This is a genomic window from Rathayibacter rhapontici (genome assembly GCF_001995175.1).
GTDB lineage: Bacteria > Actinomycetota > Actinomycetes > Actinomycetales > Microbacteriaceae > Rathayibacter.
In genome coordinates this window covers 1-54210 of the sequence record NZ_MUKN01000023.1, presented here as the reverse complement: position 1 = coordinate 54210, position 54210 = coordinate 1, and the positions used below count along the sequence as shown (strand labels likewise).

Below are 54210 nucleotides of genomic sequence, written 5' to 3'. Positions count from 1 at the left end.
GACGGGGACCGAGCAGCAGCTCGCGCAGAGCGCCCTGTCGCAGACCTACCTGCACTGGGGCGTGCACGCCTGGTCGATCTACGTGGTGGTCGGCCTCGCCCTCGCCTACGCGATCCACCGCCGAGGGCGCCCCGTCTCGATCCGCTGGGCTCTCGAGCCGCTGCTGGGCCGGCGCGTGCGCGGCGGGTGGGGCAACGCGATCGACGTGGTCGCGCTGATCGGCACGGTCTTCGGAGTCGCGACCTCGCTCGGTCTCGGCGTCACCCAGATCTCGGCCGGGCTCGAGGCGGTGGGGATCGTCGAGTCCTCGCTCGCCGTCCAGCTCGTCGTGATCGCCGTGGTCATCGGCCTCACGATCTTCTCGCTCGTCTCCGGCGTCGGGCGCGGCATGAAGTGGCTCTCGACCGGGAATCTGATCCTCGCGGGCGCCCTGCTGCTGTTCGTGCTGTTCGCCGGGCCGACCCAGTTCCTGCTGCGCGAGTTCGTGCAGTCGATCGGCAACTACCTGCAGAACTTCCTCGGCCTCTCCTTCACCGTCAGCGCCTTCGCGGGGGCGGACGGCGAGGCGTGGCAGGGGAGCTGGACCACGTTCTACTGGGGCTGGTGGATGTCGTGGGCGCCGTTCGTCGGCATCTTCATCGCCCGCGTCTCGAAGGGCCGCACGGTGCGGGAGTTCGTCGCCGGCGTGCTCCTGGTGCCGACGATCATGACGTTCCTCTGGTTCAGCGTGCTCGGCGGCACGGCCCTGTACCGCGAGCTGTACGGCTCGGGCGGCCTTGTCGGAGCGGACGGCTCCGTCGACTCGAACCTCGCGCTCTTCCAGATGCTGGCGGACCTGCCGGGAGGCGTCGTCGTGACGTTCGGCGCGATCCTCCTGATCGGCGTCTTCTTCGTCACCTCGGCCGACTCCGGCGCCCTGGTGATGGCCATGATCGCGACCGGGGGCTCCGTCGAGCCGAAGAACCCGATCCGCGTGTTCTTCGCCCTGGCGACCGCGCTGCTCGCGATCGCCCTGCTGATCGCCGGCGGTCTCGACGCCCTGCAGACGGCGGCGATCCTGTCGGCGCTGCCGTTCAGCGTGGTGATGATCCTGATGTGCGTCGCGACGGTGATCGCGTTCCGTCGCGAGCTGCGCGCCTACGACAAGGCCCGCCGTGCCGCGTTCGTCGGCGACATCGGCCGCTTCTACGGGCTCGAGGTGGAGGAGCCGGCGGAGCGGGAGCCGGTGCCTCTGCTCCAGCGGGTGCTGCGGCGCGGGCGCTGACCTCTCCGTCGTCGACCCCTCGCGCACGCCCGCACCCGGGCCCTAGCGTGGAGGGATGGCACTGACGCTCCCGGAACCCCGGCTCCCCTCCCTCCTCGACTCCCCCGTTCTGAAGTGGGGGATCCTGGCCCCGGGCGGCATCGCCACCAGCTTCGTCACCGCGCTGCGGAAGCACACGCGCCAGGAGGTCGTCGCCGTCGGCTCGCGCTCGCTCGAGCGCGCGCAGGAGTTCGCGACCCGCTTCGGCATCGCCCGGGCGTCCGCCGGCTACGAGGCGGTCGTGAACGACCCCGAGGTCGACGTCGTCTACATCGCCTCCCCGCACTCGGAGCACGCCCGGCAGGCGCTGCTCGCCATCGCCGCGGGCAAGCACATCCTGGTCGAGAAGCCGTTCGCGCCCACTCCGGGTGAGGCCGAGATGATCGTGCACGCCGCGCGCGACGCCGGGGTCTTCGCCATGGAGGCGATGTGGATGCGCTACCTCCCGCACATGGACGTGGTGCGCCGCCTGATGGAGGACGGTGCGGTCGGCGCTCCCGCCCTCGTCTCGGCCGACTTCGGGGCGGCCTTCCCGTTCGACCCGACCAGCCGCATCTTCGACCCCGCGCTCGCGGGCGGCGGACTGCTCGACGTCGGCGTCTACGCGTCGTCGTTCGTCTCGATGGTCGCCGGCACCCCGCAGAGCACCGTCGTGTCGGGAGGGCTGACCGAGACCGGAGTCGACGCGACCGCCACGATCGTCGGCCGCCACGCGGGCGGGGTGCAGTCGCTCGCCACCTCGACCGTGCTCGCCGACACCCTGCAGGCCGCGAGCATCGCCGGCAGCGAGGGCCGGATCGACGTGCACCCGGCCTTCTGGCGACCGGGCGGAGTGACGCTCACGCGCGGGGACGACTCCGGCACCTGGCTCGACGAGTCGCCCCTGCGCGACGGCGAGGGCCTGGCCTGGGAGGCCGTGCACCTGGCGACCTACCTGGCCGAGGGGCGCACGGAGTCGCCGCTGCACCCCCTCGACGAGGTCGTGCAGGTCGTGCGCACGCTCGACGACGCCCGCCGCCGCATCGGGGTGTCGGTCTAGGCGAGACGCAGACAGGCACCATCTGCAGAGGCCTGCACGGTGTGCAGGAGAGTGCACGATCTGCAGGGGATTGCACGGTTTCCAGGGGATCCAGCGTGATCGAGACGGTCGCCCGCGGCGGAATCCACTGTCCCGCCCGCATCCCCTGCAGATCGCGCGTGGACCTGCCGTGACGCAGCATCCTCCCCTCCAGCACGGTCTGCAGGGGAATGCACCATCTGCAGGAGATCCGGCCGGAGCCGGCCGACTCCTGCGAGGGAATCCCCTTTCCCCTCCGAATCCCCTGCAGATCGTGCGGACGCCTGCAGATCGTGCGGACGCCTGCAGATCGTGCGGACGCCTGCAGATCGTGCGGATGCCTGCAGGCAGCGCGGATGCCTGCAGACGGCACGAGGGCCTGCAGATCACACCGCTACGGGTCGCGGCACGCGCGGGCGTCAGCCCGCCGGCAGCTCGACGCGGAACGCGGTGCGGCCGGGCTCCGAGTCGACCAGCACGCGACCGCCGTGGGCCTCGACGACGGCCGCCACGATCGCCAGGCCGAGTCCGGTCGAGCCGGTCGTCCGGGCGCGGGACGAGTCGCCGCGGGCGAAGCGCTCGAACAGCACGGGAACGAGCTCCGGAGCGATGCCCGGGCCGGAGTCGGTGACCGTCACGACCGCGATCGGCCGGCCGGCGGAGTCGCGCTCCTCGGCGAGCGCCGCCACGACCCGCGTGCCGGCGGGAGTGTGCACCGACGCGTTCCGCAGCAGGTTCGCGACCACCTGGTGCAGCCGGAAGCCGTCTCCGCGGATCTCGACCGGCTCCTCCGGCAGATCCAGGTCCCAGTCGTGGTCGGGACCGGCGACGTGCGCGTCCGAGACCGCCTCGATCAGCAGCATCGTCAGGTCCACCGGCTCCTTCTCGAGGTCGCGGCCCTCGTCGAGCCGCGCGAGGAGCAGGAGGTCCTCGACGAGCGAGGTCATGCGGGTGGCGGCCGACTCGATGCGGTCGAGGGAGTAGGCGGCGGTCTCGGGCAGCTCCGATCCGGAGCGGCGGGGCAGCTCGGCGTAGCCGCGGATCGCGGCGAGCGGCGTGCGCAGCTCGTGCGAGGCGTCGGCGACGAACTGCCGCACCTTGTTCTCGCTCGCCTCGCGGGCCTGCAGCGCCCCGGTGACGTGGTCGAGCATCCGGTTGAAGGCGGCGCCCACCCGGCCGACCTCGGTGCGGGTGTCGGCGTCCTCCTCCGGGACCCGCTCGACCAGCTCGACCTGGCCGCGCTCGAGCGGCAGCTCGGCGACCCGCGTGGCCGTCGCCTCCACCCGGTCCAGCGGCCGCAGCGCGACCCGGATGATCGCGGTCGCGATCAGCGCGACGAGCAGCATCGCGAGCAGCGTGATCGCGATCACCACTCCGGTCAGCGAGCTCAGCACCTGCGTCGTCTCGCCCAGCGGCACGCCGACGACCACCACGGAGCCGTCCACGACGGCCGCCCGCGTGCGGTACTCCCCCAGGATCCCGCCCAGATCGACCGTCGTCTCGGCCCCGCCGGCGGCGATCGACTGCGCGAGCACCGAGTCCGGCTGCTCCGCGAACTCGCGGCAGTCGCCGTCGGCGTCGATGTAGGCCCCGATGAACGAGCCGTCGGCGTTCTGCACGGCCGTGATGGTGCTGAGGTTCTGGTTCGGGCCGCCGAAAGCGCCGCTCGGGCAGGTCGTGGCGCGATCGATGGCCGACGGGCCGGCGAACTGCCCGGGGCCGTCGAACTCCTGCAGCCGCGTGAGCGACTGCCCGAGCTGCGCGTCGGTGCTCTCGTAGAGGATCCCGCGCAGCGACAGCACGCTGACCGCGCCGACGACTCCCGCGGTGATCGCCACCATCAGGACGACGGCGAGGACCATCCGGCGTCGCAGCGTCCACGGCGCGCGCCGGCCGGAGCGGCGCGATCCGGAGCGGGAGCTGCGCAGCGCGGAACGGGTCGCGAAGTCGCCGAAGGCGGGGCGGGCCACTAGTCGGCGGGCTTCAGCAGGTAGCCGGCGCCGCGCACCGTGTGGATCATCGGCGCGCGTCCGGCGTCGATCTTCTTGCGGAGGTAGGAGATGTAGATCTCGACCACGCTCGACTTGCCGCCGAAGTCGTAGGACCAGACCCGGTCGAGGATCTGCGCCTTGCTCAGGACCCGGCGGGGGTTCCGCATCAGGAAGCGCAGCAGCTCGAACTCGGTGGCGGTGAGCTCGATGTCGGCGTCCCCGCGGCGCACCTCGTGGCTGTCCTCGTCGAGCACCAGGTCGCCGACGATCACGCGCGGGTCGTCGACGTCGTTCGCGAGCAGGGTGCTGCGGCGGATCAGGCCGCGCATCCGGGCCACGAGCTCCTCGAGCGAGAAGGGCTTGGTGACGTAGTCGTCGCCGCCCGCGGTGAGACCGGCGATGCGGTCGTCGAGCGCGTCCTTCGCGGTGAGGAAGAGCACGGGCGTCTGGCTGCCGTCGGCGCGCACCCGCTGCAGCACCTGCAGTCCGTCGATGTCCGGCAGCATCACGTCGAGCACGATGACGTCGGGACGGAACTCGCGGGCGATCGTGATCGCCGCGCGGCCCTCGGCCGCGGTGCGCACCTCCCAGCCCTCGTAGCGCAGCGCCATCTGCAGCAGATCGGTGAGGGTGCTCTCGTCGTCGACGACGAGGACGCGGATCGGGGATCCGTCGGCGCGGGTGAGGCGGGTGCGCTGCGCGGGGGCGAGGTGCTTCGAGGGGGCGGGCATGACTCCCAGTATCGGGAGGAGTCTATGAGGACGCTATGAGCGGTCGATCCGATCGCTGTGCGCGTCCGGCGCGGTCTCGGGCGGCTCCACCGCCGCCGAGCGCGCGTAGCCGCGGACCCGCCGGTCGATGAAGGTCGCGAACCAGAGCAGCACGCCGATCACGAGGAGCACCGCCGCGATCTCGTACTGCGCGATGTCGCGCCCGGAGGTGATCGGCAGCACCAGGTAGACGCAGGCGATCGCGCCGAGCACCGGGAGCACCGTGGGGGTCCTGAAGTGCTGGTGGTCGACCGGCTGGCGCCGCAGCACCAGGACCGAGACGTTCACCACGGCGAAGACCGCGAGGAGCAGGAGCGACGTGGTGCCGCCGAGCAGGACCGCGATCGGGTTCTGCGTGTCGCGCGACACGTACGCGGTGAGCAGCAGCGCGATGACGGTGGTGAAGAGGATCGCAGCCCACGGCGTCCTGCGCCCCGGCAGCACGTTCTTCAGGAACGGCGGCAGCACGCCCTGCTTGCTCATGCCGTAGAGCAGGCGGCTCGCCATCATCATGTTGATCAGCGCGCTGTTGGCGACCGCGAACAGCGAGATGAACGGCAGCAGCGTCGAGATCGGGAAGTCGGGCGCGGCGGTCTCGACGACCGTGACGAGCGGAGTGTCGTTGCCCGCCAGCTCGCCGACCGGCACGATCGCGACCGCGAGGGTCGAGACCAGGATGTAGACCACCGCGGTGATGCCGAGCCCCGTGAGCATCACCTTCGGGAAGATGCGGCTGGGCTCCTTGGTCTCCTCCGCCATGTTGACCGAGTCCTCGAAGCCGACCATCGCGAAGAACGCGAGCGAGGTGGCCGTGCTGACCGCGAGCAGCAGCGACTTGTCGCCCGAGGTCTCGAACGCGACGACCCGCGAGAAGTCGGCCTGCCCGCCGAAGACGGCGAAGAAGCAGACGAAGATCACGAGCAGCAGGCCCGAGAGCTCGATCAGGGTCAGGACCACGTTCAGGCCTACGCTCTCGGCGACTCCGCGCAGGTTCACCAGCGCGATCAGCACCATGAAGACCAGGGCGATCGTGATCTTGACGCCGGCCCCCTCGCCCAGGCCGAAGCCGATGGCGAAGTTGCTCGCGAACGCTCCGGAGGCGGCCGAGGCCGAGGTGATGCCGCTCGCCATCACCGTGAAGCAGACCAGGAAGGTGACGAAGTGGATGCCGAACGCCTTGTGGGCGTAGAGCGCGGCTCCCGCCGCCTGCGGGAACTTCGTCACGAGCTCGAGGTACGAACAGGCGGTGAGGGTGGCCACCACGAACGCGACGAGGAACGGCAGCCAGGCCGCTCCGCCGACCTCGGCGGCGACCTGCCCGGTGAGGGCGTAGATGCCGGTGCCGAGGATGTCCCCGACGACGAACAGGAGGAGGAGCTTGGGTCCGAGGACCCGCTTCAGCTCCGGCGGTGCGGTCGTGCTCTCGCGTGTCGCAGTCATGATCGGCGCCTCCGTCGGCTCGTTCCGGTTGAGCGCGAGCCTAGGACCGCGACGGCGCGCGGGGGAAGGGCCGGGGCGGAGCGCCCCTCGGGAGCGACCGCGGGCTCATAGCCGGCCCATACCCGGCCGAGACGCCGCGCAGAACCGGCGTGCCTACGGTCGGCATCGAGCGGACGACTCCGCTGCGCGCCCCGGGCACGGGGCGCTCCCCTCTCCCCCCGAACGAAGGACCCGATGTTCACCACCTACCTCCGCAGGGAGCTCACGAACCGGCGACGGCAGACGATCGTCGTCAGCGCGGGTCTCGCGCTCGCCATCGCCCTCGTGATCCTCGTCACCTCCTTCGCCGCGGGCGTCCGGACCGCGCAGGCGTCCGTCCTGGACTCCGTCTACGGGGTCGGCACCGACATCACCGTCACGCAGGCGGCGACCCCGCCGGCCGAGGGCGGCGCCGGCGGTCAGCGCTTCGACGTCGGCGGGGACGACGGCACCACCGACGGCGGCACCACCTCGGTCAGCCAGTCGCGCCTGGAGGTCGACCGCGGGACCACCGCGTTCGACGCCTCGGCGGTCGACACGGCCCTCGGGGTCGACGGCGTGCGGACCGCGATCGGAGTCCTCTCGCTGACCAGCACCACCTTCAGCGGCGAGATGCCCGACCGGTCGCAGGCCGCGGCGCCCGGGGAGGCTCCGACCGGCGGCGGCTCCTCCTTCGGCGTCGACTCGTTCTCGGTGCTCGGACTCGACCCGACGGGCAGCGCGATCGGCCCGCTCGCCGACGTCGTGCTCACCGACGGCCGCACGTTCACCGCCGCGGACGCGGGGCAGGACGTCGTCGTGCTCGACTCCTCCTACGCCACCACGGCGGCCCTGTCCGTCGGCTCGACCCTCGAGATCGGCGGCACCGCGTTCACCGTGATCGGCGTCGTCACGACCGACTCCCCCGACGCGGGCACCGCCTCCGACACCTACGTCCCGCTCGACGTCGCGCAGACGCTGTCGGGCGAGGCCGGGATGATCTCCTCCGTCTCCGTCCAGGCCGCGTCCTCGTCGGACATCGCGCGGATCCAGGCGGATCTCGAGACCGCCCTGCCCGGCAGCACCGTCTCGACGCAGGCCGACCTCGCCTCCTCCGTCTCGGGGTCGCTCTCGACCGCGGGCGATCTGGTCGCCAACCTCGGCACCTGGCTGTCGCTGCTGGTCCTGGCCGCCGCGTTCCTGATCGCCACGCTCTTCACGATCTCGGGCGTCACCCGCCGCACTCGCGAGTTCGGCACCCTCAAGGCGATCGGCTGGTCGAACGGCCGCGTGGTGCGCCAGGTCGCGGGCGAGTCGGTCGTGCAGGGCCTGATCGGAGGCGCCGTGGGCATCGCGGCCGGCCTCCTCGGCATCGCGATCGTGAACGCCGTCGCGCCCACCCTGTCGGGCACCTCCGCCCCGACGTCCGCGGGCGGCCCCGGAGGAGGGTTCGGCCCGGGTGCACCGGTGGCGGCCACGACCACCGAGGTCGCGCTCTCGCTCCCGGTCACGATCCCGGTGATCCTCCTCGCCGTCGGCCTCTCGGTGCTCGGCGGGCTGCTCGCCGGCACGATCGGCGGCTGGCGGGCCGCGCGCCTGCGCCCCGCCGCCGCGCTCCGCTCGGTCGGCTGACGAGCACCCCCTCCCACCCCTCTCACCAGAAGGACGACATGTACACCCTCACGAACGTCACCAAGAGCTACACGGGCACGACGACCCCGGTCACCGCGCTGGAAGACGTCTCCCTCACCATCCCCGACGGCCAGATGGTCGCGATCCAGGGGCCGACGGGCGGCGGCAAGTCGACGCTGCTGCAGATGCTCGGCGCGCTCGACCGGCCCACCTCGGGCACGGTCGTCCTCGGCGAGCACGAGATCTCCTCCGTCGGCGATCGCCGGCTCGCCAGGGTGCGGGCGACGGAGGTGGGGATCGTGTTCCAGAGCTTCAATCTGATCCCGACGCTCACCGCCCTCGAGAACGTCGAGACGGCCCTCGCGCCGCAGCGGACGCCCGCGGCCGAGCGGTCGCAGCGCTCCCGCGAGGCCCTCGCCTCCGTCGGACTCGCCGACCGCGCCGACCACCTCCCGGCCCAGCTGTCGGGCGGGCAGCAGCAGCGGGTCGCGATCGCGCGCGCCCTGGTGAAGAGGCCCCGCGTGCTGCTCGCCGACGAGCCGACCGGCGCCCTCGACGAGGACACCCGCGACGACATCATGACCCTGCTCGAGACACTCTGGGCCGAGCGCGGGCTGACGCTCGTGATCGTGACGCACGACTCCGCCGTGGCCCGCCGCGCTCAGCGGCGGCTGCACCTGAAGGGGGGCCGGGTGACCGAGGCGGCGTGAGCGGAACGCGTGGCAGCACACTGACGCGTCCGGATACTGCCGCGACCCTCGGCACCCTCGGAACTCCCGCGCTGCGGGGCGTAGGGGATGCCGGTCGTGTCAGCATGCTGCCGCGCCCAGTGCCTGATCTGGCGGCACCGGTGCGGGTGCCGGAGTCTCGGAGTACCGCCGGCAGCGAGGTCCGGTGGACCACCCGCCGAGAGGACCGCACCATGACCGTCACCGGAACCCGCTCCCCCGCCGCGCACGTGCGCCCGACCGCCGTGGTCGGCTCCGTCGCGTGGGCCGCCCTCGCCGTGCTGCTCGTCGTCCCGGGCACGTCTCCCGCGGCTCTGCTCGCCGTGGTGATCGTCGCCGCCGCCGCCCTGTGCCTCGCGGTCGTGCCCTTCGTCCGCTCCCGCCCGGCGGCCCGACGGACGGGCGTGCTGATCGGGCTGCTGTCGCCGTTCCTCGCGCTGGCGGCCCTCACTCCGTTGATCGCGGTCGTCGGCCCCATCGCGATCGCAGTCGTCGCAGCCGCGGTCGCCCTCGAGCTGGCCGTCCTCGCGGCGGTCGCCCGGCGGTGACGCGGCCGAGCGCCCTCCTAGACTCGTCGAGGCGGGAGAACGGGGGCCGACCGGTGCTGAGCGAGAACGCGATCGCCCTCTACCTGCACGCCTGCGTCCGCAGCGACTGGACCCTCGAGGGCGCGTCCGACGAGCTCGGGCTCGCGATCCGCGACCTGGAGTCGGCGCGCGAGGAGCTGCTCGGCAGCCGCCTGCTCCGCCCGCTGCACGAGGGCGGATCGGCCCTCGGGACCGCGTCGCCCGACACCGCGCTGGCCGAGCTGGTCGACGACGACGAGCGCCGCGTGCTCGAGCTGCAGGCCGCGATCTCGCGCCGCCGCAACGAGCTGATGGCCCTCGTGCCCGCCTACCGCAGTGCGCAGCGCGCCGTCGCGGGCACCGAGCACGTCGAGGTGGTCGAGGACCCCGCGACGGTCCTGCGACTCCTGCTGGATCTCGGGCGCACCGCCACCCGCGAGATCCTCATCGCCGCGCCGGGCACGAGCAGCGTCGAGCGGCACGACGCGAGCGACGGGACCGACCGCGAGATCCTCGCCCGCGGAGTCTTCCGCCGCACCCTGTACCACGAGCGCCGGCGCGACCACGCGGCCACCAGGCGCTCCGTCGAGCAGCTCGAGCCGCTGGGAGCCGAGTTCCGCACCCTGCCGCTCGTGCCGTTCCGCCTCGTCGTCTTCGACCGCTCGCTCGCCGTCGTCTCGCGGGGCCGCGACGACGACGACCGCGCCGCCCTCGTCGTCCGCTCGCCGGATCTGGCGTCGGCCCTCGCCCGCGTCTTCGACGCCGCGTGGGAGTTCGCCGTCCCGTTCAGCGCGAGCCCCGTCGACCCGGACGTGCCTCTCAGCGCCGTGCAGCGCTCGGTGCTGGCCGGCCTCGCCTCGGGTCTGACGGACGACGCGCTCGCTGCGCGGCTCGGGATGAGCGTGCGGACCTGCCGCCGCCACATCGCCGTGCTGTTCGAGCTGCTCGGCGCCGAGAGCCGGTTCCAGGCGGGAGTCCTCGCAGCGAAGCGCGGTCTGCTGCCGACGCGGTCGCGCCGCTGAGGACCGGTGCGCTCACCGGCCCCTAGATCGCGCGAGCCCGGAGGAACGCGAGCGCCCGCGTCCACGAGTCGGCCGCCGCCTCCGGGACGTAGGCGCCCTCGTTCGAGTCGTTGAAGAACGCGTGACCCGCACCCGGGTAGACGACCACCTCGACGTCCTCCTCGGCCGTCGCCTCGCGGATCCGGGGCACCTGCTCGACGAGCGGCGCGTCCTGATCGCCGACGAAGGCCAGCACGCCCACCTCGAGGGCCGCGAGCTCCTCGTCGGACGCCGTGACGTGCCCGTAGAAGGGGACGGCCGCCGCGAGTCGCCGCTCGGCGAGCGCCAGCGCCCAGCTGAAGGTGCCGCCATAGCAGAAGCCGGTGACCGAGACGCTCGTCACTCCGTCCTCGCTCAGCAGGCGGGTGACGAGCGCGCGGAGGATCGCGACGCTCCGTGCTGCGTGCTCGGGAGTGAACACGGGCGCGAAGAAGGTGCGCAGCTCGACCTGCCGCGGCAGGCGCCGCACCGGGTGGTCGTAGTCGGCCCGCTGCTCGGTGTCGAGCTGCTCGAGCAGCCCGCTGTCGGCCAGCAGCTCGGGAGCGACGACGCGGAACCCCTCGGCCGCGTACCGGTCGGCGACGGAGCGGATGTGCCCGTCCACCCCCCACACCTCGTGGATCAGGATGAGGGCGCGCTCGCCCTCCCCGCTGCGGTACAGCGGAACGTCGTGGTCGGCCAGGGTCCAGGTCTCATCGCTCGTGGGCATCCCCGCACGATAGCCGTGCGCCCCGGGAGGGGGACGCGCGCTTCCTGAGCGGGGTGCGCTTCACTGGACGGATGGGTGCGGAGGATCGACGGGGCGTGCGGGTGATCGCGACGACCGCGATGGTGGTGACGGTGATCGTGGTGGGGCACCTGGTGGTGCTCCTGCTGCTCGAGGGGTGAGCCGGGCGTCGTCCTCGCCGTGGCTGTTACCCGATCACCGAGGTGAAAGCAAGAACGAGCGCGCACGCCCCGGCCGGCGAAGACTGAGGGCATGAAGCAGATGACGTACGGATCCACCCGCTTCCTGGTCGCGGATGCGATCGGAACGGCTCTGCTGGAACTGGTGACAGCCATCGAACGCGGCAGGCACGCCGACCTTGTCGCCTTCCCGGCCTTCACCGAGCAGGGGCGGCCCTGCGAGGTGCAGCTCACGCTGCACGGGCGCAGCGAACTCGTCGCGATGTCGACGGAGTCCGGTGCGGGCCTCGACGAAGAGACGAGTGAGGCGACGTCCATCGCGGTCGAGGACATCCGGAGCCGCATCGCTCGTCATGCTCTCGCCGTGCACCGGCCCGGCCTCGAGGAGGACGACGAGGAGACGGCCGTGCACGGTCTCGGACTGCTCGAGGCCTGAGGCGCGCCGACGGCCGGGCCGAGTGCTGCTTCCCCGCTGCGGCGCCTTGTCGACCTCGCCGGTCAGCGGCCGAGGGTGCTGCTCGGGTACTCGCCGAAGCGCTCAGCGTAGGCGGCCGAGAAACGGCTCAGGTGACTGAAGCCCCAGGCGCGCGCGACGTGGGCGACCGTGACCCGGGCGGGATCGGCGAGGCGGAGGTCGGTCCGCACTCGGTCCAGGCGCACCTCCCGGAGGTACTGCAGCGGAGTCGTCCCCAGCAGGCGCTGGAACGCCGCCTGCGTTCCCCGGACGCTGAGGTGCGCGGCGTGGGCGATCTCGATCGGACCGATGGCCCGGTGCGCGTTCTCGTGCACGAACTCGACGGCCGCGCGGAGACCGCCGTTGCTCGGCGCGAGGAGCACCCGGGGCAGGACCGCGTCTTCGGGCGGATACAGGTCGAGGAACGCGGCCGCTGCACGGCGCGACAGGCGGTCCCAGAGCAGCGGAGTGACGCGGCCCGTGCGCACCGCGGTGGAGACCTCGCCGATGACCGCGTGCCAGCGCGCGACCGCCGCGGGATCGACGCTGCGCAGGTGATCGAAGCGGAGCGCTCCGCGGAGGCCGTGCTCGGAGGAGACGCGGGCGACGTGGGCGCGGTCGAGGTGCACGAGCCTCTGGTCGTAGTCGGTGAAGGAGAACACGAACGGGCGGTACGCGGGAGCGAGCATCGGCACGCGCCGGGTCAGGGCCACGGCGTCGTGCTCGACGTCCATGACGGCGCTGCCGCCGACGAGCCACTGCACGACGTAGTCGCCCGTGCCGGGGTTGCCGCCGAGCGTCGTGCCGCACATCTGGGAGGTGCGCAGCGTCATCGCGGCGTCGCCGAGGGCGGCGTAGCGGAACGAGAACGGTCCGTCGGTCGGGGTGACACTCCATCCGGTGCCCGAGTAGAAGCCAGCGAGGACCTCGGAGGCCCAGTCGACACCGCTCCCCTCCGCCTCGATCCGCACCTTCGTGCGATCGTCGGTCGAGATGCCCGGGGGCCGATCAGCCGGCACGACGCTGCGTCGAGGGCGCAGGAGTACCTCGATCGAGGATCACCGCGAGCTGCTCGAGGGCTTCCGAGTGCTCCACCACGGGTGACCTCCTCCTGCGCAGTGCTCAGCACCCCGCTACCCCAGTTCACGGGGACGGTGCAGATGAGTGCGCTGAGCGGATAGGCGAACCCTGATGGCGACCGCCCGAGAGACCTACCTTCTTGTACCTGAACAGAGCACCACCTGGTCACGCCCCAGACCCCGGCAGACAAGGACACGCATCATGGGCCAGCTCCTCTACGGATCCCCCTCCCACCCCGCTCGACCTCGACGACCGCACGCTCGCGCATCTGCAGATCGTGGTCCTCACGAAGCTGCGCCGGAGCGAGGGGTTCCTGCTCACCCTCCCCGCCGCCGTGTCCACGGGCTCGGGTCGCAGGGCGCTGTGGATGCACGCCGCGATCCCGATCCAGTTCTCCTACGCCGGATCCTCGGCGCCGGCCATCGACCCGGCGTGGATCGAGGCGCTCCTGCGTGCGGCGGACACGGCGAAGGGCCTCCAGCCGCTCGCCGAGCCGGCCCCCGGACCGGCGCAGTCCGCTCGCGTGGCATGACCGTCCTCGCGCCGGAGCACCCGTGCGGCCTCGCACGCGCGCTCGACTCGGAGGACCCACGCTGCACGGTCATGCTGCTGCGCGACGCCCTCCGCTCGCCCGGCGCCATCCACCCGGGCCTCGCTGCTCACCTTCTCGAGCAGCTCGGCGCGGTCGACTGCGGGCGGAACGACTGCCGACCCGATCCCGACTCTTCGTCGGACGCCTGGTAGCGGGGCTGCGCGTCCTCCCGGACCGGAGTGACCGCGGCGACGGGGCAGGGACGACCCGAACGTCCCTGCCCCCCCCTCGCCCGCAGGGGTCCCTGGTCCCCGCGAGTGCGGCCAGGGTAGGCACGCGGAACGAGTCCTGGAACGACCCTTGACCCGGGCGTCCATCGCGTGCCCCGGCGCAGGCGAGGCGTTCCGGTCGCTTCCGGCGAGGGTGCGGCCCGTCTGGGGGAGGGCTAACCCGATTAATGCTCCGATCGGAGAGAGGACGATAAAGGCTACGTAGATTCGAGGCAATCCCCTTTCCTCGAGACCCTGCGGAGTTCTCTTGCCTTTCTCGTCCTCTGCGCGCGCAGCCCCCACTGCCGCGTCTTCTCGCCGATTCCGATTCGGCGCTCTCACCGTCGCACTGGTCTCTCTTCTGACCGTCGGCGGATTAGCGCAACCTGCTTCCGCGGCGATTCTCCAGCCCACTCCGACCACCCCTATCAGGGTGCAGGAGAGCAGCGTGGATCTCACCTATTCGGGTTCCTGGCGCGATATGTCCGGCGGTGACAGCGGCGGCGGGATCAAGTACCTCAACAGCGAGGGATGGGTGCAGTTCAAGTTCACCGGCACCGCCTTCCGCTGGATCAGCCGCACCGGCGCGACCTCGGGGATCGCGAACGTCTACCTCGACGGCAAGCTCCTCACCGAGGTCGACCGGTACTCGTCCTCGACCCAGTACCAGGTGCCGGTCCTCACCAGGATCGGGCTCGCGGACCAGGTGCACACCGTGAAGATCGCCTACACGGGCGAGAAGAACCCCGCGGCGACCGATGCGAATCTGATCATCGACGCCTTCGAGCTCGGGAGGGAGGCCTCGTCCACGGAGCCGAGCCCCTCCCCCACGCCGACCGCGACCCCGACCGCGACCCCGACGACGACTCCGACCGCCACGCCGCGCCCGACGACGACGCCGACGCCCGCTCCGGCGCCCACGGCGGACTTCGTGCCCAGCGGCACCGACCCGCTCCGGGTCGAGGACAGCCACTGGAAGCTCGACTACTCCGGCGACTGGCGCACCATGAACGGCGGTGACAGCGGAGGCAGCATCGAGTACCTGAACGGCGCCGGCAACGTGCAGTTCACCTTCGCCGGGACCTCGTTCCGCTGGCTCAGCCGCACCACTCCCACCTCCGGGATCGCGGACGTGTCCATCGACGGCAGGCTCGTCGCCTCCGTCGACCGCTACAGCTCCACGACGAAGTACCAGGTGCCGGTGTTCGAGCGCTCTGACCTCGCCGACGGCGTCCACACGGTGAAGATCGCCTACTCCGGCCGCAAGAACTGGGCGTCCGACGACAAGAACCTGATCATCGACGCGTTCGAGCTGGCCGACGACGGCCTCGCAGTCGGCGGGGTGCAGGCGTTCCCCCTCGTCGACGGCTACGTCCTCGGCTGGAACGCGCCCTTCTCCTCCGACGTGGTCTCCTACGACGTGCACCGTTCCGACGGATCCCGCGACGAGACGATCGCGACCGTCGCCGATCCGGTGCGCCAGTACCGCGACGAGGACGCGGCCCTCGGTGTCGCCTACTCCTACTGGATCACCGCCCGTGACAGCGGCGGCCGCACGTCCACCGTCACCGAGCCGACCACCGTCACCGCCGAGCAGAGGAGCACCCGCGCGGCGCTGCAGGCCGCCTCGGACTGCCCGACGCCGACGAAGACCGTGCGCACCTCCTCGGAGCTGAACAGCGCCCTCGTCGGCGCCCGCCCCGGTCAGGTGATCCGGATGGCGGACGGCCTGTACACGGGCGCCTTCGCCCTGCGCTCGATCCCGGACAGCAGCTCGGGTGTCTGGCTCTGCGGCTCCCCGAACGCCGTGCTCTCCACGGGCAGCACGGGCTCCGGCATCGCCCTGACCCTCAAGGACGTGCACAACGTGCACCTCGTCGGCTTCTCGGTGAGGAACGCGTTCCAGGGAGTCCACGTGCTCGCCAGCTCGGAGGTCCGGATCGCGGATCTGACGGTCTCGGAGATCGGCTACGAGGGCGTGCACCTCCGCAACCAGACCGTCGACTCGCTCATCGTCGGCTCGACGATCAGCCGCACCGGACTGGTCACCGCCAAGTACGGCGAGGGCGTCTACGTCGGCACCTCCGACCGCAACTGGTGCGAGTACAACGGCTGCGCCTCGGACAAGTCGAACCGCAACCTGGTGATCGACAACGTCATCCGCGACACGGGCGCCGAGCCCATCGAGGCGAAGGAGGGGACGTGGGACGGGCAGATCATCGGCAACGTGGTCGCCCGCGGCTCGCGCATCTCGACCGACGTGCTGTCGCTGACGATGGTCTCCGGCAACGGATGGACGGCCGCCGGGAACACCTTGTCCAATCCCCGCATGTACGGACTGCAGGTGATCACCCGCGAAGACGGATCGGGCAACAAGAACCTCGTGACGGCCAATCATGTCGCGAATGCGCCCGCTTATCCGATCTATCTGCACAATCCGTCGGACTGGTCGACGTGGGGCAATATCGCGACCTGCTCGAATTCCGGGAAGGACCCGGTCAGCAATTCGGCCTGCACGAGATAGTCGGGCTTCTCGACGGAGGCCGGCGGAATCACTTCGATATCGGATTCCACCGGTCTCTCGCGGAGAAGGGGAAGGGGGGCGCGCGGTGAACGCGCCCTCCTTTCTCTCTGTGCCGTCGTCACAGGAGGAGCACTCCTCACCGGCGTCGCCCGAACCGACGCTGAGGACCTCAGCGGTCCGAGAATCGACATCGATGTCTCCCGTCCCGAGCTCACCGAGCCCGGTGTGCTCGCCGCGACCGTCGCCGGAACCCCGGTCGTCTGACCGACGACGGCTCGATCGAGCTCGTCCAGCGGTCCACCGGCACCGTCCTCGACCACGGCGATGCCACGCTCGGTGCCGTCGATCATGAGCTGCTGACCCGTCGGCGATGCCTTCCGCGGGGCAGTGTCGTCTGCAACCGAGGTCAGGAGGCGGCGCTGACTTGAAGAAGGTCCACGCGGCCCGTCTCAGCCTCGGTTGCGAACGGTCCGGCCTGCAGAAGTAAGGCTGAACGCGTCGATCTCAGCGGGAACCGGCGATCTACCGCGTCCAGCCTTACTCGTGCAGCCGGAGACGGGTCGACACCGCGCCCCTGCGGGAGGACAGCCACGTCGAGACCCGACCGCCCCCTAGCCCGTGCGCCCGTACGCCCCTAGGTTGGGGGAACCCGCTCCGCACCCCACCGAGTTCCACCGGAGGAACGCCATGGACACGACACCCCGTCTCCGCCGGATCGCGCTCGCGCTGGTCGCGGTCGTCTCGCTCACGGCGGCGGGTGCCGCACCGGCGTCCGCTCTCGACAGGCCGGTCTTCCCCCGGGACGGACTGCCGTCGCTCGGGGACGTCCGCGACGCCCTCGGCGGGCCGGTCGTCTCGCCCTCGACCTCGGTCGGCTACGGCGGCGCGGTCTCGTCGGTCGACGCCCGTGCGAGCCGCGCCGGGCTCGAGGTGCTCAAGCGCGGCGGCAATGCCGCCGACGCCGCGGTCGCGACCGCCTCGGCCCTCGGAGTGACGGAGCCCTACAGCGCCGGGATCGGCGGGGGCGGCTACTTCGTCTACTTCGACGCCGCCTCCGGCGAGGTGAGCACGATCGACGGACGCGAGACCGCACCGGCGGGCATCACGCCCGACGCCTTCCTCGACCCGGCGACGGGCGCGCCGTACACCTTCACGCCCGACCTCGTCTCGTCCGGAGTCGCCGTCGGAGTCCCCGGCACCGTCGCGACCTGGGACACCGCGGTCGACCGCTTCGGCACCCTGCCGCTCCCGGTCGTGCTGGCGCCGTCCATCGCGCTGGCCGCGAAGGGCTTCCCGGTCGACGAGACGTTCCGCAACCAGACGCTCGACAACCTCGAGCGGTTCCAGGCGTTCCCCGACACGGCGGAGCTCTTCCTCCCCGGCGGCGACGCCCCGGAGGTCGGCAGCACCTTCCGCAACCTCGATCTCGCCAAGACGCTGACGCGCATCGCGGCGCAGGGCCCGAGCGCGTTCTACGAGGGACCGCTGGCCGCCGAGATCGCCGACACCGTTCAGAACCCCCGAGTCGCCCCCGACTCCGCCCTGCCCGCTCCGGCCGGCTCGCTCACCGCGGCCGACCTCGCCGCCTACTCCGTCCTCGAGCAGGCGCCGACCCGCGTCTCCTACCGCGGGCTCGACGTCTACGGCATGGCACCCTCCTCCTCCGGCGGTATCGCGGTCGGCGAGGCGCTGAACATCCTCGAGAACCACGACCTCGGCGCCGAGAGCACCGGCGGCGCCCTGCACCTCTACCTCGAGGCGTCGGCCCGCGCGTTCGCCGACCGCGGCGCCTACGTCGGCGACCCGGCCTTCACCGACGTGCCCACCGGGACGCTCCTCAGCCAGGAGTTCGCGGACAGCCGGGACTGCACGATCGACCCGACGACGGCCTCCGTCCGCCCGGTCGCCCCCGGTGCGATCGACGGCTCCGGATGCGCCACCGCCCTCGCCGAGGAGCAGGCCGACACCGAGAACATCTCGACCACCCACCTCTCCGTCGTCGACAAGTGGGGCAACGCCGCCTCCTACACGCTGACGATCGAGCAGACCGGCGGCTCCGGCATGACGGTGCCCGGACGCGGCTTCCTCCTCAACAACGAGCTCACCGACTTCTCCCCCGTCTTCGTCGACGGCGACCCGAACCGGATCGAGCCCGGCAAGCGCCCCCGCTCGTCCATGTCGCCGACCATCGTGCTCGACGACGGGGAGGTGAAGCTCGTGCTCGGCTCGCCGGGCGGATCGACGATCATCACCACGGTGCTCCAGACGCTGGTCAACCGCATCGACCTCGGCATGACGCTCCCGGAGGCGGTGGCGGCGCCCCGGGCCTCGCAGCGCAACGCGGCGGCGACGACGGCCGAGCCCGGCTTCATCGAGGCGTACGCCGACGACCTCGCGCCCTTCGGCCAGCAGCTGACCCCGTCGGGCGACTCGTTCACCTCGGCCGCCGAGATCGGCGCCGTCGCCGCGATCGAGGTCGACTCCTCGGGACGCATGACGGCGGTCGCCGAACCGGAGCGCCGCGGCGGCGGCACGGCGCTCGTGGTCGATCCGGAGGAGTGACGCGAAGCGGCGCCTCATCCGCACGCCCGCTCAGGTCGTGCGGTCGGGCTTCCCGCCACGACCTCGGCGGCGCCAGAGGCCGCGGAGCCGCGCCAGCTGCCGGTCGGTGAAGTCGTTCGAGAGGGCGAAGGCCTCGGCACCCGGGTCGGCGCCGTCGTCCACATTGCGGAGGGCGCGCAGCGCGCGCTCCGCTTGAGCGCGCGACTCGTCCGGGGGTGGCGGGGTCGTGTCCATGGCGTCCACCCTAGGCACCGGGGGCGACCCGAACCGCTCGCTCGCCGGTGGTGCGCTGTTCACGCGCATCCCCCATCCTGGAGGCATGGCAGCCGCGACCCCCGCTCCGTCGATGCCGGCCGGCCTGCGCACCGTCCGGATCGCCGCCCTCGCGACGGCCGGGATCGCCGCGAACGTCGCGTTCATGCTGTGGCTCGCGCACACGCAGATCACCGACTACCCGACGTACGACACCGCATACGCCGGCGCCTTCGAGACCGGCGTCCTCCTCTCGGTGGGAGTCGCGGTGCTCGCGCTCGTCGTCGCGGGGGCGACCGCGTTCCGGCGCACCCGTTAGCGGCTCCGGGCACGACCTCGCTCACGCCTTCGCGCGCATCGCCCTCTCGGCGATCCGGAGCCCGAGCCGGGTGCCGAGCACCCGCGTCGACAGCACGGCGACGACCCGGTTCCTCCACCCGTCGATCACGGACGGCGCCGTCGTCGGCATCGCCCGCCAGGCGGTCTCGACGACCTGGTGCGCCTGCCGCTTAGTCCTCGCCGCTCCGGGGTTCATCGGCGTCTCGGTGTCGCCCGGCGCGACCGAGAAGATCCGGAGGCCGTGGCGGCGGTGCTCCTCCGAGAGCGCCTCGGTGAAGCGGAGCACGTAGGCCTTCGAGGCGGCGTAGGCGGCGAAGTGCGGGAGGGGCTGGTAGCCGGCTCCGCTGGCGATGGTGATGATCGTGCCGCTGCCGGCGCGGCGCATCCGGATGACGGCGGCGCGCGTGAGCAGCGACAGCGCGGTGACGTTGATGTCGATCATCCGGCGCAGCTCGTCGGGATCCGTCCGGTCGAGGTCGCCCTCGGGAGCGGTGCCGGCGCTGGCGACGAGGTGGTCGAGGCGGGGCAGCTCCTCGGTGATGACGGCGGCGAGGCGGGAGACGTCCTGCGCCTGGGCGAGGTCGGCCGTGTGGACGGTGGCGGTGATTCTGTGCGCGGCCGAGAGCTCGTCGGCGAGCGCCTGCAGGGCCGGCCCGGACCGGGCGACGAGCAGCAGGTCGACGCCTTCTCGGGCGTAGCGGCGGGCGAACTCGGCGCCGATGCCGGAGCTGGCTCCGGTGATGAGGGCGAGGGGGCGGGATGCGGTGGGCATGGTGTCCTTCCTGGTCGCCTCATCCTAAGCGGATACATCATCCGTTCGGAGCTGTGATCCGCTTCTCGCCTAGGCTGTCGTTCCATGGACGGACTCCGGCGCGACGCCGCTCGCAACCGCGAGCGCATCCTCCAGGCTGCGCGGGAGCTGCTCGAGCGCGGGGACGACCTGGCGCTGAACGCGGTCGCGCGCGCCGCCGACGTCGGGGTGGGCACGGTCTACCGCCATTTCGCGACCCTCGAGGAGCTCGAGGAGGTCGTCGTGTGGGACCGCTTCGACGAGCTCGACCACCTCCTGCGCTCGGCCGGACCGGACGGTTTCGAGCGGACGCTCGTCCAGCACATCGCCCTCCTGACCACCGATCCGCTGTTCGAGCGGATCACCTCCCGGCCCGACGCCGCACTGCCGCAGACGGCCGCGAAGCGCGCAGCGCTCCTCGACCGCCTCGCCGACGTCCTCGACACCGCCCGATCGGACGGCCGCGTCCGCCCGGACGCGGACGCCGCGTCGGTCGCGCTCCTCGCCTGCGGTGCGGCGCACTCCCTCCGCAGTGCCGGACTCGCCCCCGAGGACGCCGGGGCGCGGATCATCCTCGACGTCGTCCTGCGCGGCCTGCGGCCGTAGGGGCCCGGCTCCGGTTGACGAGCGTTCCACTCCCCTGGTACAAAGTGTACCAATCATCCGATACACCAGGGGGTCGCCGCGTGTTCCTGTTCCTGATTCTGCAGTTCGCTCCCGCGGCCGGCGGCCTGCTCCTCGCAGGGGCGTGGTGGTGGCTCCGGCGGCGTTCCGAGCCGGGTCTGCCCGCGCCCGTCCGGGCGGCGACCGCGGTGGGCGCGGTCCTCGCTCTCGCGTCCGCGCTCGCCCTCACCGCAGTGTCGGTCTTCCCGGAGTGGCTCCCGCCGTTCGACCAGGAGGGCCACCTCCGCTGGCTGCTCGCGAGGTACCTGATCCCGCTGATCGTGACGTTCGTCGCACTCGTCCTCCTCCAGCTCCCCCGCGCCCGCGCCCGAGGCGCCGGGACGGCCGAGCTCGCGCCCCGCACCCTCCTCACCTTCGCTCCTCGGCCCCTGCTCGTCGCGACGGCCACCGCCGCCCTCGCCGCCGTCGCCGCGGCGGTCCTCGCGGGAGCGGCGGCGAGCACCGACGAGCTCGGGCGGTCCGTGCGCTTCGTCCTGCCGGTCTCGGAGAACACCTACGCCTCGTCGACCTTCTACGGCTGGTGGTTCTCGGTGCCGTGCCTCGTCCTGCTGGCCCTCGTCCTGGTGGTGGCGGGCCTCGCGCTCCGCTCGATCTCGCGACCGCCCCTCGACGTCGACCGCTCCGCCGACGCCGCGGAGCGCACGATCCGGGCGCGCAACGTCCTCGCCGTCGTGATCGGAGGCGTCCTGCTGCACGTCGGGGCCGTCTTCTCCGCACTGCGCGCCACCTCGATGCTCCAGACGGGATTCGATGCCGGGGCCACCGGCTTCGTGCAGTTCGGCACCTCGTTCGCGGCGCTCGGATCGGCGCTCCTCGTCGCCGGGTGGGCCGCGACCCTCCTCGGCTCCGCCTTCTGGTGGGGCGTGCTCCTCTCGACCCTGCGCTCGACGAGCCGGCGTCCGGTCGGGTCCGTCGCCCGATGATCATCACGCTCACCGAGACGGGCGCACCGTTCGTCGACCAGATCCAGGACCGGATCCGGGGCCTCATCGCCACCGGCGTGCTCGCCGCCGACCAGCGCCTGCCCTCGGTGCGCCAGCTCGCGAACGACCTCGGCGTCGCCCCCGGCACCGTCGCGAAGGCCTACAAGGCCCTCGAGACCGAGGGCGTGCTCGTCACGCGCACCGGCAGCGGCACCCGCGTCGGAACGACCGCATCGGCGACGCCGGGGCCGGTTCTGGCCGCAGCTCAGCGGCTCGCGGCCGAGAGCAGACGCGCGGGACTCAGCCGCTCCGAGGCTGTCCGTGTTCTGGATGCCGTCTGGCCCGACTGACCCCGGCGTGGACGTCGACGGCCGCTCGGGCCGTCCGGCCGATCGGAGCCGCGCTGTTCGTCGAGTTCCCGGCGCCGGACGTGTATGCCACAATCTGCGAATGCATGAAGATATGCGGGTCTGCGGCCGCCTGCCCCAGAGCGACTACGTGGAGCTGGCTGTCGAGGTGTTCGCGATGCTCGCCGACGCGACGGTGCGGCTGATCCTGGCACTCAGGGATGCGGGTGAGATGTCGGTCAACCAGCTCGCCGAGCTGGTCGAGAAGCCCCCGGCGGCGGTGTCGCAGCACCTGGCGAAGATGCGCCTGGCGCGGATGGTGTCGACGCGGCAGGACGGCACGCGGGTGTTCTACCGGCTCGAGAACGAGCACGCGTCCCGGCTGGTGAGCGACGCCGTCTTCCAGGCGGAGCACGCTCTGGGCGGCACGCCCCGCCACCACCACGCCCAGGCGGCCCAGGCGTGAGCGCGGTGATCGAGAGTCCGGTGCGCGAGGGCGGCCGCGTGCTCGCGAAACCGCCGTCGATCCTCGTCACCGGCGCGCGGCTGCCGGAGGTGCGCTGGGCGGCGCTCGCGCTCGCCCTCTTCCTGATCGCCTGGCCGCTGCAGCTGGCCGGCCTCCCGGCGCCCGTCTGGTGGACGCTCTACCTGGCCTGCTGCGTGACCGGCGGCTGGGAGCCGGCCTGGGCGGGCCTCACCGCGCTCCGCGAGAAGGTGCTCGACGTCGACCTGCTGATGATCGTCGCGGCGATCGCGGCCGTGTCGATCGGCCAGGTCTTCGACGGCGCCCTGCTCATCGTGATCTTCGCGACCAGCGGCGCCCTCGAAGCGCTCGTGACGCAGAGGACGGCCGACTCCGTGTCGAGCCTGCTGACGCTCGCCCCGGAGCGGGCGACCCGGCTGCTCAGGACGGGCGACGGCGACGACTTCGAGACCGTTCCGACGGCGCAGCTCGTCGTCGGCGACCTGATCCTCGTGCGCCCCGGCGAGCGGATCGGCGGCGACGGGGTCGTGGTCGACGGCGTCAGCGAGGTCGACCAGGCCGCGATGACCGGAGAGTCGGTGCCCGTCAGGCGCGGACCCGGCGACCCCGTGCTCTCGGGCACGGTGAACGGCACCGGTGCGCTGTCCGTCCGGATCGAGCGAGCGGCGGCCGACTCGGTGATCGCACGGGTCGTCACGCTGGTGGCGGAGGCGTCCGAGACGAAGTCGACGCGGCAGATGTTCATCGAGAAGGTCGAGCAGCGCTACTCCCTCGGCGTGGTCGTCGCGACCCTGCTCGTGTTCGCGCTGCCGCTGGCGTTCGGCGAGGACTTCCGCGACGCGCTGCTGCGCGCGATCACGTTCATGATCGTCGCCTCCCCCTGCGCGGTGGTGCTCTCGACCATGCCGCCGCTGCTCGCGGCGATCGCGAACGCGGGCCGGCACGGGGTGCTCGTGAAGTCGGCGACCGTGATGGAGCGCCTCGGCCGCACCCGGCTCGTCGCGTTCGACAAGACCGGCACGCTGACCGAGGGCGCCCCCGTCGTCCGCAGCGTGTCCCCCGCACCGGGCGTCTCGGCGGCGGAGGTGCTGGGCTGGGCCGCGGCGGTCGAGCAGCACAGCGAGCACCCGCTCGGGCGAGCGATCGTCCGCGCGGCCGGCCCGGGTGCCACTCCTGCCGCCGACGTCCGCGCCCTGCCCGGGCACGGCGTCGAGGGCGTGGTCGACGGCGCGCTGGTGCGGGTCGTGCAGTCGGCGGAGCATCCGGAGATCGTGGGGACGGTGGTCGACGTGGTCGTCGACGGAGCCCTCGTCGGCACGATCGCACTCGAGGACGCTCTGCGCCCGGAGGCGGCCGCCGCCGTCGCGGAGGCCGCCGCACTGACGAGCGAGCCGGTGCACCTGCTGACCGGGGACAACGAGCGGACGGCGGCCGAGATCGGCCGGCGCACGGGCATCCGCGAGGTGCACGCCCGGCTCCTGCCGGCCGACAAGGCTGCGACGGTCCGGGCCCTCGAGGAGTGCGGCGTCCCGGTGCTGCTCGTCGGCGACGGAGTGAACGACGCCCCCGCCCTCGCGTCGGCGAGCACCGGGATCGCGATGGGCCGCCACGGATCGGACCTCGCCCTGGACACCGCGGACGCCGTGATCATCCGGGACGACCTGACCGCGATCCCGAAGGTGATCGCCCTCTCGCGCCGCGCGCACCGCTACGTGGTCGCGAACCTGATCATCGCGGGCACCTTCATCACCGTCCTCGTGACCTGGGACCTGATCGCGACCCTCCCCCTGCCGCTGGCGGTGGCCGGCCACGAGGGATCCACGGTCGTCGTCGCGCTCAACGGACTCCGGCTGCTGCGCCGCAGCGCCTGGAGGTGACGCTCGAGCCGTGGCGACCGGTCACGACCGGCGGACCGCGAGCATGTCCTGCATCTGCTGGATCTCGAGACGCTGCGACGTCGAGATCACCTCGGCGAAGGTGAGCACCGTCGGATCCTCCCCGCGCTCGATCACGGCGTCCGACATGGTCAGAGCCGCCTCGTGGTGGGTGATCATCAGCTCCAGGAACAGCACGTCCGCCTCGGCTCCCGTCGCGGCGGTCAGCTCGGCGATCTGCGCCGGAGTCGCGAGCCCGGGCATCCGCATCGCTCCGCCCTCGCCGGCGTCGTGCTCCGGCATCCACGCGTGTCCGCCGTCATCGAGCGGAGCGGCCATCCACTGCATCGCCTCGTCGGCCGACGCCTTCGGCAGGCCCCAGCTCGTCAGCCAGCCGAACAGCTGCCCGGATTGCTGCTGCTGGGTGAGGAGCAGGTCGGTCGCCAGGTAGCGGACCTCCTCGTCCGCGGTGCGATCGCGGACGAGGAGCGCCATCTCGGCGCCCTGGAGATGGTGCGTCTGCATGTCGCGGGCGAAGCCGGCCTCGGCGCTCGATCCGTCGACGGGTCGGGGCGATCACGGCCCTCCGGTGACGAGGAGCCCGATCAGGACGCCGACCAGGACCGCGACTCCGAGGCTCGCGACCGCTCGGCCTCCGCGCTTCGCCGTCCGCTCGACGGTCACGACCGGCCTTCTGCCGAAGCGGGCGGCGTCAGGAGGCCCGCTCGGCCACTGCTGCGCGGGCCAGGCGCGGCGGGCCGCCACGGCGCCGAGGAGGGCGAGGGCGAGCAGCGCGGTCGTGGCGGCGGTGAGGCTCACCGCGCCGATCCAGCCGGCGAGCGGATAGGTGATCAGGAAGCAGGCGTGGGAGAGGGAGAACTGCGCGGTGTAGATCGCGCTGCGGTTCTCCTCGGTCGCCGCCCGCATCAGCAGCCGCGACGACGGGGTGCCCATGAGCGAGTTCCCGGCGCCGAGGATCGCCCAGGTCCCGAGCAGCAGCCACCAGGCGCCCGACCACGCGGCCGAGGCGAGGGTCATCACGACCGCCAGGGCGAGGCCCGAGATCGCGACGACGCTGCCGGCGAGCATGACCCGCCGGTCGTCCCATCGCTCGATCAGCCGAGGCACCGTGAGGGCGACGAGGAGGGAGCCGCCGCCGTAGCAGGCGAGCGCCAGGGCGAGGCTGGAGGCGTCGAGCGCGAACACATCGCGGGCGTAGACGACGGTGTTCACCAGCACGAGTGCGGTCGCGGCGCCGACCGTGAGGTTCAGGCCCATCAGGAACCGCAGCGACGGGGTGCGGGCGAAGACGCGCACCCCCGCGGTGGTGCGCTGCCACAGGGTGCCGGGGGCCGCGACCTCGCGCCGGCCCCCCAGCGGGGTCGTCACGACGAGGATCGCGGAGCAGAGGAACCCGATCACGGTTCCGAGGAAGAGGGAGTGGTAGCTGATCACCGTCAGGAGGATCGCGGCCAGGATCGGGCTGACCAGCGCCTCGAGGTCGTAGGCGAGACGCGACAGCGACAGCACCTTCGTGTACTCGCGCTCGTCCGGCAGCACCACGGGGATGAGCGACTGGAACGCGGGCGTGAACGTCGCCGACGCGGCCTGCAGGAGGAACACGAGGACGTAGATCTGCCAGACGTCCGTCAGGAACGGCAGCGACAGCGCGACTCCCGCCCGCACGAGGTCGGCGCCGACGAGCACGGCCTTCTTCGGCAGGCGGTGCACGAGCGCCGCGATCACCGGAGCGACGCCGACGTACGCGAGCATCTTGATCGTCAGCGCGGTGCCGAGGACGGCGCCCGCCCGCGCGCCCGCGAGGTCGTAGGCGAGCAGGTCCAGCGCGACGGTGAGCAGGCCGGTGCCGATCAGCGCGATCACCTGCGCGGCGAACAGGGAGCGGTAGGCGCGGGAGCGCAGGACGGACAGCACGGGACGACTCCTGACGTCGGGAGTCGCCACCTTATACCTGCATGACAACGCAGGTACGAATACGTGCAGGGTGGAGGCAGGACGGAGACTGCGCCCGTCGCCGTCGGCGCCGCCGGTCCTGTCGCGGCGCGCGATTCGCCGCTCGAGACGGACCCCGCTCGGGGAGACCACGAGCGAGGTCTCCGAGATCTCGCTGACCTTCACCGACAACCTGCTCGATCTCGGAGGAGACAGCGATGCCTTCGCGATCCAGGACGTCGGACCCGACGACCGCTACTACAGCGACGGTTGCACCACCCTCTCCGGTCCCACGATCACCGCGCCCGCCGCCCTCGGTGCGGCCGGCGCGTACGAGGTGCTCTGGCAGGTCGTGTCGGCGGACGGTCATCCGATCTCGGAGACCTACGTCTTCGACTACGCCCCCGCCGTAGGCACCCCGAGCGCCGACGGAGCGTCGAGCGCTCCCGTCTGCGGGCAGGAGCCCTCGGAGCAGGACGATTCGGCCGAGGACAGGACCGCGTCGGACGCGGCGACGGCCTCCCCCTCCGGCCTCGTCGTCGGACTGTCGATCGGCGCCGGGGTGATCGCGGTCATGGTCGCGCTCACCGCGCTCCTCGCGAGGAGGATGCGCCGCAGCTGACCTCGGATCCTGCCCGCCCGTCCACAGCGGACGGGCAGGACCTCCGCTCGGGCGCATGGCAGGATCGGCGCATGGACGAAGACCGCGCCCCGGCCGACCACGACAGCCAGTACGTCGAACTCGCCGTCGAGGTGTTCGCGATGCTCGCCGACGCCACCCGCGTCCGCATCATCCTCGCGCTCCGCGACGGCGAGCGCTCCGTCACCGAGCTCGCCGGACTCGTCGACAAGGCGCCCACCGCCGTGTCGCAGCACCTCGCGAAGCTGCGCCTGGCGCGGATGGTCACGACCCGGCACGACGGCACCCGCGTCTTCTACCGACTCGTCGACGAGCACGCCCGCCGCCTCGTCTCGGACGCGATCTTCCAGGCCGAGCACTCGGTCGACGCCTCGCCCCGGCACCACCGGCTGTCGCACGAGGCGGACGGCGGGACGGGTGACGCGGACGCCCGCGGCGTCCGGGAGACCGTCGGCCCGAACCGGGAGTGAGTCCCGGTCAGCGCCGGCCGAGCAGGACCGGCCGCCGGGCGCCGGGGAGACGCCGTCCGCGCTCCGATCGAGCGGCTCTCGTCCCGGTCACCTGCCGCTGCGGGCAGCGGCGACCACGGCCCGGAGGAACCCGGGGAACGCCTCCTCGAGCTCCGCGTCGCGGAGGACGTTCATCCGCGACGTGCCGACGTAGTACTGGTGGATGACGCCCGCCTGCCGCAGCGCGGTGAAGTGGTGCGTCGCGGTCGAGGCCGTGATGGGCAGGTCGAAGCCGCCGCAGCTGATGTCCGCCTCAGCCGAGGCGAGCTGCGACACGATGCTCAGTCGGATCGGGTCGGCGATGACTTCGAGGATCCGCGGGAAGTGAAGATCCTCGACGGAGGGTTCGTCGTCGATCGGTGCTCGAGCCATTCGGAGCCTCCTTACGAGGGGACGATCGTACCGGGAGGGCGGGACACCCGCTGAGGTCAGCGGACCCGGATGACGACCTTGCCGAGGGGGCCCTCGGCGAGACGGGCGTACGCGCCTTCGCGTCCTCGAACCGGTAGGTGGAGTCGATGACGGGGCTGATCCCGTGCTGCTCGAGGAATTCGACGAGCTCCTCGAAGGCCGACAGAGTGCCGACGGCGACGCCCTGGACGGTGGTCTGACGGAACAGCACGGTCATCAGGTCGAGGTTCGCGGTCTGCCCGGCGAGGAACCCGATGACGGCGACGACGCCCCCGGCCTTCGCGGCGCGGACGGAGTCGTTGACGCCGTCTCCCCCGGCGACGTCGATGACGACGTCCACGCCCTTCCCGTCGGTGAGCCGGAGGACTTCAGCGGCCCAGTCGGGCGTCGTGCGGTAGTTGATGAGGTCGGTGGCCCCGAGATCCTTCGCGACGGCGAGCTTCTCGTCGCTGGACGAGGTGGCGATGACGCGGGCGCCGAGAGCGGAGGCGATCTGGATCGCGAACACCGACACGCCGCCGGTGCCCTGCACGAGCACGCTGCCGCCCGCCTCCAGCCCGCCGTGGTGGACGAGGGAGAACCACGCCGTCAGCGCGGCGATCGGCAGCGTGGCTGCTTCCGCGTCGCTGAGGTTCACGGGGCTCTTCACGACGCGGTCCTCGTGCAGGAGCACGTACTCGGCGAGACCCCCGTCGATCGGGCCGCCGATCATCGCGTCGGTGTGCACCTGGTCCCACGGGCCGTCGGCCCAGGTGGAGTAGAAGTGGGAGGTGACGCGGTCGCCGACCTCCCACTTCGTCACGTCGGAGCCGACCGCGGTGACGACGCCCGCCGAGTCCGCGCCGACGATGAGGCCCTTCGGCATCTTCTCGGGCGAGTAGTCCCCTTCGACGAGCGCCTTGTCGCGGTAGTTCAGCGAGACTGCCGAGACCTGCACGAGGAGGTCGTTCGGGCCGGGGGTCGGGGTGTCGACCTCGCGGAGGTCGAGGTTGTCGAAGCCGAAGTCGGCGAGGGTCCAGGCGCGCATGGCGGTCCGATCGTGAGGGTGCACCGGAGGTTCCGGAGCCGGAGTCCCGACGGTACAGGTTACTTTGATCTCGATCAAACTTGATTCTCATCGAAGTTCGGAGAAAGCCTCGGGACAGGGCCCGCCGCTGCCGACTCTCCGCTGCTCGACCACTCCGGGAGGATCGTCCGCGGACCCGGTCCGGAATCGCGATCTCAGCTGCCGAGGGGGCTGCGGCGGAGGACGACGAGCAGGGTCTGGGACATGACCGTCGCGTCGTGCTGATCGATGAGCTCGATGCCGATCCGGACGAGGCCCCGGTCGGGTCGCGAGGCGGAAGGGCGCGCGGAGAGGACGACGAAGCGCCCGCGCAGCCGGTCACCCGGGCGCACCGGGAGATGCCAGCGCAGGTCGTCCACTCCCGGCGAGGCGATGCTGGCGCGCTCGTTGAGGAAGGTGTCGACCAGGAGCCGCATCATCATCGCGGTGGTGTGCCACCCACTGGCGATCAGGCCGCCGAAGTCGCCGGCGCGGGCGGCGTCGGGGTCGGTGTGCATGGTGTGCGGGTCGAACGCCGTGGCGAAGGCGATGATCTCGGCCTCGGTCACCGCGATCGGCCCGTAGACGCCTCCGAGTCCGGGGCTGTAGTCGTCGAAGTACCGCTCGGACAGGGGAACGGTGAAAGGCTCCATCGTTCGACCGTACCGCCCGGCCTGCGACGCCGTGTCGACGACCGGGCCGCATCGCGTCAGGCAGCCCCGGGCCGGTCGTCGACGCGCCGTCGTCCGAGGAAGAGCGTCGCGAGGAGCCCCGCGAGCGCGAGGACGCCGCCCGTCACGAAGGCGGACTGTCCGGCCGCGATGGTCTCGGCGACGGTCAGCCGCCCGGCGTCCGCGGCGTTCGAGCCGATCGTGTAGGCCGAGATCAGGACGGCTCCGCCCGCCGCGCCGGCGAGCTGCTGCACCGTCGTGAAGGCCGCGCTGCCGTGCGGGGAGAGCTCCGAGCGGAGGGAGGACAGCGCGAGCGTCGTCACCGGAGCCCAGATCATCGCCTGGCCGGCCGTCATCACGAGGTATCCCGTCAGGTAGGTCCACACACTGTCGGCGTCGGTGAGGGTGCTGAGGAACCAGATGCTCGCGGTCCAGATCGCCGCGCCGGGGATCGCCAGGGGCAGGGGGCCGGAACGGTCGTAGACGCGGCCGCCGAGCGCGGACACGACGGAGATGATGACGCCGCCGGGGAGGAGGAACAGTCCGATCGACAGAGTGCTCAGGCCCAGGGCGCCGGTGAGGACGAAGGGGAGCACGAGGGCGACGCCGAACCCGTTCATGGCCACGAACAGCATGACGACCACGGCGACCACGAAGGTCCTGCTGCGGAAGATCCGCATGTCCAGCAGCGCGTTCCCGCGTCGTCGGAGCGCCACCTGACGCAGGACGAACGCGGCGACTCCGACCACGCCGATCAGGAGCGGGAGGAGCGGAGGCATCGGGGCGTGACCGGAGGCGGATTCGCCGATCAGGGACAGCCCGAGCACGAGTCCGCCGAAGCCGACCGCGGACAGGGCGAGGGACGCGAGGTCCAGGGAGGCGCGCTCGGGCGTCGTGATGGTCGTCAGCTTCAGCGCGCCGGCGACGAGGGCGAGCACCGCGAGCGGGAGCACCAGCAGGAAGAGCCAGCGCCAGGGCAGGTAGGTCAGCACCAGGCCCGAGACGGCGGGGCCGACGGCGGGAGCGATGGCCGGGACCGCCGTCACGATCGCCATGATGCGGCCGCGCCGCGACTCCGGGACGAGCCGGATCGCGGTGGTCATCAGCAGCGGCACGAAGACCGCCGTGCCGACGGCCTGCACGATGCGTCCGACGAGGAGGACCTCGAAGCCGGGAGCCGCGGCGGCGAGCGCCGTTCCGACGATGAAGACCGACAGTGCGGTCAGGAAGATCGTGCGGAGGGGGAAGCGCCGCATGACGAAGCCGGTCGCCGGGATCAGGACCGCCAGGGTCAGCAGGTAGCCGGTGGTCAGCCACTGGCCGGCCGCCGGGCTGATGCCGAGGTCGGCGATGAGGGTCGGCAGGGCGACGCCGAGGAGCATCTCGTTGAGCAGCACGAGGAACGTGGACGCCATCAGGAGACCGATGACGAGCCCGTCCCCCTTCCGGAGCCGGTCGGAGTGCGGGGGGCGCGTGAGCGCAGGAGAAGAGGTGGTCATGACTCCATGGTCAACCTTGACACCTGTGGCAATGTCAAGTCGTCGCGAGGGCGGCTCGGGGGGGGCGAGGGCGTGGAAACCGGAGTCGTGGAACACGAGCGGGCGCCGATCGAGCGGGCGCGCCGCAGCAGCGGCCACGAGGTCGAGGTGCGCTGCACGGCGACGGAGACCAGGGGCGGGTCGGCCGACACCCCGACCGTGAACGACGACGCGACCAGCACGACGGGGATGCCGTCGACCTGGGCGATCAGCGCGGCGACGCCGGAGGGGTGGAGGCCGAACGCGGCGCGCAGCGTCTCGAGGTCGAGGTCGCGCTGCAGCGGCGGAGCGGCCGTGGCGAGGACCGTCACGGCTCAGTAGATCGCGCGGTTGAGCCGCACCAGGTAGTCGGCGCTGACCGGACCGTCCGCTTCGGCGCGCTCGGTCACCGCGGCGATCGCGAGATCCCGGCGGCGCGGCGAGCGAGCGGCGTCCGCCGCGGCGAGAGCATCCGGCAGCTCGGCCGCCGTGCGATCGGTGCAGTACGCCGGAGTGCCGGGCTGCTGGCGCCACGAGTCGGCGATCGACCCCGAGTGGACGCCGTCGAAGCCCGTCTGCTCGACGAGCGCCAGCGCGATGCCGACGGCGGATCCGTCGTCGCCGGCGACCGGGATCGCCAGGCGGTCCGCGTCGCCCGGATCCGTGTCGTGGGAGTCGAAGGACTGCGCCGTGATCGCGTTCCACGCCTTCACGACGGGGCGGCCCAGGTGCTCCTGCACCCAAATGCTCTCGACCCTTCCGGAGTCGAGCTCGTCGATGCGCCCGTCGCGCAGCGGGTAGTAGTTGGAGGTGTCGATCACGACCGCCCCCTCCGGAGCGGCGCGGACCAGGGGCACGAGGTCGGGGACCGCACTCAGCGGCACCGACAGGATGAGGACGTCGGCGAGGACCGGCGCATCGCGCGCCTCCACTGCGCGGGCGCCGGCGCCCAGCGCCTCCGCGGTGATGGTGGCGGGTCCACGGGAGTTGCCGATCGAGACGTCGTGGCCGGCCCCGCTCAGCCGTCGCGCGAGGGTGGCGCCGATCATTCCCGCGCCGATGATGCCGATCTTCATGTCGTACCGTCCTTCTGCTCGTTCCCCTCCGACATCCTGAACCCTCCCACTAGTGTGAAGGTCAAGAGAGAAGGAGGACGCATCGTGCGGATCGGTGAGCTGTCGAAGAGAACGGGCGTCGCGGCGCGGATGCTCCGCTACTACGAGGAGCACGACCTGATCCGGCCCACGCGGCTCGGGAACGGCTACCGCGACTACGACGACTACCTCGTCGACCGGGTGAAGAAGATCCGCGGCCTCGTCGACTCGGGGATCCCGACCCGGATCATCGTCGACATCCTCCCCTGCCTCGACAAGCCGCAGACGATCGTGGTCGAGAACGCGGAGCCGGGGCTCCGAGAGCTGCTCACGACCGAGCGCGACAGGATGAGCGAGAAGATCGACTTCCTCATCCAGAACCGCGACGCGATCTCCCGCTACATCGACGCGATCGACGAGGCGTCCGATCGCGAGCTGCTCCAGGCCGGCTGACGCTTGACCTTGCCACTGGTGTAAGGGTTTACGGTCGCTGCATGACCACACCCCAGATGCTCCTGGCCATGCAGCTCGTCGGCGGCTTCGGCGGCGCCCCCGGCGCCTGGCGCCTCCCCGGCGTGCCCCTCGACAGCTACACCGACATGGATGCGCACGTCCGGCACGCGCAGAGCGCCGAGCGAGGCAAGGTGCAGCTGATCTTCTTCGCCGACACTCCCGCGCTCGAGACCGACCTGGACGTGCAGCCGCAGCGGCACGTCATCGACCCCGTGGTCGTGATGGCCTCCCTCTCGCGGGAGACCAGCCGCATCGGTTTCGTCGCGACGGCGTCGACCACGTTCAACGAGCCGTACAACGTGGCCCGCCAGTACAAGTCGCTGGACATCATCAGCCACGGCCGCATCGGCTGGAACGCGGTCACCACCTCGAATCCCGAGGCGGCGGCGAACTTCGGATCCGACGTGCCCCCGCGCCCGGAGAAGTACGGGCGAGCGCACGAGTTCATCCAGATCGTCGAAGCCCTCTGGGGCAGCTGGGAGAAGGACGCCTTGATCGGCGACGTCGAGAGCGGCCGCTACGCCGACGCCTCGAAGGTCCGCCCGATCGACCTCGGCGGCCGCCACGTCGCCTCGCGGGGGCCGCTCCCCCTCCCGCCGTCCGAGCAGGGCCAGCCCGTGATCTTCCAGGCCGGAGGCGGGCAGAACGGCCTCGAGCTCGCCGGCCGATACGCCGACGGCGTCTACGCGAACCCCTTCGACATCGCGTCCGCTCGCGCTCAGCGGGAGGAGCTGCGTGCCGCGGCGGTCGCCGCCGGCCGCGACGCCGATGACATCAAGATGTTCGCCGGATTCATGCCCACCGTCGGCGCGACCCAGCGCGACGCCCTCGACCGTCGCCGCAGGCTCGACGAGTCGGTCGATCTGCGCCAGCGCGTCGGCTACCTCGGCGCGATGATCGGGCTCCCCCTGCGGTTCGAGGACATCGACGAGCCCGTCCCCGCGCACCTGCTCGCGCGCGCCGTCGCGAGCCCGGGAGACCCGCGCTCCCCCCGGGCACTGGAGGTGGCCCGCGAAGGCTGGTCGCTGCGCGACGTCCTCGCCCACGGGGTCATCGACTACCACCCGGTCGTCGCGGGCACCGCCTCCGACATCGCCGACTTCATGCAGGGGTGGTTCGAGGCCGGCGCCTGCGACGGCTTCTCCCTCAGCATCGACAGCCTCCACGACGGAGTCGACGCCTTCGTCGACGAGGTGATCCCGATCCTGCAGGAGCGCGGCCTGTTCCACCGCGAGTACGAGGGAGCGACGCTCCGCGAGAACCTCGGAGCAGCACCCCGCTACGGACGCGACCCGCGCGTGTAGCGGCGCGAGCGCCTCCTCCTGCCGTGCGAGCGAGGCGCGACCGGCTCGGATCAGCGCGGCGTCGACGCCAGGAACGCCTCGAGGGACTGCGGGGCGACTCCGGTGACGGTCTCGACGGCGTCGCTGACGGCGGCCATGCCGCCGCTCGCGACCGCGGTGTAGGTGCTCACCCACGCGTCGACCTGCCAGTCGGGGGCGCCGTAGACGGCGCGCGAGGCGTACGCCTCCTCGAGGCTCTCGTCGCGGAACGAGACCTCGCGGCCGCGGACCCGGGCGATCGTCGCGGCGATCTCCGTGAAGCTCAGCGCCTCGGGGCCGGTGAGGTCGTAGGTCCGCCCGGCGTGCGCGGAGGGGTCGCGCAGCACAGCCACCGCGGTGCGGGCCACGTCGGCGCGCGACACGATCGCGACGCGGCCGTCGCCTCCGGGTCCGCGGATCACGCCGTCCTCGCCCACCAGCGCCTCCATGAAGTCGATGTAGAAGCTGTCGCGCAGGAACGTCCACGCCATTCCGGACGCCCGGATGTGCTCCTCCGTCGCCCCGTGATCGCGCGCGAGGGTGAAGACCGCGTCGGGGGCGGCTGCGACGAACGACGTGTAGACGATGTGCCGGACGCCGGCGGCGGCCGCGGCGTCGACGAACGTGCGGTGCTGGTCGAGCCTGTCGGCGCTCTCGGACGCGGACACCATGAAGAGGGTCTCCACGCCGGTGAGCGCCTCGACCGAGGCGGGTCGGTCGCTGTAGCTGAAGGGATGGACGGTGCTGCCCGGCAGCTGCGGAGCCCGCGCGGGGGTGCGGGCGAGCAGTCGCTGGGCGACGCCGTCGGCGGCGAGCGCGCGCGCGACGGAGCCGCCGAGGACGCCGGTCACGCCCGTGACGGCGAGGGTGGGGAGGACGGTCATGAGGAATCCCTTCGGGGGCGGTTCAGGCGCCGTGGACGTGCTCATCCTGCTCGAAGAACCGGTCTGGATCACGACTGCGTCGGGGAGTGCAGCGGTCTCGGTGGAGCGCGGAGACACGGGTGTCAGTCCGCCGCGACGCGGGGACCGAGGCTCTGACGGCCGATGACCTTCAGCAGGTCGAGCTTGCCGCGGCTCTCACCGCTGCGCCCGGGTTGAGCAGGAGGAGCGTCTGCGAGCGGTCCTCGGTGAAGAGCATCTGCGCGTCGATCTCGATCGGTCCGAGCTCGGGGTGCAGGAGGATCCTGCAGTCGTCGTAGCTGCGCGCGACCTCGTGCAGCTGCCAGAGGCGCACGAACTCCGCGCTGCGCCGCGAGAGCTCGGCCGCGAGCTTCACTGCGCGAGCGGTGTCGCTGCCCGAGGTGGTGGCCATCCGCAGGCGGGCGACGAGGAACCGCCCGTGCTCCTCCTGCGCGTCGACGGGGTAGAGGCGGCGCTCGTCGGGGTCCGTGAACCAGCGGTGGAAACCGCTGCGGGCCGCGCCGGTGAACGCCGTCTCGTCCCCCATCAGCGCGATGGCGAGCGGATTCATCGCGAGGGTGTCGTGGAGGTCGTTCTGCACGAGGCACGGCACGTCGGTCAGCCCGTCGAGCACGCTCATCAGCGCGGGGCTCACGTGGTCGGAGTGGACCGACCTGCCCGGCGCGTTGTGCCCGATGAGGGCGAACAGGTGATCGCGCTCGTCGAGGGTCAGCCGCAGCGCCCGCGCGAGCGCCGCCGCGATCTGCGTCGACGGCACGGGAGCGCGCTGCTGCTCGAGACGGGCGTAGTAGTCGGTGGACATGCCCGCGAGCTGCGCGACCTCCTCGCGGCGCAGCCCCGGGGCGCGCCGCCGCGGCCCCTCCGACAGGCCGACGTCGCGCGGGCGCAGCAGTTCGCGGCGCGAGCGGAGGAATTCGGCGAGCAGTCGTCTGTCCATCCGCTCATGATGGGCCCGGAGCCGGAGCGGAGCCAGGGATCGGCGATCCCCCGCTCCCCGGCTCCGGCATCGGTCAGAGGCTGCTGAGCGAGCTCACGAGGCCGGCGTAGGTGCCGTTCGCCGCGGCCTCGCGCGCCCAGCGGGCGTTCTCGACGACCAGCTCGCGGGCGTCCGGGTTCTCGCGCAGCAGGGCCAGAACCTCGGACACGTACTCGTCGAGCGGCATGGCCTGCTGGCTGTCCTCCTGACCCAGCAGAGCCGTCCGGACCGCGGGCGGCACGATCTCGACGACCTGCACGCCCGCTCCGGCGAGCGCGATGCGAGAGCTCTCGGTGAACGAGTGGAGCGCGGCCTTCGTGGCGCTGTAGGTCGGGGTCGCCGCCCACGGCACGAAGGCGAGCGCGGAGGAGACGGTGAGGATCGCGGCCCCCTCCTTACCGGCCAGGACCGGAGCGAACGCGTAGACCATCCGGATCGTGCCCAGCAGATTGATCTGCACGTGCTGCTCGGCGATGCCGACGTCGGACGGGTCGAGCAGGTCCTCCATCAGCATGATCCCCGCGTTGTTCACGACGACGTTCAGGCCGGGGTGAGTGAGTTCGATGCTCGCGCGCGCCCGGGCGATCGACTCCGGATCGGCGATGTCGAGCTCGATGGCGTGCAGGCCCGGGTGCTCGGCCGTGATGGCGTCCAGGAGCGACCGGCGCCGCCCCGCGACGATCACGGTGTTGCCGGCGTCGTGCAGGCGGAGGGCGAGCGCGAGGCCGATGCCCGAGGTGCCGCCGGTGATGAGGATCGTGCTCCCGGTGAGGTCCATGTGGTCGAGCTCCTTCGTCGTACCGCCCCTGGTCGGGCGGCTCGAGCGACGTTAGGCGGGTTCGGCGGAGCGAGGCAGAGACCGGTCGTCCACGGATCGGCGATCCCTGGATCGCTTCTCCGGCGCCCCCGATCGGGATCCGCGGCGTACGATTCTGGTGATACGGAGACAGTCTCCGTCTACGAGGAAGGAGTGGTGATGGCCCGCACCGAGACGACGCGCGCTCGAGCACCCCGCGCGGACGCCCAGCGCAACCGGGACCTGATCCTCGACACCGCCGAGCAGCACTTCGCCGAGCACGGCGTCCGCGGCTCGCTCGACGCGATCGCGAAGAGAGCCGGCATCGGGGCCGGAACCCTCTACCGGCACTTCCCCACCCGCGAGGCGCTCCTCGCGGCGCTGCTGGCCGACCGTGACGACGCGCTCGTCGCCCGGCGCGAGGCGCTCCGCGACGGCTCGGTCGACCCGGCGGAGGCGCTCGACGGCTGGCTCCGGGCGGTCGTCGAGTGGGCGGGGGCCTTCGAGGGCCTGCCCGACCCGCTCCGGGCGGCGACGGGAGCCGACTCGTCCCCGCTCGCGACCACCTGCGAGGGGTTCGTCACCACGACGGCCGAGTTCCTCGAGGCCGCGCAGCGCGACGGTCGGGCACGGAGCGACGTCCGGGCCCGCGACCTCTTCCTCGCCGCGCTCGCCCAGAGCTGGGTGCGCGGCGCCGCGCTGGCGGACCCCACGTCCGGTGCGGCTCTCGCCGCGCTCACCCGCAGCGGCTGGGAGACGTCCCGCGACCCGGTCCCCGGCCGGGGCTGACCCCCACCACGACCACCCACCCACGAAGGAGACAGACATGACGCGCATCGGGATCATCGGCAGTGGAGACATCGGGAGCGGCATCGCCCGCCTGGCGATCGCCGCCGGGCACGAGGTGCTCCTCGCGAACTCGCGCGGTCCGGAGTCGCTCCGCGACCTGATCGAGGAGCTCGGTCCGCAGGCGCGGGCCGGCGATGCGCTCGAGGCCGCGGAGTTCGGGGACATCACTGTCCTCGCCGTGCCGCTCGGCGCCTACCCGGGCCTGCCCGGGGGCGCCCTCGACGGCCGCACCGTGCTCTCGACCGGCAACTACTACCCCCACCGCGACGGGCGGATCACCCGACTCGACGCCCTCGAGCTGACCACCGCCGAGCTCGAGCAGGAGCTCCTCCCCGGCGCGGTGATCGTGAAGGCCTTCAACAACATCCTCTGGCACCACATCCCGAACCTCGCCCACTCGACCCCGCGCACCGCGCTCGCGGTCTCCGGCGACGACGAGCAGGCCAAGGCCGCCGTCTCGGCGCTGGTCGACGACCTCGGCTTCGAGCCGGTCGACGCGGGCACGCTCGCCGACTCATGGCGCACGGAGCCCGAGTCCGGCGCGTACACGCCGGTCTACGCCGCCGACCTCGAGGTCCTCGCGAAGGACTACCTCGCCGACCCGGGAGCGCCCGTGACCGCGGATCGCCTCCGCGGGATCATCGCCGCCTCGCACCGGGCGGACGTCGCCGCGCGGCAGTTCTGAGGACGCGGTAGAGGACGCAGGCGGCGGCTCGCAATCCCCTCCCGCCCCGCGCGCGGCTCCGGCACCGTGGTCGTCATGAGGAAGCTGCACTACTCCAGCGGGACCATGCTCGTCGCCGATGTCACCTGCAAGGCGGTCCTCCGCTACGCCCGGGCCCTGGCCGATGTCGGGAAGTCCGACGTGATCTCCGTCCCGGTGATCACCGAGGGCGGGAGCAGCGCCACGGCGCACCTGCTCATCGGACCCGCGAGCCAGCTGTGGTCGACGCCGGTCGAGAACAGCCACGGCGAGGAGCCGGTCGACGCGGAGGCCATCGCCCACATCGAGCAGGAGACCCGGCGGATGCAGCCCTCGCGGCCCGCCTGGAACGAGGAGATGACGGACCTGCCGGACCTGGACTTCCTCACCTATCCCGACCCCGCCTGACCGCGCAGGCTCCGCCGCTCCCGTCCGTCGGACGGAACCTCGGCCGGGCGTGGTGCTCAGCCACGATGACGGCTGAGCACCACTCCCGGCTGAGGTTCTGCGCGCTGCCGGACGGGAGCGACAGCGCCGCGAGGTCGCCTCGCCCTCCTCTCGGGCAGCACCGGTCCCCGTCTCTTGACACCATCGCGCAGCCGTCATCATCATTCAGGGACGATCGGCGGCGGCGGGCCGCCGGCATCCCGGAAGGAACGGCGCACCGATGCCCACCATGATCTTCGTCAACCTGGCCGTCGACGATCTCGCCCGCTCCCGTTCGTTCTTCGAATCGCTCGGCTACTCGATCAATGAGGGCTTCAGCGACGAGAACGCCGTCAGCGTGGTGATCAGCGACACGATCGTCGCCATGCTGCTGACGCGGGAGTTCTTCGCCGAGTTCACCAGCAAGTCGATCATCGACGCCACCACCTCGACCGAGGTGCAGCTCGCCCTCAGCGCCGAGAGCAGGGAGGAGGTCGACGCGATCCACGCGAAGGCCCTCGCCGCGGGCGCGACGCCCGCGGGCGAGCAGGACCACGGGTTCATGTACTCCAAGAGCTTCGACGACCCCGACGGCCACCACTGGGACTTCGTGTGGATGGACCCGGAGGCGGCGGCCGGCGGCGCGCCGGAGCTGACCCTCGAGGAGATGCGGGAGAACACCACGCACAGCTGAGCCGCGCCGGCGCCGGATCAGTCGACGGGCGCGGGAGGAGTGGTGCAGCGCTCCGACAGGTCGGAGTAGACGAGCCCGTCCGGCAGGTCGGCGCGGAACGCCCTCCGCGTCTCGTCGTCGTCGAGGACCGACCAGTGGACCTCGTCCTGCACCTCGGGCTCGAACTTGTCCCACTCGAACCAGTTGATCATCCGGATGTTCGGGAACCGCGTGGCGACGTCCTCCGAGAGGACCTGCCGCCACCAGGCCTGCTTGATCGCGAGCTCGCCCGCCGGGTCGCCCCGCGGCACGACGAGCGCCGCCGTCTCGGGGATCGCGACGGGCTTTCCGTGCTCGACTCCGTAGGTCTGGTAGAAGTCCGGGGCCGCCGTCTCGTCGCCCGCCGCCCCGCTGTACGTGCCGGTCAGCTGCGCGGCGAACTTGCCGGGCTCGGGCAGCTCGTTCTCGCCCCACGGATGCGCGGAGCCCCAGTGGTAGAGCGACATGCCCACCCAGTCGACGGCGTCATCGCCCGGGTAGTACGGCGCGTAGGGGTCGTCGTCGAGGGTGAGGACCCCGTCGCCGGTCGTGTCCAGCAGGGCGAAGTCGGGGGTGCCCGGCTGCGCGGCGGAGGCGCCGCCGGTGAAGGGGTACCCCTCGGCGCTGTTCGGCGCCCACATCATCGCCGTCCCCGGAGCGTCCGCGTGCACGGCGGCCGCCACCCGCCGGAACGTCTCGATGTAGGCCGCCGGCTGCTGCCCCCACGCGTACCAGGAGCCGTTCATCTCGTGCGCGAACCGCACGATGACCGGCACCCCCCGCTCGTTCACCGACGCGGCCAGGTCGGCGATGTCCGCTGCGACGTCGTCGGTCACCGCGGCGAGGCCGCCGATCGACTCCAGGGTGAGCAGGAGCGTCCCGCCGTTCACGCGCAGCTGCTCCGCGGCCTCGTGCACCTCCTCGCGCTCCCCCGCGCTCAGCGGGAGGTCTGCGAAGGCCACCGCGACCGACGGACGCTCGCCCAGAGCCGCGCTGTACTGCTTCAGCGTCTCCGCTCCCCAGTCCAGATTGACCCCGAACAGGGTCCCCTCCGCGGGCACGATCTCTGCGGCCGGGCGGACGACGCACGAGGCGACGGCCCCCGCGGACGAGCCCGAGCATCCGACGAGACCGGACACCGCGGCGGCGAGCGCGAGGGCGGACAGGGAGCGGAAGCGGGGCACGTTTCACGGTAACCGCCTACCCGTCGTCTGGCGGGTGCTCCTGATCCCCTCCTCGGCACCCCCGTCAGCGGGGCACGGCACGCCGGCGCGGCTCCTCGCGTCTCCGCCCCGACTGCGGCGGTCCGCATCGGCGCACCCCGTCCGCGCGCCGCCTGCCGGACCGCGACAGGATGGGTCCTGCCTCCGCAGCACCGCGGCCGCTCGAGAGAGGAACCGACATGGGACTGTTCTCCCGACGACGTCCGACCGACGCGGCTCCCGTGCCCGTACTCGTCGATCCGGTGGCGGGGACCGCTCGCGTCGCGCCGACGCCGTGCCGCTCTACCCGCTGGTGATGGACGACCGGGCCGCCGCATCCCTGCGCTCGCGGTCCACCGCCTCCGACGGCCCGCTGCTCACGGTGCACGACTCGGGGCTGACCGTGGCGTACGTCCTCGAGCGGGAGGCGGCGTGGGAGTACGTCACCGCGGCGACCGCGGAGCGGCTCGGCCTCACCGAGGCGGCGGTCACGGCGGAGTCGCTCGCCTGGCTCGCGCGCCTCGCCCCCGTCGCGTCGGGCGGCGATGGGCGGTTCCGCCTCGAGATGCCGGAGGGCAGCGAGGACCTCGCGGCGTCCCTCATCCTGCGCGCGGACGTCGTGCACGCGCTCGTCGACGAGTTCGTGGCCGGCGACCCGGTGGTCGCGATCGGGCAGCGCGTCGCGATGCACCTCTGCGGGACGGACGACACCGAGGCGGTCGAGGGCCTGCGCGAGCTCGCCCGCGGCCTCTACGAGTCCGGTGACGCGGCTCCGGTCAGCACCGCCCTCTACCGGCTCGGCGCCGACGGATCCGCCCGCCCCTGGTGACGCGGCCGTGTCGCCTCCACGGGCGACCGCGCCGCGGGCCGGGCCACCGCAATCCCCTGCGCCGTCGGACCGACGCGAGTACAACGAGAGGATGCAGCGCATCTTCTACGCCGGCGACTCCGTCCTCACCGGGACCGACATCGCACAGGCCGTCCTCGCCTACGCCCAGGCACTCGCGGGGAAGCAGTCGTCGGCGACGGTGGACATCCCCGTGCTGCTGTCGACCGGCGAGCGCGGCGAGGCCTCCATCCTGATCGGCCCCTCCAGCCAGCTCTTCTCCGAGACGCCGGAGGAGGACTCGCCCCAGGAGCTCACCGACGACGCGCTCGTCCAGCACCTCACCGAGCTCGCCCGGGCCCTCGGAGTCGCGCGGCCCGTCGTCGAGTCGGCCGCCGACATCGCCGAGCAGCACCGCGGCGACGTCGACCTCGACTTCGACCCGCCGGCCCGCGCGACGGAGTGACGACCGTCCGAGCACGCCGCTAGCTCCTGCTCCCGGAGCATCGCAAGCCCCGTGCGGGCTCGCGAGGGCAGCGGTGACTCTGAGAGGGTGCAGCAGCTGACCACCACCTCGACCGGCATCCCGACCACCGACGCCGACCTCCGCTCACCCGGGCGCACTGATCGCCGTCCCGCTCCGCAGCCCGACGAGTTCTGATGCCGGCAGCCGGTCCCGGGGACGGTGACGCCCCGATCGCGCCGGACGAGCCGGCGTTCGTCTCCTCCGCACCGTCGCGGCACGCGGCCGTCGTGCACCAGGCCGCCGGCTTCGTGGGTGCCGGTCTGCGGGCCTCCCCCGACGACGCCCTCGTGATCCTCGAGCGCGAGGCGCAGCGGCTCCGGATCGACCTCACCGTCCTCGCCGGCGACGTCGTCGAGCGGCGCCGCCCCCTCCCGAAGGTGGATTGACCGCTCTCCTCGTCGCTCACTCCTGCCGTCGCGCACGAGGCGTGCTGGATACGCTCGGACGAAGCACCGCACCGACCCGAGACGAGGAGCCCCGATGAGCACCAGCCCCGGTCCCCTGGACGTCGCCTTCACCGCGCCGATCGGCGTCACCGTGAAGGGCGAGCTCTGGTCGTGCGTGGAGGTGCCCGGCTCGGTGGAGCTGTTCGGCACCGGCAAGGCGGTGAAGGTCCGCGCCTCCGTCGACGGCGAGCCGGTGACGGCCGGGCTGCTGCCCACCGGCACCGGCGGGCACATGCTCTCGATCAGCGCGAAGCTGCGGCAGACCCTCGGCAAGGACCTGGGCGACGAGGTCGCCGTGCACCTCCTCGACCGTCTGACCTGACGCGATCGGGCCGCTCAGGCCCTCCGCAGCAGCGACCGCACCTCGTCGAGCACGAGTCCCGTCGCGACCGCGAGCGCGTGCTCGTCCGCTCCGCGATCGGCGGCCGCGCGCAGGATCGCGGTCGCGCTCTCTTCGGCTCCGCTGCCGATCGAGCCGCCGAGTCGAGCCATCGCCTCCGCGGCGTGCGCGACCGCCGCCGTCGCCTCGTCGGACGGCACCGCGGGCGGCTCGTCCAGGTCGATCCACCATCCGCGAGCGGGGCGCCGAGGGGCTTCGTCCATCCTCCGACGCTACCGGCCGATCGAGGAGTCCGCCGGAGCCACCGGCGTCGATCGCGGACGACTCCGACCGATCACTTCCCGCGACGACGGGTCGCCGAGCGCGGCGGCGCCGACCGGAGGTGCTCGCCGACGCTCCCCAGGATGCGGGCGAGGTCGCTCGCATCCTGATCGGAGAGGGGTGCGAACAGCAGCCCGTGCACCGTGGCGATGTGCCCGGGGAACACGGCCCGCAGGACCTCGCGGCCGGCCGTGGTGATCGCAGCGATGGTGCTGCGCTCGTCGTCGGGCGACGGCGAGCGGGTGAGGAGGCCGCGCTCCTCGAGGAGCTGCGCCTGGTAGGTGAGGCCGCTGCGGCTGTGCACGAGGCCGTCGGCGAGATCCGTCATGCGCAGGCGCCCCTGGGCGGCATCGCCGAGCCGCGCGAGGAGCTGGAACTGGATGTAGCTGAGCCCGCCCGCCTCGCGCAGCTGCGACTCGACGGCGGGGCGCAGCAGGCTGCTCACCTCGGTGAACGCCAGGTAGGCGGCGAGCTGCGTGGGCGTGAGGGCCGCGGGGGCGTCGGTCATTCCTCCATCCTACCGATTGCTTCGAGTTCGAAGCAGTGCTACCGTCGCCGCAGGTGCTTCGAATTGGAAGCAACAATGAGAGGAACGACATCATGAAGGCAGTCCAGTTCTCGCAGGTCGGCGGACCCGAGGTGCTCGAGTACCTCGACATCGAGCGGCCGACCCCGGCCGCCGGGCAGGTGCGCATCCGCGTCGCCGCCTCCGCGTTCAGCGCGGCGGACGCCGGCATGCGCGCCGGATTCCTGCCCATCCCGATCGAGCTCCCGCACGTCCCCGGCTACGACGCGTCCGGGACGATCGACGCGATCGGCGCCGACGTCGAGGGCGTCGCGATCGGGGATCCGGTGATCGCCTTCCTGCCGATGGAGCGCGACGGAGGCGCGGCCGAGTACGTGCTCGCCCCCGCCGACGCCGTGGTCGCGGCCCCGACGAGCATCCCGCTCGCCGACGCGGCCGCCCTTCCCTCCGTGGCGCTGACCGCGTGGCAGGCACTGTTCGACCACGGGCGACTGGAGGCGGGCCGGCGGGTGCTCATCGTGGGCGCCGGCGGCGTGGTCGGGAAGTACGCGATCCGACTCGCGAAGCGCGCCGGCGTGCACGTCACCGCGACCGCGAGTCCGCGCAGCATCGACGCCGTCCGCGCCGCCGGCGCCGACCGGATCATCGACCACACGAGCACCGACGTCCTCGCCGCCCTCGACGGACAGGTCGACGTGCTCCTGAACCTCGCGCCTCTCGAGCCGGAGCTCTTCGGCGCCTCGGTGGCGGCCGTCCGCGACGGTGGTGCCGTCGTCAGCACCACCGCGTTCCTGACCACCCCCGGGGACGAGAGCCGCGGCGTGCGCGCCGAGACCGTGTTCGTCCTCCCGAACCGCGATCGGCTCGCCGAGCTCGTGCGCCTCGTCGACGACGGCGACCTGACCGTCGAGGTCACCCGGCGGATCCCGCTCGCCGACCTGCCCGCCTTGCACGCCGAGGCCGCCGCGGGCCCGATCGCCGGGAAGGTGATCGTGCTGCCCTGACCGGCGCGGCCCCCGCCGAGACGGCCATAGTTGCTCCATGGACGACGCGGTGGACACCCTCCTCAGCGGCCCCCGGGGCCGGCGACTCTGCCTGGAGGTCGCGATGAGGGCGGACCCGGCGGTGAGGACCGCCGCGTTCCTCGCCTCTCTCGCCTTCGACCAGGGGCACGGCGTGCGCTACTCCTCGACCGAGGGCTGCTGCTCGAGCGAGCGCGTCGCCCCCGATCCCGGTCCGGAGGAGGTCGCCGCCGCGATCGACGCGCTTCCGGGTGACGCCGTCCCCGACGACGTCCTCCGCGAGGGGCTCTGCGCGAGTGTCGACTCCGCGTGGTACTGGCAGGAGCCGGACGGGCAGGACGTGCTCGCGTCGCTGCCGGCGGTCCGCTCGGCACTCGTCCGGGTCGCCGAGGACGTGCTCGCCTCACAGGTCGGCGCGGAGTGGACGCGGCCCCGCGGGTCGGAGCAGTGGGCGGTCGACTGGCGCCCCGACTCGACGCGTCCGCTCCCCCTCGGCGCCGCGGCGCTCCTGGAGGAGTGGGCCACGGCCCGACGCTCCGAGGAGGAGCAGGCGGCGCGGGAGCGGCCGACCGACCCGCAGGCCCGCTTGTCGGGCACCTGGTGGTCCCTCCCCCTCCGTCCGCTGCGGACGCAGTCGCGGATCGAGGATCTGCTCGAGCTGGTCGAGGACTCCGCAGGGCTCGACGCGGCCACCGTGATCCCGGTGGTCGGCGACGGACGCACCCTCGAGATCGGCTCGGCGGCCGACTGGGAGGAGCTCTGCCGGACCCACCCCGCCGAGGTCACCGCCTCCCGCCGGCACGACTGGTACCGCGTCACCGGGTGGGAGGGACGCTGGCTGATCCCCGACTGGCAGCGCGTCGCGGCCGACTGGGACGCCGTGCACCTCACGACCCTCGGCTACCTCTCGGCGGCGACGCGCCTGATCCCCGTCGGCGACGACTACGGCTCGGTCATCGCCGGCTGGGCACCCGACAGCACTCTCCGGCTCACCGACAGCGCACACGAGGCGGACGCACCGCGCCAGCAGTGGGTGCGCCCGAGCGGCGAGGACCGCTGGCGGAGGGTGTGAGGGCGGTTGTCGGAGAATCCTCGGCGCCTCTTGCCCTCGCGCTTGCATTTTGCAAGCATGGCTCGCATGAGCCTCTTCATCACCTGCCCGGTCGACAGCGTCGAGCGCGCGACCGCCTTCTACACGGCCCTCGGCTGGACCCTCAACACCGACATGTCCGACCACAACGTGTCCTGCTTCGCGATCGCGCCCGAGCAGTACGTGATGCTCGGCAGCCGCGAGATGTACGCGGGCGTCGGCGGCACCGAGGACCTCATCGGCGGGCCCGGCACGCCCTCGAAGGTCACGGTGTCGTTCGACCTCCCCAGTCGGGAGGCGGTCGACGAGCTGGTCGAGCGCGCCGCCGCCGCGGGCGGGCGGGTCGGCGACACCGACGACTACCCCTTCATGTACCAGCGCCAGTTCGACGACGTCGACGGCTACCACTACTCGCCGTTCTGGATGAAGTCGGACGTCGATCCGGCGGAGTGAGCGATCTCTCCGCGGCTCTCGAGGTCGTCGGCGCCCGGTGGGCCCTGCTGATCGTGGAGCGGCTGCTCGACGGGCCGCAGCGCTACGGCGACCTGCAGCGCGACCTCGGCGTGCCGACGAACATCCTGGCGACCCGCCTGCGCGAGCTGGAGGCGGCGGGCGTGCTGACCCGGCTGCCCCTCCGCCACAACACCCGCGCCTACGCGCTGACCGACCGCGGGCTCGCCCTGCGCGAGGCGATCGCCGCGCTCGGACAGTGGGGCGCCGACGAGAACGGAGACGCGACGTGACTGCACTCCCCGCGATCGGAGCCGCCGCCACCCGCGCGCTCGCGGCCGTCGGGATCCGCACACTCGAGGACCTCCGCGAGCGCGATCTCACTCAGCTGGCGACGCTGCACGGAGTGGGGCCGAAGGCGCTGCGCCTGCTCACCGAGGCGTGCGCATCGTCGAGCGCCCAGGTCGTCGCGTCCTACTCCGCTCGAGCCGACGGGTACGCCGAGCTGTTCGGGTCGATGTCCTCCGTGCACCCCTCGGACGAGCGACTCGTCTCGTCGTGGGCGCAGAGCGTCGAGGGGCGCCTGCTCGACGCGGGATGCGGCCCCGGGCAGTGGACGGCGCACCTCGCCGGGCTGGGCCTGGAGGTCAGCGGTGTCGACCGCGTGCCGGCCTTCGTCGAGCTCGCTCGACGGGCGCACCCTGAGGTGTCCTTCGCCGTCGGCGACATCGACGCCCTGGAGGAGAGGGACTGCAGCCTGGGCGGGGTCCTGGCCTGGTACTCGCTGATCCATCACCACCCGGACGCCCTGCCGCGTGCGCTGGCCGAGTTCGTGCGCGTCCTCCGACCGGGCGGGACGCTCCTCGTGGGGTTCTTCACCGGTTCCGGAGTGGAGGCCTTCGACCACGCGATCACCACGGCGTACCGATGGCCACCGGAGGCACTCGCGGACGAGCTGCGCGCCGTCGGCTTCGAGGTCGTCGAGACGCGCACCCGCACGGAGCAGGCGCCCGGGCCCCGTCCCCACGGCGCGATCCTCGCGCGGCTGAGCAGCGACGACTGACCGCGGGTGACCCTCAGAGGTTCGCGCGGACCTGGTTGATCGGCAGCTGGCCGAGGGCGACGGAGTCGGGAGTCCGCTTCGTCACGACGGGTCCGCCGGGCTCGCCGAACGGGTCCGGTGGCAGCGGAGGGCGCTTGCGACTCAGCAGCCTGCTCAGGATCTCTCTGATGCGCTTCATCCGGATCACTCCCCCGTCTCGGCCCTGCGGGCCGACGCCTCCGGCCAGAATGGCACGGACACGGCACCGCCCCCGGCCCCCGCGACGAGCGGGAGACGGGGGCGGCACCGGCGAGGCGGATCAGTGCTTGCCCGGCACCTTCCTCGTGACGATCACGTCGAAGCTGCTCGTCCGGGTGTTGCCGGCCGCGTCCTTCGCCGTGCAGGTCACGGTCGTGGTGCCGATCGAGAAGCGGCTGCCGCTGGGCGGGCTGCAGACCAGGCGGACCGCTCCGTCGCGGGTGTCGATCGCCGAGGGCGGCGTGTACGACAGCTTCACTCCGGACGCTCCGTTCGAGACGGCGTGCACGTCCGGCACGTCGGCGATGCGCGGAGCGAGCACGTCGGCCGGGCGGGCGGGCAGCTTCGTCGGGTCGACGATGCCCCAGTAGGCCGGCGCGACCTGCAGGTCGTCGTCGAACGGCAGCGGCTGCTCCCACGGGCGGGCCATCGGCCACGTCCGCAGCCAGGTGCGGGCGTTGCTGATGCCCCAGAACGTGACCGACTCGATCGAGGAGTCGTGCTCGCGGAGCATCGCGAACAGGTCGCGGTAGTAGTAGCCCACCTCGGCCGCCGCGTCCTCGTCGTTCGCGAACGCCGGGCTGTACGGGTCGACCGGGGCGCCGCTGACGTCGGCGCCCTGGTTCTCGGTCGATGCGTTCACGTCGAGCTCGGTGATCGCCTGGAGCAGCGTGGGATCGAGCTTCTCGACCGCCTCGATCGAGTCCTCGAGCCACTGCACCGGCCGGGCGACGTCCACGTGGGCCTGGTGGCCCACTCCGTCGATCGGCACCCCGCGGGCCTGCAGGGCCGCGATGAGCTCCACGTAGTCCGCGCGCTTCTCGGGCATCTCGGTGTTGTAGTCGTTGATGAACAGCTCGGCGTCCGGGAAGTACTGGTCGGCGAGACGGAACGCCTCGTCGACGAAGCCCTCGCCCAGCACCTGGAACCAGCGGCTGTCGCGCATGTCGTGCGGATTCGCGGTGTCGCCGTCCGCGATGACCTCGTTCACGACGTCCCATGCCCAGATCGGGCTGTCGCCGTCGGGGTAGCGGGCGTCGATGTGCGCGGCGATGCCGGCGATGTGCGCCCGCATCCGGGACTTCAGCAGCGCCTGGTCGGCGGGGCTGCTCGTCAGCGGCCGGTCTCCGTCGAGGAAGAACCACGCCGGGGTCTGCGAGTGCCAGGCCAGCACGTGCCCGTAGACCTCGATGCCCTCGCGTCGGCGAAGTCGAGCAGCTGGTCGAGCTGCGTGAAGGCGAACTGCCCCTCCACCGGCTGCACGCTCTCGGGCTTGCCCGCGTTCTCGGGCGTGAAGGCGTTGTAGTGCTTGCGGAGGAGGTCCGCGGCGGTGCCGACCGTCTCGCGGGCGTCGATGGCGACTCCCACGTGCTCGATCCCGGCGGCGCCCAGCACGTCCTTCAGCGCGGGCACGTCGGTCTGGATGGGCTTCTCGACGATCGGCTCGAGGACGAAGTCGTCGAGCAGGAAGTCGACGCCCACCGGGCCCTCGACGTAGATCTGCACCCGGTCTGCCGCCGCCGCGAGGGTGTAGGTGCCGCTCATGCGGACCCAGCCGTCGGCCGTGACCTGCGCGCCGGCTCCGGCGACGCCCTCGTAGGCGCTGCCGCCGCCGTTGTCGCGCTGCACCGAGATCTTCAGCCCCGCGGGCGACTCGCCCGGAGCGAGCTTCGCCCAGACCGAGACGCCGACGGCCGTGCCCACGGGCAGGCCCTCGGTGACGTCGAGCGTCGCGCCGTGCCACGGCTGCGTGCGGTTCGTGACGAGCAGCGCACCGGATCCGGTCCGCGCGTCGGTGCTCGCCGCGACCTGCACGCCGTCGCCGCGGGCCGCCCAGCCGTCGAGGCCGCCCTCGAAGTCGGAGGAGACGCCCGCCTGCACGGCGGCCGTCGCACCGCCCTGGGGCAGCACGAACTCCCAGCCCTCGGCGGCCTTCTCGGTGACCACGGTCGTGACCGCCTTCACCGTGCTGCTGCGGTCGCCTCCGCCGTCGTGGGCGAGGACGATCGCACCCGGAGTGAAGGCGGCGCGGAGGTTCGCGGTCAGCGTCGCCTCGCTGAGGTCGTTGCCGTCCCAGTCCGAGATGGTCGAGCCCAGCCCGAGCGGCTGCATCCCGAGCGCCGCGGCCACCGCGCCGGTGGCGCCCCAGCTGCCGTTGGGGGCGCGGAAGTACGGCACGGCGAGCGCCGGGTCGCCCACGGCCTCGCGGATGATGCGGAGGTTGGCCTTGAGGTCGGTCTCGACCTGCGCCTGCGTCCACGAGCCCATGTCGGCGTAGGAGGTGCCGTGGTTGCAGAGGGTGTGGCCCTCGGCGACGATCCGCCGCAGCAGCTCCGCTCCGCCCGCCTGCTGGACGTTCTGCCCGATGATGCAGAAGGTGGCGCGGATGCCCTGCGCCTTCAGCAGGTCGAGGATCGCGGTGGTCTCGCCCGGGTTCGGGCCGTCGTCGAAGGTGAGCGCCACCCGGTTCCCGGTGCCGCGGGCGGCGGTGACCGGCGTCGTGGTGGCGGCGGTCGCTCCTCCGGGCACGAACGAGGCGTCGGGGGTGGGCTGCCAGGTGACGAGCGCGGGAGCCGCGGTGCCGGTGATCACGATGTCGTCCAGGAGGTAGTCGTAGGGACCTGCGAGCGCGCTCGTGCCGAGGTAGGCGCGGAGGGTCGCCGGATCGGCGCCGGCCGGAGCCGAGAAGGTGCCGCTCACCGTGGTCCACGCGTCGGCGGTCACGGTCGTGTTCCCCACCCAGGAGTAGGTGGGCTCGACGACGAAGCGCGCGGAGGCCGTGGTGGCGGCGGGAGCGGCGAGCCGCACCTGGGCCGACATCGTGTAGGAGCCGCCGGGCTGCAGGAGGTTCGCCGGCGTCTTCACTCCGTCGTAGTCGTTCGCGCGGCCCTGCACGAGGAGCGCGCGATCGCCGCCCTCGGCGACCACCGACAGCGTCGGTCCGCCGTTCTGCACGAGCGGGTCGTAGGCGCCGTCCTCGAAGTCCTCCTGCAGGAGGACCGCCGGCGCGGTCTCGGCCGCCTGTGCCGACGGCAGGGCGACCGCTCCGGCGAGCAGGCCGAACGCGGTGGCGCCCGCGAGCAGGCCGCGGCGGTGCCGGAGGGAGGGGGTCGCGGTCAGGCGGCAGGGGGTGACCGGAGCGACCCGGTCGTCGTCCCGGATGGGATCGTTCTTCATCGAACAGCACCTCTCGAAAGTTTCGACCTCAGTGTCGAAATCTGTTGGTGAGAGGACGCTAACCGACCCCCTTCCAGGGGGTCAATTGTTTTCGAAACAGTTTGTTGCTCATGACAACGAACGGGAGCGGATGCGGCGCCGTTCGAAAGCACAGGAGGCGCGCGTGAGATCCGCGCGTTGGAGCCGCGCGCGTGAGATCCGCGCGGTGGAGCCGCGCGCGTCAGATCTGCGCGGTGGAGCCGCGCACTACCAGCGTCGTCGCCAGATCCATCCGCAGCTGCGAGGATCCGCCGTCGCGCAGGCGCAGGACGAGACGGGTCGCCTCCTCGCCCATCAGGCGCAGCGGCTGGTGCACGGTCGTGAGCGGAGGCGAGGTCCACTCCGCGATCGGCAGGTCGTCGTACCCCACCAGGGAGAGGTCCTCCGGCACGCGCAGTCCCCGCATCCGAGCCGCCTCGAGGACGCCGAGGGCCTGCAGATCGGAGCCGGCGAAAAGGGCCGTGGGCGGGGTCGGACCCGCCAGGAGCTCCAGCGCGTGGTCCCGCCCTCCGGGCACGTGGAAGTCGCCGAAGCGGATGAGCGACTCGTCCACTCCGACGCCCGCCGAGCCCATCGCCGAGCGGAACCCGTCGAGCCGCGCGCGGGAGCACATCATGTCCGGCGGACCGGTGATCACTCCGATCCGCGTGTGCCCGAGTTCGAGCAGGTGCCGCGTCGCGAGCACCCCGCCCATCCAGTTCGCCGACCCGACCGACGGCACGTCGGGGGCGGGGTCACCGGAGGGGTCGATGATCGCGAACGGGATTCCCGCGGCGCGCAGACGCCGCTTCTGCTCCTCCGGGAGGCCGGAGAGGACGAGCACCACGCCCGCCGGCCGCCGACCGAGGACGCCGGTCACCCACTCGGGACCGGGCGAGCGGTGATCGCCGCTCAGCGTCAGCACCACGCTCATGCCGTGCTCGCGGGCGACCGCCTCGACCCCCTGGATGATCTGCGTCGACCAGGCGCTCTCGATCTCGTGGAAGACGAGCTCGAGGTACGTCGACCGCGAGCCCTCGCCGCGGCGGCGGTAGTCGTGCGCGTCCAGCAGCGCCTCGACCCTGCTGCGGGTGCCGGGCGCGACGTCGGACCGGCCGTTCAGCACCTTCGAGACCGTCGAGATCGACACTCCCGCCTCGTCGGCGACCCGGGCGAGCCGCGCGCGCGACGGGACGACGGGTGTCTCCTCCACGGTGCACCTCTCGTCCGGGGGCCGCAGTCGGAAGACGACGCGCGGCCGGAGGGACGTGCGGCGAGCGCGCGTCCTCCCCGATCCTACGAGCGGGACCGCGGTCAGCCGACCGCCGCTGCGCCGGGCTCGACGACGGGTCTCGGCGTGCGGCGGAGGGCGTGAGCACTGATCGCCGCGGCGGCCACGAGGCACACGGCGTGGAGCAGGAGCACGACCGGATCGGGAGCGGGCGCGTCGACGGCCTGCAGCGCGGTCGCGCCGAGCCACGGCAGCGTCCCGGACGCCGTGACCACCGCGGGCACCGGACGCCCGGTCGCGAGCAGCGCGACGGCCACGAGCAGCGCGAGCGCTGCCGCCGGCGGCACGGAGTAGGGGTTCGCGACCGCGGTCCACAGCTCGCGCTCCCCGATGCCGAGCAGCCGGTCGTTCACCGCCAGCCCCCCGACCAGGACGACGAGCCAGGCGGCGCCGACGAGCGGCACGGTCCGGATCCTCCGTGGTGCTCCGAGGAGGCTCAGACCCGCGAGCAGACCGAGGACGAGCATGTTCGTGGCTGCGGCCGACGCCGGATCCGGAACCGCGCGGCCGACCACGAGCGTCCCGGCCGCCGCGACGACCGTCACCACTCCGGCGATCCGCGCCGACCGCCGGTGCCCGACGCAGGCGAGGACGACGAGGGCCGCGAACGCGACCGCAGTGACGGTGCCGGTGCTGAGGAACGCGCCGGAACCGGCCTCGGCGAGGTGGACGGCCCTGTCCGGGAGGAACGGCGCCCAGACGACGAAGACGAAGTAGACGAGAGCGAAGGCCCCGCCCGACCCGAGAGCGGAGGCGGCGATCGCGTCGCGGGCGCGGGCCGGGACGAGGGCGTCGAGGCGGGCGGCGGCTCCCGCGCGGGCGAGGTCCCACCGCTCCGCTCGACTCGGATCGGTCCGGCCCTCGGCCTCCGCGATGTCGAGCATCGTGCCGATCAGGACGTCCTCGTTCGCTGCGCGCCACGACCTCGGGTACCACCCGGCGAGGCGGCGGTAGCGGGCCTCGAGATCACCGGTCATGCCGCACCCCCGGCCGTCGTCGGCGCGAGCCGCCGCGCCAGCCCGGTGCGGGCGATCACCGCGTTCCGCTCGAGCCGGTCGGCCTCGGCAGCCAGGACCGCCGCTCCGTCGTCGGTCAGCGCGTAGTGCCGCCGCGTGCGGCCGTCGACGACCGTCTCGCCGGCGGGAGCGATCGCTCCGGAGTCGACGAGCCGCTCGAGTGCGGCGTAGAGCGTCCCCGCCCGCAGCCGCACCGAGCCGCGCGAGAGGACGCCCACCTCCTCGATGAGCGCGTAGCCGTGCCGGGGTCCGCCTGCGAGGGCGGAGAGGATCAGGAACGTGGGCTCCTGCATCTGGGTGCCTGCCATGCTCGGAGCATACATCGATGACCGGCATATGCAGCGCTCGAGTGCGCCGAGACGACACGAACCGGGGTCTCGTAGCTCCCGGAGCCCGGATCGGACCCACTCGTCACGCACCGCAGCCTTGAGACGACGCGAACCGGGCCCGGGGGCGCCGCAGGGCCCGGCCCGTGTCCACTCGCCGCGTGCCGCGGCTCCGAGACGACGCGAAACGGGCCCTCAGGGCTCCGCGGACCCCGGTCGGCGCCCAGTCCGAGGACGAGACACGAGCCGGTCGGCCTGCCACCCGTGCCCCCGGAGGCGATCGCGGACGGGCCCCGTCGCACGCCACGAGCTCCCCTCGCCCCCGTTACGCAACAGAGATGCGCCGCCGCGCCGGACCACTGCCGCCGAGGGCTGCGGACTGAGAGAGATCGCAGTGAACGCCCGGGGGAAACGATGGTGCGTCTCGATCGACGACCACCACTCGACGAAGGACACCATCGTGCCTGCACCCTCTCCTCGCGCCCGCTCGGCGCGCTCCCTGCTCTCCGTCCTCGCGGCCTCGAGCGCCGTCCTCGGAGGACTGCTGATCGCCGCGCCGTCGGCGAGCGCCGCCACGGCGACGCCGACCGCCACCGCCGCTCCGACCGGGACCGCGACCCCCGTCACTACCCCCACCGCCACTGGGACGCCGACCGCCGGACCCACCGCCACTGCGACGCCGACCGC

Annotated in this window: 60 protein-coding genes and 2 pseudogenes (1 of these 62 only partly in view); 35 read left to right on the top strand and 27 right to left on the bottom strand. The window is 72.5% G+C overall.

All coding sequences use genetic code 11. The features are described from left to right. Both B0T42_RS09240 and B0T42_RS09235 read left to right on the top strand, forming a co-directional pair. Positions 1 to 1264, top strand: partial view of a BCCT family transporter gene (locus B0T42_RS09240; RefSeq protein ID WP_077222903.1) — the 3' portion only. It extends 398 nt beyond the left edge of the window; only the last 1264 of its 1662 coding nucleotides appear in the window; its start codon lies off the left edge, out of view; its stop codon occupies positions 1262 to 1264. Between the two features lie 55 nt (positions 1265 to 1319). Continuing rightward, positions 1320 to 2342 (top strand): Gfo/Idh/MocA family protein, encoded by a 1023-nt coding sequence (locus B0T42_RS09235; RefSeq protein ID WP_077222902.1) that lies wholly within the window; start codon positions 1320 to 1322, stop codon positions 2340 to 2342. A gap of 437 nt (positions 2343 to 2779) precedes the next feature. Here the strand turns inward: B0T42_RS09235 and B0T42_RS09230 are convergent, their stop codons facing one another. Genes B0T42_RS09230 through B0T42_RS09220 form a run of 3 tightly spaced genes read right to left on the bottom strand, consistent with a single transcriptional unit; the run spans position 2780 to position 6561 of the window. Further along, a complete protein-coding gene (locus B0T42_RS09230; RefSeq protein ID WP_236720195.1) occupies positions 2780 to 4330 on the bottom strand; it encodes a sensor histidine kinase in 1551 nt (516 codons plus the stop codon). Beyond that, positions 4330 to 5082, bottom strand: coding sequence for a response regulator transcription factor (locus B0T42_RS09225; RefSeq protein ID WP_077222901.1), 753 nt, complete (start codon positions 5080 to 5082; stop codon positions 4330 to 4332). The genes B0T42_RS09230 and B0T42_RS09225 overlap by 1 nt, the downstream gene beginning before the upstream one ends. 33 nt (positions 5083 to 5115) lie before the next feature. Beyond that, positions 5116 to 6561: an APC family permease gene (locus B0T42_RS09220; protein ID WP_077222900.1), complete on the bottom strand. Its 1446-nt coding sequence runs from the start codon at positions 6559 to 6561 to the stop codon at positions 5116 to 5118. 234 nt (positions 6562 to 6795) lie between these two features. On the opposite strand from B0T42_RS09220, the gene B0T42_RS09215 reads away from it, so the two are divergent. The 4 genes from B0T42_RS09215 to B0T42_RS09200 all read left to right on the top strand — a co-directional run bounded on the left by B0T42_RS09215 (position 6796) and on the right by B0T42_RS09200 (position 10527). After that, the gene (locus B0T42_RS09215) at positions 6796 to 8211 is read left to right on the top strand and encodes an ABC transporter permease (RefSeq protein WP_077222899.1); all 1416 of its coding nucleotides are present in this window, start codon (positions 6796 to 6798) and stop codon (positions 8209 to 8211) included. A gap of 38 nt (positions 8212 to 8249) precedes the next feature. Continuing rightward, entirely contained in the window at positions 8250 to 8921 is a 672-nt protein-coding gene (locus tag B0T42_RS09210; protein ID WP_077222898.1) for an ABC transporter ATP-binding protein, read from the top strand. A gap of 212 nt (positions 8922 to 9133) precedes the next feature. Then, complete coding sequence (locus B0T42_RS09205) at positions 9134 to 9487, top strand: hypothetical protein (protein ID WP_077222897.1); 354 nt, start codon at positions 9134 to 9136, stop codon at positions 9485 to 9487. Positions 9488 to 9540: 53 nt separating this feature from the next. Continuing rightward, positions 9541 to 10527, top strand: coding sequence for a LuxR C-terminal-related transcriptional regulator (locus B0T42_RS09200; RefSeq protein WP_077222896.1), 987 nt, complete (start codon positions 9541 to 9543; stop codon positions 10525 to 10527). 22 nt (positions 10528 to 10549) lie between these two features. Here the strand turns inward: B0T42_RS09200 and B0T42_RS09195 are convergent, their stop codons facing one another. Continuing rightward, on the bottom strand, positions 10550 to 11275 hold the full coding sequence (locus tag B0T42_RS09195; protein ID WP_077222895.1) for a dienelactone hydrolase family protein: 726 nt from the start codon (positions 11273 to 11275) through the stop codon (positions 10550 to 10552). A 270-nt stretch (positions 11276 to 11545) separates the two neighbouring features. Between B0T42_RS09195 and B0T42_RS09190 the strand changes: the two genes are divergently transcribed. After that, the gene (locus B0T42_RS09190; protein ID WP_077222894.1) at positions 11546 to 11908 is read left to right on the top strand and encodes a hypothetical protein; all 363 of its coding nucleotides are present in this window, start codon (positions 11546 to 11548) and stop codon (positions 11906 to 11908) included. Between the two features lie 62 nt (positions 11909 to 11970). Here B0T42_RS09190 and B0T42_RS09185 read toward each other — a convergent pair whose 3' ends face one another. Next, positions 11971 to 12945: an AraC family transcriptional regulator gene (locus B0T42_RS09185; RefSeq protein ID WP_201788519.1), complete on the bottom strand. Its 975-nt coding sequence runs from the start codon at positions 12943 to 12945 to the stop codon at positions 11971 to 11973. A gap of 200 nt (positions 12946 to 13145) precedes the next feature. Between B0T42_RS09185 and B0T42_RS22675 the strand changes: the two genes are divergently transcribed. From B0T42_RS22675 to ggt, 4 genes are all read left to right on the top strand, one after another. Next, positions 13146 to 13538: a DUF7882 family protein gene (locus B0T42_RS22675; protein ID WP_446737366.1), complete on the top strand. Its 393-nt coding sequence runs from the start codon at positions 13146 to 13148 to the stop codon at positions 13536 to 13538. After that, a complete protein-coding gene (locus B0T42_RS09175) occupies positions 13535 to 13750 on the top strand; it encodes a hypothetical protein (RefSeq protein WP_077222893.1) in 216 nt (71 codons plus the stop codon). Before B0T42_RS22675 ends, B0T42_RS09175 begins: the two co-directional genes overlap by 4 nt. Before the next feature lie 505 nt (positions 13751 to 14255). Continuing rightward, positions 14256 to 16331 carry a right-handed parallel beta-helix repeat-containing protein gene (locus B0T42_RS09165; protein WP_173892321.1) on the top strand — a complete coding sequence of 692 codons (2076 nt, stop codon included), beginning with the start codon at positions 14256 to 14258 and terminating at the stop codon, positions 16329 to 16331. 687 nt (positions 16332 to 17018) lie between these two features. Continuing rightward, positions 17019 to 18893, top strand: coding sequence for a gamma-glutamyltransferase (gene ggt, locus B0T42_RS09160; protein WP_077222890.1), 1875 nt, complete (start codon positions 17019 to 17021; stop codon positions 18891 to 18893). 30 nt (positions 18894 to 18923) lie between these two features. Here ggt and B0T42_RS09155 read toward each other — a convergent pair whose 3' ends face one another. After that, positions 18924 to 19127, bottom strand: coding sequence for a hypothetical protein (locus B0T42_RS09155; protein ID WP_077222889.1), 204 nt, complete (start codon positions 19125 to 19127; stop codon positions 18924 to 18926). Positions 19128 to 19212: 85 nt separating this feature from the next. Between B0T42_RS09155 and B0T42_RS09150 the strand changes: the two genes are divergently transcribed. Then, positions 19213 to 19464: a hypothetical protein gene (locus B0T42_RS09150; protein ID WP_077222888.1), complete on the top strand. Its 252-nt coding sequence runs from the start codon at positions 19213 to 19215 to the stop codon at positions 19462 to 19464. 21 nt (positions 19465 to 19485) lie between these two features. Here B0T42_RS09150 and B0T42_RS09145 read toward each other — a convergent pair whose 3' ends face one another. Beyond that, a complete protein-coding gene (locus B0T42_RS09145) occupies positions 19486 to 20256 on the bottom strand; it encodes an SDR family NAD(P)-dependent oxidoreductase (RefSeq protein WP_077222887.1) in 771 nt (256 codons plus the stop codon). Between the two features lie 84 nt (positions 20257 to 20340). Between B0T42_RS09145 and B0T42_RS21250 the strand changes: the two genes are divergently transcribed. From B0T42_RS21250 to B0T42_RS09120, 5 genes are all read left to right on the top strand, one after another. Further along, on the top strand, positions 20341 to 20880 hold the full coding sequence (locus B0T42_RS21250) for a TetR/AcrR family transcriptional regulator (RefSeq protein WP_077222886.1): 540 nt from the start codon (positions 20341 to 20343) through the stop codon (positions 20878 to 20880). Positions 20881 to 20960: 80 nt separating this feature from the next. Next, entirely contained in the window at positions 20961 to 21881 is a 921-nt protein-coding gene (locus B0T42_RS09135) for a hypothetical protein (protein ID WP_077222885.1), read from the top strand. Then, positions 21878 to 22231, top strand: a complete 354-nt coding sequence (locus B0T42_RS09130) for a GntR family transcriptional regulator (protein WP_077222884.1) — start codon at positions 21878 to 21880, stop codon at positions 22229 to 22231. The genes B0T42_RS09135 and B0T42_RS09130 overlap by 4 nt, the downstream gene beginning before the upstream one ends. A gap of 100 nt (positions 22232 to 22331) precedes the next feature. Beyond that, complete coding sequence (locus B0T42_RS09125) at positions 22332 to 22694, top strand: ArsR/SmtB family transcription factor (protein ID WP_173892320.1); 363 nt, start codon at positions 22332 to 22334, stop codon at positions 22692 to 22694. A 5-nt stretch (positions 22695 to 22699) separates the two neighbouring features. Further along, complete coding sequence (locus B0T42_RS09120) at positions 22700 to 24589, top strand: heavy metal translocating P-type ATPase (protein ID WP_201788517.1); 1890 nt, start codon at positions 22700 to 22702, stop codon at positions 24587 to 24589. A 21-nt stretch (positions 24590 to 24610) separates the two neighbouring features. Here B0T42_RS09120 and B0T42_RS09115 read toward each other — a convergent pair. Together B0T42_RS09115 and B0T42_RS09110 are read right to left on the bottom strand one after the other, a co-directional pair. Beyond that, positions 24611 to 25120, bottom strand: a pseudogene (locus B0T42_RS09115) (DUF305 domain-containing protein); the annotation flags it as partial. Positions 25121 to 25162: 42 nt separating this feature from the next. After that, positions 25163 to 26521, bottom strand: a complete 1359-nt coding sequence (locus tag B0T42_RS09110) for an MFS transporter (RefSeq protein ID WP_077222881.1) — start codon at positions 26519 to 26521, stop codon at positions 25163 to 25165. Between the two features lie 70 nt (positions 26522 to 26591). On the opposite strand from B0T42_RS09110, the gene B0T42_RS09105 reads away from it, so the two are divergent. Continuing rightward, positions 26592 to 27161 carry a copper resistance protein CopC gene (locus B0T42_RS09105; protein ID WP_158078086.1) on the top strand — a complete coding sequence of 190 codons (570 nt, stop codon included), beginning with the start codon at positions 26592 to 26594 and terminating at the stop codon, positions 27159 to 27161. A 71-nt stretch (positions 27162 to 27232) separates the two neighbouring features. Beyond that, positions 27233 to 27649 carry an ArsR/SmtB family transcription factor gene (locus tag B0T42_RS09100; RefSeq protein WP_077222879.1) on the top strand — a complete coding sequence of 139 codons (417 nt, stop codon included), beginning with the start codon at positions 27233 to 27235 and terminating at the stop codon, positions 27647 to 27649. Positions 27650 to 27736: 87 nt separating this feature from the next. On the opposite strand, the gene B0T42_RS09095 is transcribed toward B0T42_RS09100, so the two are convergent. From B0T42_RS09095 to B0T42_RS09070, 6 genes are all read right to left on the bottom strand, one after another. Further along, positions 27737 to 27964 carry a helix-turn-helix domain-containing protein gene (locus B0T42_RS09095; RefSeq protein WP_236720194.1) on the bottom strand — a complete coding sequence of 76 codons (228 nt, stop codon included), beginning with the start codon at positions 27962 to 27964 and terminating at the stop codon, positions 27737 to 27739. Next, positions 27942 to 29126 carry a zinc-dependent alcohol dehydrogenase family protein gene (locus B0T42_RS09090; protein ID WP_201788516.1) on the bottom strand — a complete coding sequence of 395 codons (1185 nt, stop codon included), beginning with the start codon at positions 29124 to 29126 and terminating at the stop codon, positions 27942 to 27944. Before B0T42_RS09090 ends, B0T42_RS09095 begins: the two co-directional genes overlap by 23 nt. Before the next feature lie 194 nt (positions 29127 to 29320). Next, positions 29321 to 29797, bottom strand: coding sequence for a MaoC family dehydratase (locus tag B0T42_RS09085; protein WP_077222877.1), 477 nt, complete (start codon positions 29795 to 29797; stop codon positions 29321 to 29323). A gap of 56 nt (positions 29798 to 29853) precedes the next feature. Continuing rightward, positions 29854 to 31314: a DHA2 family efflux MFS transporter permease subunit gene (locus B0T42_RS09080; protein WP_077222876.1), complete on the bottom strand. Its 1461-nt coding sequence runs from the start codon at positions 31312 to 31314 to the stop codon at positions 29854 to 29856. After that, a complete protein-coding gene (locus tag B0T42_RS22670) occupies positions 31311 to 31664 on the bottom strand; it encodes a flavin reductase (RefSeq protein WP_077222875.1) in 354 nt (117 codons plus the stop codon). The genes B0T42_RS09080 and B0T42_RS22670 overlap by 4 nt, the downstream gene beginning before the upstream one ends. A gap of 3 nt (positions 31665 to 31667) precedes the next feature. Further along, positions 31668 to 32408, bottom strand: coding sequence for an NADPH-dependent F420 reductase (locus B0T42_RS09070; RefSeq protein ID WP_077222874.1), 741 nt, complete (start codon positions 32406 to 32408; stop codon positions 31668 to 31670). An 84-nt stretch (positions 32409 to 32492) separates the two neighbouring features. Between B0T42_RS09070 and B0T42_RS09065 the strand changes: the two genes are divergently transcribed. Both B0T42_RS09065 and B0T42_RS09060 read left to right on the top strand, forming a co-directional pair. Next, a complete protein-coding gene (locus B0T42_RS09065; protein ID WP_077222873.1) occupies positions 32493 to 32879 on the top strand; it encodes a MerR family transcriptional regulator in 387 nt (128 codons plus the stop codon). A gap of 41 nt (positions 32880 to 32920) precedes the next feature. Next, a complete protein-coding gene (locus B0T42_RS09060) occupies positions 32921 to 34243 on the top strand; it encodes an NtaA/DmoA family FMN-dependent monooxygenase (RefSeq protein ID WP_077222872.1) in 1323 nt (440 codons plus the stop codon). Between the two features lie 50 nt (positions 34244 to 34293). Here the strand turns inward: B0T42_RS09060 and B0T42_RS09055 are convergent, their stop codons facing one another. The 3 genes from B0T42_RS09055 to B0T42_RS09045 form a co-directional block, all read right to left on the bottom strand. After that, positions 34294 to 35145, bottom strand: a complete 852-nt coding sequence (locus B0T42_RS09055; RefSeq protein WP_077222871.1) for an SDR family oxidoreductase — start codon at positions 35143 to 35145, stop codon at positions 34294 to 34296. Positions 35146 to 35314: 169 nt separating this feature from the next. Further along, a complete protein-coding gene (locus tag B0T42_RS09050) occupies positions 35315 to 36121 on the bottom strand; it encodes a helix-turn-helix transcriptional regulator (RefSeq protein WP_236720193.1) in 807 nt (268 codons plus the stop codon). 73 nt (positions 36122 to 36194) lie between these two features. Continuing rightward, the gene (locus B0T42_RS09045) at positions 36195 to 36938 is read right to left on the bottom strand and encodes an SDR family oxidoreductase (protein ID WP_077222870.1); all 744 of its coding nucleotides are present in this window, start codon (positions 36936 to 36938) and stop codon (positions 36195 to 36197) included. A gap of 198 nt (positions 36939 to 37136) precedes the next feature. On the opposite strand from B0T42_RS09045, the gene B0T42_RS09040 reads away from it, so the two are divergent. The 4 genes from B0T42_RS09040 (at position 37137) to B0T42_RS09025 (ending at position 39628) form a co-directional block, all read left to right on the top strand. After that, positions 37137 to 37745: a TetR/AcrR family transcriptional regulator gene (locus B0T42_RS09040; protein WP_077222869.1), complete on the top strand. Its 609-nt coding sequence runs from the start codon at positions 37137 to 37139 to the stop codon at positions 37743 to 37745. Positions 37746 to 37782: 37 nt separating this feature from the next. After that, positions 37783 to 38490 (top strand): NADPH-dependent F420 reductase, encoded by a 708-nt coding sequence (locus B0T42_RS09035; RefSeq protein WP_077222868.1) that lies wholly within the window; start codon positions 37783 to 37785, stop codon positions 38488 to 38490. Positions 38491 to 38565: 75 nt separating this feature from the next. Then, on the top strand, positions 38566 to 38916 hold the full coding sequence (locus tag B0T42_RS09030; protein ID WP_139344463.1) for a hypothetical protein: 351 nt from the start codon (positions 38566 to 38568) through the stop codon (positions 38914 to 38916). Positions 38917 to 39175: 259 nt separating this feature from the next. Continuing rightward, positions 39176 to 39628, top strand: coding sequence for a VOC family protein (locus tag B0T42_RS09025; RefSeq protein ID WP_077222866.1), 453 nt, complete (start codon positions 39176 to 39178; stop codon positions 39626 to 39628). 17 nt (positions 39629 to 39645) lie between these two features. Here B0T42_RS09025 and B0T42_RS09020 read toward each other — a convergent pair whose 3' ends face one another. Continuing rightward, the gene (locus B0T42_RS09020; protein WP_077222865.1) at positions 39646 to 40830 is read right to left on the bottom strand and encodes a glycoside hydrolase family 26 protein; all 1185 of its coding nucleotides are present in this window, start codon (positions 40828 to 40830) and stop codon (positions 39646 to 39648) included. A 313-nt stretch (positions 40831 to 41143) separates the two neighbouring features. On the opposite strand from B0T42_RS09020, the gene B0T42_RS09015 reads away from it, so the two are divergent. From B0T42_RS09015 to B0T42_RS09000, 4 genes are all read left to right on the top strand, one after another. Next, a complete protein-coding gene (locus B0T42_RS09015) occupies positions 41144 to 41677 on the top strand; it encodes a hypothetical protein (RefSeq protein ID WP_077222864.1) in 534 nt (177 codons plus the stop codon). Between the two features lie 91 nt (positions 41678 to 41768). Continuing rightward, positions 41769 to 42140, top strand: a complete 372-nt coding sequence (locus tag B0T42_RS09010) for a hypothetical protein (RefSeq protein ID WP_077222863.1) — start codon at positions 41769 to 41771, stop codon at positions 42138 to 42140. A gap of 194 nt (positions 42141 to 42334) precedes the next feature. After that, positions 42335 to 42586 (top strand): hypothetical protein, encoded by a 252-nt coding sequence (locus B0T42_RS09005; RefSeq protein ID WP_077222862.1) that lies wholly within the window; start codon positions 42335 to 42337, stop codon positions 42584 to 42586. 94 nt (positions 42587 to 42680) lie between these two features. Further along, positions 42681 to 42968, top strand: coding sequence for a DUF1905 domain-containing protein (locus B0T42_RS09000; protein WP_077222861.1), 288 nt, complete (start codon positions 42681 to 42683; stop codon positions 42966 to 42968). A gap of 14 nt (positions 42969 to 42982) precedes the next feature. Here B0T42_RS09000 and B0T42_RS08995 read toward each other — a convergent pair whose 3' ends face one another. Beyond that, positions 42983 to 43249 carry a hypothetical protein gene (locus tag B0T42_RS08995; protein ID WP_077222860.1) on the bottom strand — a complete coding sequence of 89 codons (267 nt, stop codon included), beginning with the start codon at positions 43247 to 43249 and terminating at the stop codon, positions 42983 to 42985. 71 nt (positions 43250 to 43320) lie between these two features. Beyond that, positions 43321 to 43815: a MarR family winged helix-turn-helix transcriptional regulator gene (locus B0T42_RS08990; RefSeq protein ID WP_077222859.1), complete on the bottom strand. Its 495-nt coding sequence runs from the start codon at positions 43813 to 43815 to the stop codon at positions 43321 to 43323. A 92-nt stretch (positions 43816 to 43907) separates the two neighbouring features. Here B0T42_RS08990 and B0T42_RS08985 point away from each other — a divergent pair, with 92 nt between their 5' ends. From B0T42_RS08985 to B0T42_RS08960, 5 genes are all read left to right on the top strand, one after another. Beyond that, the gene (locus B0T42_RS08985) at positions 43908 to 44837 is read left to right on the top strand and encodes an NADP-dependent oxidoreductase (RefSeq protein ID WP_077222858.1); all 930 of its coding nucleotides are present in this window, start codon (positions 43908 to 43910) and stop codon (positions 44835 to 44837) included. A gap of 37 nt (positions 44838 to 44874) precedes the next feature. Next, positions 44875 to 45927 carry a hypothetical protein gene (locus B0T42_RS08975; protein ID WP_094742716.1) on the top strand — a complete coding sequence of 351 codons (1053 nt, stop codon included), beginning with the start codon at positions 44875 to 44877 and terminating at the stop codon, positions 45925 to 45927. A 66-nt stretch (positions 45928 to 45993) separates the two neighbouring features. Further along, positions 45994 to 46398 carry a VOC family protein gene (locus tag B0T42_RS08970; RefSeq protein WP_077222855.1) on the top strand — a complete coding sequence of 135 codons (405 nt, stop codon included), beginning with the start codon at positions 45994 to 45996 and terminating at the stop codon, positions 46396 to 46398. Continuing rightward, the gene (locus B0T42_RS08965) at positions 46395 to 46688 is read left to right on the top strand and encodes a winged helix-turn-helix transcriptional regulator (RefSeq protein ID WP_077222854.1); all 294 of its coding nucleotides are present in this window, start codon (positions 46395 to 46397) and stop codon (positions 46686 to 46688) included. Before B0T42_RS08970 ends, B0T42_RS08965 begins: the two co-directional genes overlap by 4 nt. Further along, complete coding sequence (locus B0T42_RS08960; RefSeq protein WP_158078085.1) at positions 46685 to 47458, top strand: methyltransferase domain-containing protein; 774 nt, start codon at positions 46685 to 46687, stop codon at positions 47456 to 47458. The genes B0T42_RS08965 and B0T42_RS08960 overlap by 4 nt, the downstream gene beginning before the upstream one ends. Positions 47459 to 47471: 13 nt before the next feature. Here the strand turns inward: B0T42_RS08960 and B0T42_RS19980 are convergent, their stop codons facing one another. The 6 genes and pseudogenes from B0T42_RS19980 to B0T42_RS08935 all read right to left on the bottom strand — a co-directional run bounded on the left by B0T42_RS19980 (position 47472) and on the right by B0T42_RS08935 (position 53505). Beyond that, positions 47472 to 47636: a hypothetical protein gene (locus B0T42_RS19980; RefSeq protein WP_158078084.1), complete on the bottom strand. Its 165-nt coding sequence runs from the start codon at positions 47634 to 47636 to the stop codon at positions 47472 to 47474. A 120-nt stretch (positions 47637 to 47756) separates the two neighbouring features. Continuing rightward, complete coding sequence (locus B0T42_RS21240) at positions 47757 to 48125, bottom strand: HYR domain-containing protein (RefSeq protein ID WP_236720196.1); 369 nt, start codon at positions 48123 to 48125, stop codon at positions 47757 to 47759. Continuing rightward, positions 48108 to 50872: pseudogene (locus tag B0T42_RS21235) on the bottom strand (endo-1,4-beta-xylanase); the annotation flags it as partial. The pseudogene B0T42_RS21235 and the gene B0T42_RS21240, both read right to left, overlap by 18 nt. 220 nt (positions 50873 to 51092) lie before the next feature. After that, positions 51093 to 52103 (bottom strand): LacI family DNA-binding transcriptional regulator, encoded by a 1011-nt coding sequence (locus tag B0T42_RS08945; protein WP_077222852.1) that lies wholly within the window; start codon positions 52101 to 52103, stop codon positions 51093 to 51095. 101 nt (positions 52104 to 52204) lie between these two features. Next, entirely contained in the window at positions 52205 to 53158 is a 954-nt protein-coding gene (locus B0T42_RS08940; RefSeq protein ID WP_077222851.1) for a hypothetical protein, read from the bottom strand. Next, the gene (locus B0T42_RS08935; protein ID WP_201788515.1) at positions 53155 to 53505 is read right to left on the bottom strand and encodes a PadR family transcriptional regulator; all 351 of its coding nucleotides are present in this window, start codon (positions 53503 to 53505) and stop codon (positions 53155 to 53157) included. Before B0T42_RS08935 ends, B0T42_RS08940 begins: the two co-directional genes overlap by 4 nt. 478 nt (positions 53506 to 53983) lie before the next feature. On the opposite strand from B0T42_RS08935, the gene B0T42_RS20645 reads away from it, so the two are divergent. After that, a partial coding sequence (locus B0T42_RS20645) for a hypothetical protein (RefSeq protein WP_201788514.1) occupies positions 53984 to 54210 on the top strand: 227 nt, incomplete at its 3' end.

Bases quoted from the DNA above. Each gene is read 5' to 3' on its own strand.
- B0T42_RS09235 (WP_077222902.1), top strand. From the start codon at position 1,320: ATGGCACTGACGCTCCCGGAACCCCGGCTCCCCTCCCTCCTCGACTCC.
- B0T42_RS09225 (WP_077222901.1), bottom strand. From the start codon at position 5,082: ATGCCCGCCCCCTCGAAGCACCTCGCCCCCGCGCAGCGCACCCGCCTC.
- B0T42_RS09220 (WP_077222900.1), bottom strand. From the start codon at position 6,561: ATGACTGCGACACGCGAGAGCACGACCGCACCGCCGGAGCTGAAGCGG.
- B0T42_RS09215 (WP_077222899.1), top strand. From the start codon at position 6,796: ATGTTCACCACCTACCTCCGCAGGGAGCTCACGAACCGGCGACGGCAG.
- B0T42_RS09210 (WP_077222898.1), top strand. From the start codon at position 8,250: ATGTACACCCTCACGAACGTCACCAAGAGCTACACGGGCACGACGACC.
- B0T42_RS09205 (WP_077222897.1), top strand. From the start codon at position 9,134: ATGACCGTCACCGGAACCCGCTCCCCCGCCGCGCACGTGCGCCCGACC.
- B0T42_RS09195 (WP_077222895.1), bottom strand. From the start codon at position 11,275: ATGCCCACGAGCGATGAGACCTGGACCCTGGCCGACCACGACGTTCCG.
- B0T42_RS09190 (WP_077222894.1), top strand. From the start codon at position 11,546: ATGAAGCAGATGACGTACGGATCCACCCGCTTCCTGGTCGCGGATGCG.
- B0T42_RS09175 (WP_077222893.1), top strand. From the start codon at position 13,535: ATGACCGTCCTCGCGCCGGAGCACCCGTGCGGCCTCGCACGCGCGCTC.
- ggt (WP_077222890.1), top strand. From the start codon at position 17,019: ATGGACACGACACCCCGTCTCCGCCGGATCGCGCTCGCGCTGGTCGCG.
- B0T42_RS09155 (WP_077222889.1), bottom strand. From the start codon at position 19,127: ATGGACACGACCCCGCCACCCCCGGACGAGTCGCGCGCTCAAGCGGAG.
- B0T42_RS09150 (WP_077222888.1), top strand. From the start codon at position 19,213: ATGGCAGCCGCGACCCCCGCTCCGTCGATGCCGGCCGGCCTGCGCACC.
- B0T42_RS09145 (WP_077222887.1), bottom strand. From the start codon at position 20,256: ATGCCCACCGCATCCCGCCCCCTCGCCCTCATCACCGGAGCCAGCTCC.
- B0T42_RS21250 (WP_077222886.1), top strand. From the start codon at position 20,341: ATGGACGGACTCCGGCGCGACGCCGCTCGCAACCGCGAGCGCATCCTC.
- B0T42_RS09130 (WP_077222884.1), top strand. From the start codon at position 21,878: ATGATCATCACGCTCACCGAGACGGGCGCACCGTTCGTCGACCAGATC.
- B0T42_RS09125 (WP_173892320.1), top strand. From the start codon at position 22,332: ATGCATGAAGATATGCGGGTCTGCGGCCGCCTGCCCCAGAGCGACTAC.
- B0T42_RS09100 (WP_077222879.1), top strand. From the start codon at position 27,233: ATGGACGAAGACCGCGCCCCGGCCGACCACGACAGCCAGTACGTCGAA.
- B0T42_RS09090 (WP_201788516.1), bottom strand. From the start codon at position 29,126: ATGCGCGCCTGGACCCTCGCCGACTTCGGCTTCGACAACCTCGACCTC.
- B0T42_RS09085 (WP_077222877.1), bottom strand. From the start codon at position 29,797: ATGGAGCCTTTCACCGTTCCCCTGTCCGAGCGGTACTTCGACGACTAC.
- B0T42_RS09080 (WP_077222876.1), bottom strand. From the start codon at position 31,314: ATGACCACCTCTTCTCCTGCGCTCACGCGCCCCCCGCACTCCGACCGG.
- B0T42_RS09070 (WP_077222874.1), bottom strand. From the start codon at position 32,408: ATGAAGATCGGCATCATCGGCGCGGGAATGATCGGCGCCACCCTCGCG.
- B0T42_RS09060 (WP_077222872.1), top strand. From the start codon at position 32,921: ATGACCACACCCCAGATGCTCCTGGCCATGCAGCTCGTCGGCGGCTTC.
- B0T42_RS09055 (WP_077222871.1), bottom strand. From the start codon at position 35,145: ATGACCGTCCTCCCCACCCTCGCCGTCACGGGCGTGACCGGCGTCCTC.
- B0T42_RS09050 (WP_236720193.1), bottom strand. From the start codon at position 36,121: ATGGACAGACGACTGCTCGCCGAATTCCTCCGCTCGCGCCGCGAACTG.
- B0T42_RS09045 (WP_077222870.1), bottom strand. From the start codon at position 36,938: ATGGACCTCACCGGGAGCACGATCCTCATCACCGGCGGCACCTCGGGC.
- B0T42_RS09040 (WP_077222869.1), top strand. From the start codon at position 37,137: ATGGCCCGCACCGAGACGACGCGCGCTCGAGCACCCCGCGCGGACGCC.
- B0T42_RS09035 (WP_077222868.1), top strand. From the start codon at position 37,783: ATGACGCGCATCGGGATCATCGGCAGTGGAGACATCGGGAGCGGCATC.
- B0T42_RS09030 (WP_139344463.1), top strand. From the start codon at position 38,566: ATGAGGAAGCTGCACTACTCCAGCGGGACCATGCTCGTCGCCGATGTC.
- B0T42_RS09025 (WP_077222866.1), top strand. From the start codon at position 39,176: ATGCCCACCATGATCTTCGTCAACCTGGCCGTCGACGATCTCGCCCGC.
- B0T42_RS09010 (WP_077222863.1), top strand. From the start codon at position 41,769: ATGCAGCGCATCTTCTACGCCGGCGACTCCGTCCTCACCGGGACCGAC.
- B0T42_RS09005 (WP_077222862.1), top strand. From the start codon at position 42,335: ATGCCGGCAGCCGGTCCCGGGGACGGTGACGCCCCGATCGCGCCGGAC.
- B0T42_RS09000 (WP_077222861.1), top strand. From the start codon at position 42,681: ATGAGCACCAGCCCCGGTCCCCTGGACGTCGCCTTCACCGCGCCGATC.
- B0T42_RS08995 (WP_077222860.1), bottom strand. From the start codon at position 43,249: ATGGACGAAGCCCCTCGGCGCCCCGCTCGCGGATGGTGGATCGACCTG.
- B0T42_RS08990 (WP_077222859.1), bottom strand. From the start codon at position 43,815: ATGACCGACGCCCCCGCGGCCCTCACGCCCACGCAGCTCGCCGCCTAC.
- B0T42_RS08985 (WP_077222858.1), top strand. From the start codon at position 43,908: ATGAAGGCAGTCCAGTTCTCGCAGGTCGGCGGACCCGAGGTGCTCGAG.
- B0T42_RS08975 (WP_094742716.1), top strand. From the start codon at position 44,875: ATGGACGACGCGGTGGACACCCTCCTCAGCGGCCCCCGGGGCCGGCGA.
- B0T42_RS08970 (WP_077222855.1), top strand. From the start codon at position 45,994: ATGAGCCTCTTCATCACCTGCCCGGTCGACAGCGTCGAGCGCGCGACC.
- B0T42_RS19980 (WP_158078084.1), bottom strand. From the start codon at position 47,636: ATGAAGCGCATCAGAGAGATCCTGAGCAGGCTGCTGAGTCGCAAGCGC.
- B0T42_RS21240 (WP_236720196.1), bottom strand. From the start codon at position 48,125: ATGGCCCGCCCGTGGGAGCAGCCGCTGCCGTTCGACGACGACCTGCAG.
- B0T42_RS08940 (WP_077222851.1), bottom strand. From the start codon at position 53,158: ATGACCGGTGATCTCGAGGCCCGCTACCGCCGCCTCGCCGGGTGGTAC.
- B0T42_RS08935 (WP_201788515.1), bottom strand. From the start codon at position 53,505: ATGGCAGGCACCCAGATGCAGGAGCCCACGTTCCTGATCCTCTCCGCC.